This is a genomic window from Mycobacterium sp. NGS34 (genome assembly GCF_059812845.1).
In genome coordinates this window covers 56674-113140 of the sequence record NZ_JCALDM010000013.1, presented here as the reverse complement: position 1 = coordinate 113140, position 56467 = coordinate 56674, and the positions used below count along the sequence as shown (strand labels likewise).

Below are 56467 nucleotides of genomic sequence, written 5' to 3'. Positions count from 1 at the left end.
AAACGTTCCGCCTCCGACCTTTGACTGACGACACTCCGCGCCCCCCGCCGGACGACGAACCTTCCCGGCATCGTGTCGCCAATTTCTTTTTTGAACTGACGCGTCTCAATATACGGCAGATGCCGCGGCCGACGCAATATCTCACCCGAACCGGTTACGCGAGGGTCCGTTCGCCAATTTGCGGTATTGAGACTGGTGTTAGTGCCTCAAGCAGCCCGATTAACTGTGGGCTACCTCGGCCTATGTTCGAGAACGATCGTACACGCACGCGGCAAACGCCGGGTCAATCAACGGGTACTAGCGGCTCGGGTTGCGCCGACGTCGCTGTGACGCCCCGGACTTGCGCTCCCCACTTTCGGGGGGTACGTAGCCCAGCCGCAGGAGCCGGATGGCATCCTCCGCGATCTGTTCCGCCGTGATCTTTTCCTTTGGCCGGTACCACCGCGATACCCAAAGGATCATCCCGAGGATCAGTCGCGTCGTGATGACCTCATCACCCTTTTCTATGTAGCCGGCCTCCATATTGTCGGCGACCACCGAGAGCCACAGCTTCTCGAATTGCCGGCTCCATTTGTGCCAGCGCTGGACGACATCGCTGGGCAGGTCGCCGCCGTCAAAGAAGACGGGCATGTAGCTGCGCATTTGCACCGCCGCCTCCGACTGCAGCCGGACCATCGCTTTCAGCCGGTCGGCGGGATCGGAGATGTCGCGGATCGCCGCCTCGACTTGCTCCGTGATCTCACGTGTACTGCGTTCGAAGAGTATGCCGAGCAGGTCCTGCTTGGTCGGGACCGTGCGATACAGCGTGGCACGGGAGACCGCAAGCTTTTCGGCGGTGTCGACGATGGAAACGGCCTCGTAGCCGCCCTCGTGGAATAGCTCCGCGACCGCGTCGGCGACCGCATCCCGGTCGATTGTCAGACGCGGCCGGCCACGCGGGCGGCCGTTGGTCTTGCCGTTCTCATTTTTCGGCACTGGGCTCCCTTACCTCCGCGCCCAGTTTAGAGGCTATATGTCGCACAATGTGGCGGGACATCGCTCCGACCGATCAGGCGAACAGGAACATGGCCGTTAGCAGCCCAAACAACGCCAGGCAATAACCCTCGAAAAGGCCGCGCAACACGAGCGGGGCCATTTTCAGCTCCATGAAGTACAAGCCGACCAGGCGAACCTTGAAGATCGCGACGGCGAAGATCACCAGGCTGGCCGGCGTGTGGTGTCCCCCGCCGAATCCGTGGTCGGTGCCCAGCGCCCATGAGACAACGGTCAGCGCGCACAACAGGAACCAGATCAGCGATGCGTTGGTCCGTACCACCGAGCTCATGTTCACCTCACCAGGAAGATCAGGGGGAAGATCACGATCCACAGCAGATCGACCATGTGCCAAAAGCACGCGCCACCCTCAAAGAAGGCGATATGCGTCTTGGTCGGTTCCGGTTTGCTCGCCAAGGTCGACAGGACCGTCAGGACGATCAGCCCAATGACCACGTGCGCCAGATGCAGCCCAGTCAGCACGAAGTAGTACATGAAGAATTCGTTGGTGCTCGGGGTGATTCCGGCCGCGACCTTTTCGTGGTACTCGTAAGCCTTGATCACCACAAAACACGCGCCCACCAGCACGCCGCCAAGGGTCAAACGCCGGGCTAGGTAACGAAGTTCGGGGCGCCGCAAAGCGCGTGTCGCGAACACCACCAGAATCGAGCTCGTGAGCAACACGAGCGTGTTGGTCGCGCCCAGCGCTCGATTGAGCGCCCCCTGCGACTCGGCGAAAAGCTCTGGTCGAGCACCGCGCTGATGCAGGTACACCGTGAACAACACGGTGAAGACCAGCATGTCGCCGAACAGCAGCACCCAGATACCCGGCTCGCCTGGCACATGACGCTCGGAGGTGCGTGATGCGCTGAGGCCGGCTTCGTCGGCCGCACGCGCCGATCCGATAACGTCGGTCATCCACCGCCCTTTGCCAACGTCTTATCTTTGAGATAATTCGTCTCAATAGTAGGGGTAAGCGTTTAGTCCGTCAACGACGATCGCTCCGGGCGAACGATCGCTCACGTCCGGATTGATTTCGCAACACCCGATCTCGTAGCGTGAGGCGCGAACGTCGATGCCCTCCCCTCGCGCGGCTCGACCTTACTCAGAAAGGGCCGGTTTGCAGTGGATCACGTCCTGCTCGAGGTCGACGGCGGCGTCGCCCTGATCACCGTCAACGACCCAGATCGGCGCAACGCGGTCACCGACGAGATCTCCGCCGGGTTACGCCGGGCGGTCAGCGATGCGCAAAACGAACCGAACGTTCACGCCGTGGTTGTAACCGGTGCCGGCAAGGCATTCTGCGCCGGCGCTGATCTCAGCGCGCTCGGCGCGGCGGCCGAGGACGGGTTACGCCGCCTCTATGACGGCTTCCTCGCCGTCGCCGACTGCGCGCTGCCAACGGTGGCCGCCGTCAACGGACCGGCCGTCGGCGCGGGGCTCAACCTGGCCCTGGCGTGCGACGTGCGGATCGCCGGACCGGCGGCGCTGTTCGATCCGCGCTTCCAAAAGCTCGGCATCCACCCCGGCGGAGGCATGACGTGGATGTTGCAGCGCGCCGTAGGGCCGCAGGTGGCGCGTGCGGCGTTGTTGTTCGGGATGCGCTTTGACGCCGACGCCGCCGTCAGCCACGGCCTCGCGCTCGAGGTCGCCGACGATCCGGTGGCCGCCGCCCTCAAGCTGGCCGCCGGTCCGGCCTCGGCACCGCGAGAGGTGGTGATCGCGACGAAGGCCACCATGCGTGCCACCAGCAGCCCGGGGAATTTCGACACCGAATTGCATGCGCTCGCCGTTCGCGCCGAATTGGGGCCGCAGGCCACGTCGATCCGGGCGCCGGAGTTCGCGGAGCGGCTCGCACTGGCGCGCCGCAAATGATCCGTCACTGAGGCGCAAACCGGCGCGTCGCTGCTGGGCAGATGGCCGGTCGGCCGTGCCGCCGGGGTTCCTCAACCGCCCAGCGACACTCGGCCACGCTCGTGGGCGGCGATCGCCTCCAACGAGTCCAGATCCTCTGCCGCCTGGCAGGTTCGGCGCACGCTCTCGAGCGTGATGTCCTTCGGCTGCATGTCGGGCTGCAAGGAGTAGCGCCCGATCGTGCCGAGCCACATGAACATCGCGTGCGGCATCTGTTGTCGGTAAGCCAGAAATGCCTCTTCAGCGCTGGGCGGCCGGTGACCGGCCGCAGCCAGCCGGTCGCAATAGCGGGACACTAAGTCTCGCTCCCACTCGCGCCGGTTCTCGACCGTCAGATGCGTCGACAAGGCATAGGCGACGTCGCGCGCCCATCCCCCGCGCACGACACACTGCCAGTCGTACAGGCCCATTCGGTTGTCGCCGGTCACATACCAGTTGCCGGGATGCACGTCGCCGTGCAGCAGGGTCTGCGGGCCCGCGGTGTTGATCTCAAGGGAGCGCATCAGCATCGCCGGCACGTCTTTCCGACGTCGGTAGAGCCGGGGCGGTATCACGTCGCGACCGCGCTCAAACCCCACCAGAATCCTTTTCGGCGCGTTGATAGTGATGTTCAGTCGGGCCATCCATTCGTACGAGTCGAGCAGCCAATGACCGAAGCGCTTGCGCAGCGGCGCATCCCAAAATGCGACGTGCAGCGCCGCCAGCGTGTCAATCACCTGCTCGGCCTGTTCGCGGTCGAGCTGCCGCGTCAGGATGTCGCCGAATTGCGCTCCGCGGGTTCGTGATACGTCGTCGACGATCAACAATTGGCGGTTGGTGACGGGGTCGAAGGCGGAGTACTGCGTGGTCGGCGCCTCGATGACCAACGCCGGGCGGATCTGCGCGTAGAACGTCGACTCGATCACGCCCAGCCCTGCCGCCGCCGACACCATCCGTTTCATGAATCCGGGTCCGGACTTCGTGAAGAGCCACTCAGTCAGGCCGGCCGCACGTCCAGCAGCGTTGAACTCGACGCGCAATGTCCGTCGCGACGATGTTCCGTCATTGCGTGGACCAAGTTCATGGTCAACGACTTCGGCTCCGGCTATCCCGTCGCACAACGCTTGCGTCAACCACCGGTTGGTTAGATGCTCGGGCGACGGCGGAACCTCCCGCAACGTGACCGGGCTAGGGCTGGTGATGCGCTCCTTGGCGACCTGATATGCGATGCGACCGGTTAGGCCAACGAGTTCCAGGCGGGCACCCACGGGAACTACCTGGTGGCCCGGGCGAATAGTTCGTCGACGTCGGCCCGCAGCCGGATAAGCTCATCGCCGCCGGTGGGCGCGGCTTCGGTTGCCACGAGCGGGTCGGAATCCATGGTGTCGACGGCTTTGGAGAGATAGATCGGGTTGATGATCGCCCAGGTGGCGAAAACGGCCAGCGGGAGGTACCAGGCGATGATGCCGTTCCACGCCAGCGGGCCGTTGTGGAAGAAGACGTTGAATGTGCCCGGAGTGAACATCAGCGCGACCCAAAGGTTGTAATAGCCCAACCAGCGCGGGAGGACGGGGCGCTCCCGCCGGTCGGTAAGTATGGCGATGCCGAAGCAGACGATCTGCAACACCGCCGTGGAGGTCAATCCCACGAACGGTATCCATGCCATGTCGTTGAGCAGTTGGATCAGCTCGGGTGCCCTGTCAACGCGGAAAGTCGCGGTCTGCCAGAAGAAGAGCAGGTAGATGAATTCGAGGGTGAAGAGGGTGCCCAGCCCGAACTCGATCATGGCCAGTGCGGGAAATCGCCCTTCGATGCGGCGGACGTGAATTGCCATCGACACCGCGAACGGCACCAACAGGGATGCCGAGAACATGCACACGATCATCCCCCACCGAATCCTATCTCGGTGCCCGACGATGAATTGCGCTGTTTCCATTGCGTTTTGGCTCGGAGACCGAGTCGGAATGAACCCGGCGATCAAGATGAAGCCGATTGCCATGGTGACGAGACACAGAGTGCCACTCCACGCGCAGAACTTGTGAACGGTCCGATTCATCCCAACCTCCGCATCAGGAATCACGCGTTGGCGCGCGAAAAGGTGTCCACCATCGACCGGAACGCGTCCTCGCTTGACGCTTGGTCGATCGGCGGTACATACGGTGTGTGCAGGACGATGTGCGGAAGCACTCCGTCGTAGGCGGCGAGCTGTTCGGCGGCTTCGTCCGGGGTGCCCGCGATCGCGAAGGCGCGCAGCAGCTCATCCGATGCCGCGGTGGCCAGCGCCGCGGGCCCGTCGGTGAGGAGCCGCCGCAGCACGTGGTCGCGATCCTCTTGCAGTCCCATGAATTCGATTACCGTCGAGCCCACCGGGTAAGCCACGTAGTTGCCGACGTTGATACGAGCGCGGCGCCTCGCCTCGTCTCGGTCGTGCGACACGCTGCAGATCACCAGCGCGGTCACCTCGATGTCCGACGGGTCCCGGCCGGCCTTCGCAGCGCCGGCAGCCACGTTCGGAAGGACGTGCTGTTGAATGAAGGCGGGCGTGGGCAGGAAGCCGAGCACGCCATCGGCCACTTCGCCGGCCAGTCGCAGCATCCCCTCCTTCAATCCGGCCAGATAGATAGGTATCTGAGGCCTCACCAAGGTTCGGGTGCCCCACGGGTTGAGAGGCGGGCTGGACGCGCGGTAGATCTTGCCGCGGAAGTCGAACGGTTCGTCGGTTTCGAAGTGTCTCCAGATCTGGCGTATCACATGGATGTATTCGCGCATCCGTGTGAGCGGGCGGTCGATGTCGGTACCGTTGAAGCACTCCATCCAGCCCGCGCCGCCGGTGCTAAGACCTAGCAGGGTCCGCCCGCCGGACAGTTCGTCGACGTCTGCGGCCGCATTGGCCATCTCGTAGGGGGTGCGGGGCGCGGCGGTAGCGATCCCGGTGCCCAGCTGAATCCGGGACGTAGCCCGCGCGTTCAAGGCGTGAGTAATGAACGGATTTCGGTAGAACTCGTAGTCCCAGACCGAATCGAAACCCGCGTCTTCGGCGAGCGCGGCGAACTCGGCGTACCGCTCGTAGGGCTGGTTGAGCATCGGCAGCGACACTCCGATGCGGCTCTTGGTGGATTGCGTCAAGGTTGCGCTCCTTGAATCGACACCGTTGTACGATCGGGTGCGAACGATCGTTCGCAGGATCACCATATCCGATCGGATTGCAATCCGCACTAGCCCGCTGGCAGCGGCGACCGTCGTCTTAATCCGCGGCTGTGCTTGGGTGTCTACTTAGGAGGGCGTCGATTCCCGCTGACGTATACGCGTTCGGCTCGGCGGCCAGAAACTGTCGCGATTGAGCGCCTGCGCACCACCCCCACGCAGCGACGGCATTTCAGCGATTTGAGGTGGGATGTCTCGATTCACCAAGTGCTGGCCGAACGGTGCGAGCAGTCAAACTCGGGTCTGGGTGTCACCTAACGCGGGCCGCGGCCGACCCGCCACACCAGCCCATACCGAACGGTCGCTAGTTCGATCCGTAGTAGGGCGGTGGATATTGGCCGCGGAGGAGCCACGCGAACGCCGCGATGCCGTATTCCAACTCGTCACTCGCGTCGTAGTCAGGGTTTGGATCCATCCGATCACCTTCCGTCGAACATCGGCAACGCCCCCCGCACCGACCCTGTTGGAGTCTAGGGCAAACCGGGTCGAGAGCGAAAGGTCGTTCACGTGGCGTCCCACGCCGAAGGCCCAGTTTCCGGTAATGAGCTGGGCGAACGAGCGCTCGTCCCCGCGCCAATGGGCGATTCTAATACGAGTTATAAAGACCTGGCTGGTACCTTGCCGCGCCGCCCCGTGGAGTGGTTGACTGTTCTGACATTGTGTGTCCAAAAATTACGGCATCAGTACGCGAACGAGGTTGATTGTGAGAGGTCTGTCGACGCGGCTGCGGATACTTTGCGTTGCTCTGCTCGCCATTGCGGCGTGGGGCGTCACGACGACGGCCGGTCGCACCGGCGCGGCCAATGCAGCGGGGAACGTCGAGTCCCTCATGGTGCCGTCGGCAGCGATGGGCCGCGACATCCCGGTGTCGTTCATGGGCGGCGGCCCGCACGCGGTGTACCTGCTCGACGCGTTCAACGCGGCCCCAGGAGTCAGCAACTGGGTCACGGCCGGCAACGCAATGAATACGCTTGCGGGTAAGGGCATCTCGGTGGTCGCGCCGGCCGACGGCGCCTACAGCATGTACACCGACTGGGAGCAGGACCGCGGCAAACAGTGGGACACGTTCTTGTCGAGCGAGCTTCCCGATTGGCTGGCCGCCAACAAGGGATTGGCGCCCGGCGGACACGGCGTTGTCGGCGCCGCCCAAGGCGGTTACGGCGCGGTGGCACTCGCCGCGTTTCATCCGGACCGATTCCGCTACGCCGGATCGCTGTCCGGAGTGCTCGCTCCCGAGCGGACCGGGGTCGACGGAGCGGTCACCGCGGCCCTGAAGAATGGCGGCGCCGACCCCGTGAACATGTGGGGGGCACCCCAGTTTGGCCGGTGGAAGTGGCACTCCCCAAATTCCCACGCCGCGCGCCTGGTAGACCAGAACACCCGGCTGTGGGTGTACAGCCCCGCTGCCGGAAGCCCGAGCGATGGTGCCGCCGTGGGCGACTTCCCCGATATCTGGCAGAGCACCTGCAGGGATTTCTATGCCAGCTACCGCGGATCCGGCGGCCACAACGGCCACTTCGATTTGGGGGCCGGCGGGGGCAACGACTGGGGGACGTGGAGCCAGCAGCTAGCAGCGATGTCGAGCGACCTAGCCGGAAACATCGGGTAACCGCCGGCCAATTGTTTCAGCAACTCGTGTGACGTGCTGGTGCGTCAGCACGACACCTTGATGGTGAACGGCGCGGTCGTCGGTTCGGGCGATTTCGGGCCGTAACCGAATGCGGCACCGGCGATCTGATAGGTGTTATCGGTGAGCGTGACAGTGGCGTCGCTTCCCAGCCCCCGGTTGTAGTCACCGGTAAAGCCGTTGAGGTTGCGGATCCGAACAAGCTCAACCGTGAGTCTTCCCGCGTTGGACACCATTACCGTCGCGCCCGCCGTGTCGTTGCCGGTGGTGATCGTGGTCAGATATTCCTCCCGCGGTGCACATTCCACCGTCCGGCTGATCGGCAGGTCCTTGCCGTCAATGCTGAGCTGCGCAGCACCGGGAGGCAGCGTCCCGGGTTTGGGATTCGCAGACTGGTGCCCCGATGAACAGGCGGCGCTGCCACCGATCATCAGGGCGGCGGCACCGATGAAAACCACCCTGTTTCGCACGGCAATCCTCCTGTTCGCCGATCGTGTCTGAAGTGTATCGGCACTTGGGCGCCCTCGCGCAAGCATTTTAGGACGCCGAGATTCAGAATTTTCGCCCGGTCGTCATCGACGCGGGAACAGTGACCGCGATTTTTGCTCAATTCCAGCCCCACAAGTGATCTCAACTCATAGACCTGCCGGATCAACTATGAAAAGATCGAGGTTATGGCAGTCTGCGATACCGCACGAGCGACGCCGCTGCGGACTTCGACCGTGATTGGTGGGATCGCTGCGCTCTGCGTCGTCACCGCCGCGCCCACAGCAAACGCGGACAACAATCGGCTCAACAACGGCGTCGCCCAAAGTGTCTACGTCATCAAGCGCCAGGCCGGCTGCACAACCGACCTGAAGCCCAACGCGGCACTCGAGCTTGCGGCGCAACGGCACGCCGACGACGTGCTCAACAACCGCGCACTCGACGGTGACATCGGCTCGGACGGGTCGGTGGTGCAAGACCGCGCCCGAGCCGCGGGCTACAACGGCACGGCGGCCGAGACGGTGGCAATCCTGCCGTCGATGTCGATCAATGGCATTGACATTCTGGGGAACTGGTACTACCGGCCTGACTACTTCGCGATCATGTCCAACTGCGCCAATACCCAAATCGGAGTGCGGACTTCGTCGAATCAGTTGGATCGCACCGTGACTGTGGCGGTCTATGGCCAACCGGGCTGAGCGTCGGCCCTACCGTTTAACCGGCATAAGAAACCTACTCGAGCTTCGAAGACCTGGCGGCGCCGACGGCCTTCTGTTTCTCCGACCGCAAATCCGGCATCTCAACCAGCGACCGTTGATGCCCAAGTGATAATTGATGCTCCTGCGCCGCAGGTGTTAACAAACGTTCATTCCCCGAAAAACGCCTGTGCGCTAGGCTAATCCAATGATCCGATCATTCGGCGCCGTTTCGGCCCTTCTGGCGATTTCACCGATCGGGCTCTACTGTGCGGGCCCCTCGGCCGCGTCTCCACCGGGCGGAACCGGGCAGTGTTCGTTTGTGCTCGACGGGCCGAAAGTCGTGAATGTATCGGGCGTGAAATATGTGACGGCAACGGTGCATCCTGGATCATGCACGTTGCACGCCCACACCGAAGCGACAGTCTGCCTGACCGTCGAGGGCGACGATTCCGCCGGACAATGCGGGTCGGGATACGATCCCAACCCGGCGGTGGTCTACTACCCCTACCGCCCGGGTGCGACGTATGTGGTCAAGGGCCAGGGCTGTACCGACACGTTGGAGGGTAGCGACAGTCCGGCGAAGCCTTTGACGCTGTGCCAAGACATTTCGCCCTCGCGCGTCACGCTGTAGGGCGGACGAACTACACCGGGTCGAACCCGGAGATCAGCCAGTGACCGTTGATCTTGTCCAGAGTCACCCGCACGCTCGACGTGCTGTCCGTCGGCGGCTCCTTGTCCACGACGGCGGTCTGGTTGACGAAGAGCAGGGTCACCGCGTGGCTGGGCGTCGCCGACACCAAGGCCGCGGCGGGGACGGTGGCCGTCGTGGAGATGTGCCCGCGCTTCGCGCCCGGGATCACCACGTCGCTGATCAACTGCGAGTAGGACTCCTTGAACGTACCGGTCAACCGACTCTTAGCGGCGTCAAGATCCTTCTCAACGGTGTCGGCCTTGTACGACAGCAAAGCGATCGTGGAATCCTTTGCGGCCGCCAGCGATTCGATGCCCGCAAGCTGCGATGCACGCGCCGAGGAATCCTGCCACTTCAAGAATCCCGCGGCGCCGGCCAATAACAGCGCAATCCCGGGAATGACGCCATACGCCAGCACCCGGGACCAGCTGACGCGGAACTTGGCCTTGGCCGGCCCGCCCTCCTCGTCCTTCTCCTCGGCTGTGGCCTCTTCGGCTTCGGCGTCGTCGGATATCGCTGCCTCGGAGTCTTCACTGTCCTGGGCGGCCGGCGTCGTGGCGTCCGAAGGCGCTTTCGCGTCGCCCGCTCGTGATTCGCCATCGGGTTGGCCGGTTTCGTCATCGGTCTCGTCGGAAGCCGGCTTGGAGACGCTGCGGGCACGCGGCTGTGCACCTCGGCTTCCGCGCCGGCCTTCTACACCGCTGGCCCGCGCCCGCCGCCGCCTGACTGGCCCGGTGGCCTTGTCCGGCTTGGCATCTTGCGTATCGGCCTTTTCAGTGCCCAACTCGCTTGCAGCATCGGTTTGTACCCGCACAGCGGCTGATTCCCCCTCTGGTTTGGCGGATTTCCGGTCGGCGTCGCCGGAATGGGGCTTGGTCATGGCACGAAAGCGACGTTGGAGATCTTTGCGTCGGCGCCCGACTTTTCCACCGTGATGCGCATCCGCCACTCCCGCGGCTGCTGGTCGGCCGCGCCGAGGTTGGTGGTCTTGATGGAGACGGCGACAAGCACCTGCGCTTTGTCGCCCGACTCGGATTCCACGCCCGCTTCGGTGATCGTTCCGACCGACTTCGACTGCGCCTTCTTGACCACGTCGATGAAAGGCTGCTTGCGCTTGGAGAACTGGTCGTAGAACTGACCGGTCGCCGAGTCAAGAACACGCTGAACGTCACCCTCGGCGTGTTGCCAGTCGATCGTCGTCAGGTTCAGCGCACACTGACGACCGACCTGAAGAAACAGCTGCCGCTGCGTTTGGGCCTGATGCGACTGATAGGCCCGGAAACCCAACCACCCAACGGTTCCCGCCAGGGCCGCGACGATGGCCAGCCCGACGATCATCGCCAGGCGGACATGCGACTTCGACCGAGGATTCGCCGCCGCGCCTTCGGCGGCAGTATCGGCCTCTTCTTCGACCGCGGCGTCGTAGTCCTCCGTCGACTCGCCGTCTTCCGGGGAGTCGGCTGAACCGTCCTCAGTGTCGTCGTGCGATGCCGGGGAGGATGTCTTCTCCGCTGCCTCGTTTAGTTCCCCGTCGGGGGTGTCAGCATTTGCTGCCATGTCCGCTCCTTGCCCGCACTGCCAGCCAGTGTGGGCTGTTGGTACCTTTGCCCGTCCGGTCCAACGTACTCCCCGCTGGCCGGGTCATAGTCGGCCACCGCGTTGGGTGGCGGCGCCGCCGGCGCCTGGCCCGGCGCGGCCGGCGGCCCGCCCGGGAATCCCGCGGGTATCGGCGTCCCGGGGTCGAATTGTGGGACGCCTTGCCCGGTCAAAGTGGCGTTGGGGTCACCCTTCCAGTTGAAGCCATCGTTCAGCGGAACATAGGGTTCGTCGCTTTCGCACTGTTTGACCGTTGGGGCCCGCTTGCCCGGTCGGGTCTCGCACGGATAGTTCCGCGCGCCGCGAACCGCGTTGAAGTTCGAATCCTGCGGAATGCGGCAATAAACCAGGCCGGGCGGGCGGGGTGGGGTGTCCTCGAACACCGCAGAACGCTGCTGCTGGACCGGAAAGAAGCCGGTGGTACACGGGGGCGGCCAGTTGAGGTTCAGGTTGAAGCTCAAGCCGAGGCCTTTATAGGGGCCCTTGAGGTCCTTATCGGGCAGCTGTAGTGCTTGGGAGTCGGCCACTATCTGGGGCGCCTCCACCAGCAGCGCTTCGAGGTTGTCGCGGTAGGTCAGCGCGACATCGCCGACGGGCACCAGGTTGTTCACCACATCCGGCAGCGTGGGCTGAAGTCGGTCCGTCACCTCGTGCAGGGAGTCGAAGAGCGGCCCGACGTTGTGCAGGGTGCCCGTGAAATCACCGTTGTTTTGTTCGACGGTCTGCAGCTGCTTGGTGAGGCTCGCCAGATGCGCGGCCCAGCCCTGGATGGCGTCCGAGGTGTCGATTTGGCTATCGAAAATCGGCTTCGGCTCGTCGATCAACGTCAGGATCGAATCCAGATTTTGGCGCGCGCCGGTGGCCAGTTTGGCACCGCCACCGATCAACCGGGACAACTCCGGCCCCAGCCCACCCACGGCCAGATACGACTCGTCCACGACCGTCTTGAGCTCCTGCCGGGGGATGGCGTTCAGGCCCCGATTGACCGCCGCCAGAAGCGAATTGATGTTCGGCGGTACGCGCGTGCGATCCGCGGGGATCACGTCGCCGTTCTTCAGGACCGGCCCCTTCCCGCTGTGCGGGACGAGATCCACATACTGCTCACCGATCGCCGACGCGCTATGCACGTACGCGGTCAGGTCCGCGGGAATGTCGGTGCCGGAATTGAGCGACAACACCGCTTCCACACCGGAGTTCGTCAGATGCACCTTCGACACCTTGCCCACCTCGACGCCGCGGTAGGTGACGTTCCCGGCGCGATACAGCTCCCCCGCCCGCTCGAGCTCCACCTTCACCGTGTAGCGGCCAATCCCCAAGTACACCGCCGGCAAATGCGCGTAATACAAACCAACCAGCCCGGCGGCGACCGTCGAAATCACCGCGAAGACCGCCAACGTGATAATGGTCCGTCGATGTAAACGCATCTCACGGCCCCTGATTGAACTGGTAGGGAGCAACCAGCGGGTTGCGGGCGGTGTAGGGGCTGGGCATCACACCCAAGGTGCGGCCCCACTGCATCTCGAGTTCCGTCAGATTGCCCTCCCACCTCGTACCGGTGAAGAACGACGAATCAAGGCGGCTCAGCGTCAAGTCGAAGATGCCGGTCAAGTTCCCGTAGTCACCCTTGATCCATTTGGACACTGGCGGTTTGGAGAACAGGGGGACCGTCAGATAGTCGAGCCCACGGGTCAGCGCCAGCCCCGAGTTGGCCAGTGATTGTTCCACCGGACCGACGTCGCCGAGCTCTTTGATGAGGTTCTCCTTGGTCTGCTCGAGCACGTCGGCGGTATCCGCGCCGAATGAACTGAGCGGACCGAGGGCGTCGGCGAGCTTTTCCCGTTCATCCTTCAGGACGGCGATCGCATCCGGGATGGTCTTCAGCGCCTTGTCGAGGACCGACTTCTGCCCGGCGACTTGACCGACCAAGTTGTTGAAGCTGTCCAACGCGGCGATGATGTCGCCCTTTTGGTCATTGAGGTAGGCGGTGAACTTATCCAGCTGCCCGATCAGGCTTCTCAGATCCTGCTCGCGCCCGGAAAAGGCAGTGCTCAACGTCTGGGTGATGTCCTGAAGCTGGCCCAGGCCGCCGCCGTTGAGCACCAGCGACAACGCGCCCAACGTCTGTTCGGTCGACGGGTAGGCGCTCGCCGACGACAGCGGGATCATCGAGCCGTCGTGCAGCTTGCCCTTCGCCGGCGCGACCCCGGGCGGCGTTGCCAGTTCGACGTGCAACGTGCCAAGCAGGCTGGTCTGACCGATCGCGGCCGTCGCATTCGCCGGCACCTCGACGTTGGGCTCGATCGTCATGGTGACCAACGCATGCCAGCCTTGCCGTTCGACCTTGGCCACATTACCGATGAGCACGTCGTTGAACTCGACCCGCGAATTCTCTTTCAGGTTCTGGACATCCGGCATCTGCGCCTGGACGGTGTAGGAACCGGGACCGACACCGACTCTGCCCGGCAGGGGCAGCGAGTTCGCACCCCGGAAGTCCCGAAGGGCTCCGCAACCGGAGACCGCGGCCACCGCCAGCACGATCAGAAGCATCGCGCTGGAGCGGCGCCAGTAGCTGCACCGGCTCAATGCCCACCTCCTACGTCGCCCATGTTCTCGACGCTGCTGGGCAACATCATCGAGCGCAGCCCGGTCGCCGGATCGACCGGCAGCGGATTCGCCGGCTTGGCCGGCACGTAGGGCGCGTTCGTGTTGATCATCCCGTTGCCGAAGAAATTGAAGATCTCGTTCGCCGGCGGCAGCGGCCCGTTGGGTGGCGGCGGCACCGTCCGGAACGCCTCCGTGGGCGGCGGCCCGGGCGGCGGGATGTAGTCCGGCCGCAGCCAGTCCTCGCTGTACGTCACTTCGTTGGGACGCGCCGATTGGCCGACGAACGGGTTGAATCCCAGCGGCAGGAAGTTGGCCTGCCGGTTCTTGATGATCGGCGCCAGATATTGGACACACAGCTTGGCCGATTGCTCGGCGCCCAACCTGGACGCGGCCTGCACCCCAGAGCACAAGAACTGCAACGGGTTAGCGAAATTCTGCAGCGCCAGCGCGCCGGTGAACGCCGCCTGAGAAGGCTGATAGATGTTGAGCACGTTCTGGAACACGTTGGGGCCCACGTGCAGGGCCTGCTTGATGTCGTCGAGGCTCTCGTCCAACGCAGTGGTCAGCTCGGCCAGCTTGTCCGCGCTTACGCCGAGCGTCTCGCGATTGTCGTCCAGAAACTTCTTGCTCTTGACCAGAACCTCGTTGAGCGAGGTGGCCCAGTCCCCCACCTCGTTGGGGTCGTTGGTCAATACCCGCGTGACCGCGGAGAGGTTCTGGTTCAGTTGACGTAGCAGGCCGCCGCTGTCATGCAGCGCCGAAACCAGCGCCGCCAGGTTCTTGAACGTGCCGTACAGGTCGCCGCTATGGTCGGCGAGCGCCGAAACCGCCTGTGACAGCTTGACAACCGCGTCCCGAATCTCTGCGCCCTGGCCGTGCAGGTTGGCCGCCGCGGTATTGACGAACGCCCCCAGCGTGCTCACACCGCCCGGTTGGGTTGGCTGCAGGATGTCGGTGAGCTTCTCCAACTGCGCGCGAAGGTCGTCCCACTCCACGGGGACCGCCGTGCGGGCCAACGGCAGCACCGCGCCGTCGGCCAGCGCCGGCCCGCCGGTGTAGGCGGGGGTCAGCTGCAGGGCCCGCACCGTCACCAGGTTCGGCGACAGCACCACCGCCTTGGCGTCGGCGGGGACCTTGTACTTGTCGTCGTAGGAGAACGAGATCTTGACGCGATCGGGCTGCGGTTCGATCTTGTCGATCTTTCCGACCGCGACGCCGAGGATCACCACGGCGTCGCCGACGAAGATGCCGTTGGCGTTGTCGAAGTATCCGGCGACATGCGTGCGTCCCCCCGACGATCGCATCAACGCAGCCGCCCCACCGATCAGCGCCACCACCAGGACGGCGGCGAGGGCGATCCGTGCCTTGCGCGAATTCACTGTTGACCCCCGTCAGCGGATTGCGGCGGCCCGGGCCGGGGGCCGAAGGACTCCCTCGGCGCGACGACGGGACCTTGGTTCGGTGGTATCTGGCCGGGCGCCGGCTCCTGGATCGGCCCCGTCGAGGCGTTGCCCGGCCCGGGACCCTGCGCCGGCGGTCCCGGCGGTGGGCCGCCCGGCGGCGGCGCCGGCGGTTCCTGCCTGAGGGGATAGCAACCGGGGGCTCCAGGCCTGCCGGGCACGCTGCACGGCCTGTCCCCGGGGTTACCCGTGATTGCGTCCGGAATATTCAGGCGCGGCTCGCCACCCTGGCCGGTCCGTGGGTAGGGCATCGGCAGCGGCGGTGTGGCGGGCTGGCCGGTTTGCGGGTCGGTGAGCTGCGACGGCAACAGGGTCGCAGGATCGATTCCGAGGTCGGAGAAGGCGCTGTCGATGAACGGCTGGATGAACTGTCCTGGCAGCAGGTTGACTAGGTACGCCTTGAAGAAGGGGCCCGAGGCAACCGCTTCGCCCAGCGCCAGCGCAAAGCTGTCGAGCCCCTTCAGCGCCTCCTGTATGCGTCCCTTGCGGTTGTTGAGGAGCGCCACCAGCGAGTTGAGCTTCTCCAGCGAGGGTCGCAGCGTCGCGTGGTTGTCGTCGACGATTCCCCCCAGCGCCCGGGCGATATTGGCGTTGTCTACCAAAACCTTGTCCAGCCAACGGCTTTCGGATTTCAGAGCGGCCAACAGCGAATTGGTATCGCCGACGAGTTTGACGATCTCGTCGCTGCGCTTCGCCAGCACGTCGGTGACCTTGCCGGCGTTACTGAGCAGGTTTCGCAGCTCCTTGTCACGCTCGTTCAATGTCTGTGAGAACCGCGCCACGCCTTCCACCGCGGCCTTCAATTCCGGTGGCGTGCCGTTGAATTCGCCGGCCACCACAGAAAGCGCGTCGGACAGCTGGTCGGTGTTCAGTTTGGCGACGGTCGTTGACAGATCGCCCAGCACGTCGGGCAGCTGGTACGCGGGCGTGGTCCGCTCGAGCGGTATGGGCCCAGTGAGCCGGCCCTCACCGCGGGGTGTCAGCTCGATGAGCTTGCTGCCCAAGAGCGTCTTCAGCTTCACCGCAGCTTCGGTGCGGTCGCCGAGGCGCACATCGCCGGGAATGCGGAACTTGATCAAGACCCGGGGTCCATCCAGGCTGACGCTGGACACCCGCCCGACCCGGGCACCCGAAACCTCGACGACGCTATTGGTTTCCACCCCGCCCGCCTCGGCGAAATACGCCGAGTACTCCTTTTCGCCGGTGATGAACGTCAGCTTGTTGTAATTGGTCGCGAGGAGTATCGCCACAACCACGACGGCGATGCCGATCCCGCCGATGAGATACAGGTTGCGTTCGGAGAACTGTCGCATTTCGAAAAGCCGTCTGTAGAGGCGTCTCATTTCGGAGCGCACCTCCCCGACCGCTGGCTCGCCAACGTGATGTAGGTCGGTTGCCCGTTCTTGCCGTTCACCTTCAGAATCAGGTCGCACAGATAGAAGGTGAAGAAGTCTCCGTAAAGCCCTTCCCGGCCGATTATCTGGTAGTCGTCGGGCAGCGTATTGATCAGATTGTCGACAAAGTCTTTGTCGGCCATCACGGTGCCGGCAACCCGGTCGGTCTGGTCGACGACCTTCTTCAACGGCGAGCGGGCCCTCCTCAGCACCTCAGCGCCCGCCGAGAAGAGTTGGTCGGCGCCCTTGAACCCTTGTGCGATGTCGTTCCTGCGGGCCTGCAGGGTGGACATGAGCATCGACAGCGAGTCGACGGCCTTGCCGACCTGACCGTTCTGGTCGCCGAGCGAGGCGAGTGCGGTGTTCAGGTTGGTGATCAGGTCGCCAAACAGCTTGTCGCGGTCGGCCAGGGTGTTGGTCACCGCCGCGGCTTGGGTCAAGACCGACCCGATCGTCGGACCCTGGCCCTGCAGCGCCTGGATCAGCTGGCCACTGATCGTGTTGACCTGGTCCGGGTTCAGCGAGCGAAATACCGGTCGCAGGCCCCCGATCAATGCGTCGAGGTCTAGCGCCGGCTGGGTCCGGCTCAGCGGGATGGTTGCCCCCGGATCAAGCCTCTTGAGTGCCCCCGCGCCTTCCTCCAGCGTCATGTATCGGCCGCCGAAGAGGTCGTCGTAGCGGACCGCCGCCCTGCTGCCCTCGGTCAGCACCACCGAATCATCCGCGGTGAATTCGACCCGCACCGTGGAATCGGGCTGCACGGCGATCTTTTTGACCTTGCCGACCTCGACGCCGGCGATGCGGACAAAGTTATTTTCCCGGAGCCCGGACACGTTGGCGAACACCGCGCTATAGGTGTTCGACTTCTCGAAGCGGTACTGGGAGAACACGAGAAACAGCAGCGCGATGCCCGCCAAACACACTGCAGCGTAGACGGCAAAGCGCAACATTATGCCTCGGAAGTTCTCGTGCAACGTCTGCCTTTCTTGGACGCGGGTTGGGGTGCGCTGGCGGCGGCTCTAATGGGGCTTGACCGGTGTCCCCGGGAAGGGCGGTACGAACGGCTCCGAACCTGCCGGAGGATTGCCCATGCCCGGGTCCTTCGGCCTGCCGGGCGGAGGCGCCGGGGGCAGGCCCGGATACAGGGGCGTTCCGTCTGGGGCGTATCGCTGCGCACCATAGGGTGGCGCGCCCGGGTATGGCACCGGACCCGGCGCAGGACCCCCCTGGTCTTTCATGGTCGGCGGTAGGGGTGTCCCGCGGGTGGACGGGAAGTAGTTGACGTAACCCGGGAAGCCGACACCGGGGTTGGGCCGCACGTCCATGCCATTGCCAAATCCGGAGTCGGTGATCAGATACCGCTGCGGGAAGTTCTTTTCCACGTCGGGCAACGAACCGCAGCTGGGCGTTCCGCCGGGGCCACCCTTGATGTCCAAGACCGGCAGGTTATCCGGATACTTATACGTGTCATCCCCGAAGAGCAGCCCGGCATCGGCGATGAACGACCGTCCGTTGTAGGTGAACGAATCCGCGTAGCCCCGGTCCATGAGGAGCTTCGCGCCGAGGAACATGCACGTGTACTCCGGGTTGTATTTCATCAGCAACCGCGTCGTCGGCTCGAGCGAGTTGATCAAGTGGATGATGTTGCCCTTGTTCGGGCCGATCAATTTGTCGCCGCTCTTGGACAGGCCGGAAAGGGAAATGAGCGCAGCATCAAGGTCTTTCGCGGACTTGGTGATCACCACACTGTCTGCGCTCCCGGCGTCCAGCGTGGCCATCAGGTCAGGCGCTGCGGCGCTGTAGGTGTCGCTGAATCCCTGGAACGCATTCCAGTCGGCCCGGATCAATTCGCTCCGGGGGTTGACCGCCATCAGCACCTGATTGAAGTCGGTGATGGCCTGCCCGATTGCTTCACCCTTCCCCCGAAACCCCTCGGCCAAGGCGGCGATCACCGCGTTGATCTTGGCCGGGTCGATCTGATTCAGCACACCGACGAGGTCCTTGAGGACCGTGTTCGCCTCGATGCTCACCTTGGTGGTGCTCAACACCGCACCCGACGCCAGCCGCTTGCGACTCGGGTCGCTGGGCGGGCGCAGATCGACATATTTCGCCCCGAACACGGTGGGCGAACTGATCTGTGCCTCGACGTTGGCCGGAATGTATTGCAGCTGGTCCGGATCCAGCTCCAGCTGGAGAGTCGCTCCGTCTTTGGGATCGATCGACGCGACCCGGCCGACCTCCACGCCGCGGTACTTCACGATCGAGTTGGCGTCCATGACCAGGCCTGCGCGTTCCGCCACCAGGGTCACGTTGGCGTACGACGTGAAATCTCTCTTGAAGGCGATGACGATGAGCGGGATGGACCCGATGATGGCGCTGACCAAGAGCAGTGCCCACCAGCCCGGGTGCACCTTGCGCTTCTGTCTCATCGTGCTATCCCGACAGGTGGAAGTCGCCGGACTTCCCGTAGAGGACCAATGACAGCACGAACGTCAGGGTTATCGATACGACGATGGAGGCGCGCACCGCGCGCCCGACCGCCTCGCCAACACCCGCGGGCCCGCCGGAGGCGGTGTAGCCGTAATAGGTGTGGATCAGCATGACGATGACGGCCTGCACGGTGCACTGGAACCCTGACATGAGCACGTCTCGCGGCAGCAGGAACGTGTTGAACCAGTGGTCGAAGCCGCCGGCCCCCTGGTGGTAGGCGAGGATGACAACAGTCCGAGTCGTGAAGACCGATCCGACGAAGGTCACGCAATATAGCGGGGGCACCACCAGCAGACCCCCCAGCACCCGGGTCGACACGAGGTAGGGGATCGAACGGATGCCGATGACCTCCAGAGCGTCGATCTCCTCGCTGATCCGCATCGCGCCGAGTTGCGCGGTGGCGCCGGCGCCGATGGTGGCCGCCAGGCCGTTCGCGACGATGAGCGGAAGTTGCAGGCGCACGTTGGCATAGGCAGAGAAAAACCCCGCGATCGCGCCAACGCCGAGGCTGCTGGCTTGGACGTAGCCGAAAATGCCGACGATGGCGGCGGCACTGCCGGTCAAGACCGCGAGGATCACCACTTCGCCGCCGATCAGGGCGAGCGCGCCGACGCCTAAGCCCATGTCGGCGACGACGCGGAGTGTCTCCGCTTTGTATTTCACAAGCGCGTCTCGAGTGGAGACGAGAGCCTTGACATAAAAGGCCGTCTGTTCGCCCAGGCGATTCCATTCGCCCGCCCAGTTCCGCGCGCTGCGCGTCACCCGCGGGAAGCGGGCGCTGCTGACCGTCTTTATGTCATCGATCATGTCGCCAACGTCGTCGTCGCGGTGATGACGCTGATGATGATGTTCACGATCAGCAGGGCCATGAACGTGTACACCACGGTCTCGTTGACCGCGTTGCCAACGCCCTGCGGACCGCCGCCCGCGGTGATGCCCTTGTAGCAGGCGATCAAGCCGGCGAGCATTCCGAAGATCGAGGCTTTGATAAAGCTGACAATGACTGTGGGAAAGTTGGTCAGCAGCGTCACGCTCGACGCGAAGGCACCCGGATTACCGTTCAAGGCGTAGGTGGCGAACATATAGTCGGCGCACAACCCAGCGATGATCACCACGCCGTTGATCAAATTTCCGGTGATGAGCAACGCCGCCACCCTGGGTACGACCAATCGGTGAATCGGGTCGATGCCCAACACCTTCATGGCGTCGATCTCCTCCCGGATGGTGCGCGCACCCAGGTCGGCGCACATCGCCGTGGCTGCCGCACCGCTGAGGACAAACACCGTGGTAACCGGGCCGATCTGCGATATCGTGGCCAGTCCCGAGGCCGCGCCGTTGATGTCACCCGCGCCGAATGAGACCGCTGCGACGCCGAACAGAAACACAACCATTCCGTTGAAAGCTATTGACTGCGCGATGGCGGGCAAGGTCGCGACCCGAGCGACGAACCAGCACTGCTCGATGCACTCACGCCAGAAGAACGGCAGACGCATGGCTTGCACAAAGGTGTCGAGCGCCAACGCCATAAAACCGCCGACCTCTCGGAGCGGCGTTCGCAGCGGCTTGATTAGCCCGACCAACGGGATGCTCGAGCTCGCTGCCGAACCCCTGACACGTTGCTCGATGCCAGTTGGAATAGCGTCCTCAAGCGTTTGAATCTGTCGTGCCGACGGTGCCTCTCCCGTGTCACCAACCACGCTTGCCGACCGCACCGGGGCAGGGCACGACTCGGTTTGCGGCAATATGTCCATCTCCCCCATCCCTGCCCATCTCGCTCTTTCCTCGGGTCCGGCTTCGAGCTGATGTGTGCGGGACCACACACTCTCGCCTGACGTGTGCGGGACCACATTATGCAGCGACCGGTCCTAAGTCAAGGGTTTTCTGTCCTCGCCGTCTCAAAACTTTCGCCATAGGCTCGAGCGGGTCAGGTGCGTTAGTCGACTTACGCTGGCTTGCTTGATCTTTGATGAGATCACCAAGCGAATCGCGGAGCCCGAACAGCGAGGTGCTCGAGCACTGGGAAAAGCATAGTTTTATCAAGATTAAACAACATTTCGAGACCGGCCGTCGCGCATTCCGGCTGCACGGGGACCTGCCATCTGACCGGGCGACGAATGTGACCGGAGGTCGGCCCAGCCGGCGAATGATCTTCGAGCGCTATGGTTTAGCGCCGCTATACTCTCGGCGGCCGTGGCGGAGAAGCGCTCTCGCCGCGGCCGAAGCGCGCCCGTCCGGGCGAGTATTCAGCCTCCACCTCGGCATTGCTCTTTTTAAGACATCTTCAGATATGGTCGGTGACCGACGTGATCGTCTGGCCGGCCAATTCCTGGCCCTAATCAGTTGGACCACAACGCAGGTCGCAATTTGACGCGTGAGTAAAAAATCTACGGGTTGGTAATTCCGTTGCCGTGGGGCTTGCAGTCGACAACTGGATGAAGGGAAGGGAATGGCGATATCCACTACGCTGGCGCCGTGCCGTCGCTCACCGTCCGAATCGCCGTCGCTCTCGCGGCCTGGTCTACCGCGTTGCTCTTGGCGTCCTGTAGCGGCTCGCCTTCTGGTGACCACGCCCATCCCACTGGAGCAGACGAGAAGCCACTCATCACCGGCGAACCGGCCGCCAATAACGCCGCCGATGTCGCGTTCGCGAACAACATGACCGCACTCGAGGAGCAGGGGGTCAGCGTGTCGCGGCTGGTCCCGGATCGGTCCGGTAACGCCGAACTGGTCAGCTTCGCGGCCAAGACCGCATCGGCCCTGGAGGTGGACACACAGGTGCTGAAGGCTCTCCGGGCGCAGTGGAAGGAGGGTCAGGGCGACAAGCCCGGCGAAGCTGGGCCCGGTGGCACACCTGGGGGAACGATCGATCACAGCACGATGGCGAACCTGGCGTCGCTGCGTGGCCCGGAATTCGACACGCTCTGGTTGAAGTCAATGATCGGTCTCGATCAGGGCGCGATCGAGGTGGCCAACGCCGAAGTCACGAGTGGAAAGAACGTGGACGCAACCAGCCTTGCCAGGCAGATCGCCAAGGCACGCCAGGCCGAGATCGACCAGATGCAACAGCTCTTGGCAGGCTAAGCGCTGGTTGCACGCGGTCATTCACCGCAGCGTCGACACGACACTGATTCTTCGAGTGGGTGCGTGCTCGGTCGCCTCCCGGCAGCAACTGGCCGGCCGTTGGGTTGGCCGCTCCCCGCCGTGAGCATCGACGGTTTGTGTCCAGGCGGTGAACGGACGCTAACGGCGTGGTCAACTACCGGAGGGTGTGAGCATTTGTTGCCATGTTCGCTGGTTGCCGGGGCTGCCGGACAGGGTGGGTTGTTCGTATCGTTGGCCGTCGGGGCCGACGTACTCTCCGGTGGCTGGGTCGTAGTCGGCCGCCGCGATGGGCGATGGAGGCGCCTGGCCCGGCGCGGCCGGTGGCGCCCCGGGAAATCCCGCGGGGATCTGCATCCCCGGGTCGAACTGCGGCACACCTTGTCCGGTCAGTGTCGCGTTGGGGTCACCCTTCCAGTTGAACCCGTCGTTGAGCGGAACGTAGGGTTGTTCACTTTCACACTGCGTGACCGTCGGAGCCCGCTTGCCCGGCCGCGTCTCACACGGATAGTTGCGCGCCCCCCGCACCGCATTGAACGTCGAATCCTGCGGGATCCGGCAATACACCAGCCCCGGCGGACGCGGCGGAGCGTCCTCGAACACCGGCGAACGCTGCTGCTGGGCCGGGAAAAACCCCGTCGTGCACGGCGGCGGCCAGTTCAAATTCAAATTAAAACTCAACCCCAGACCCTTATAGGGACCCTTGAGATCCTTGTCCGCCAACTGGATGGCCTGCGAATCGGCCACCACCTGGGGCACCTGTACCAACAGCGCCTCGAGATTGTCGCGATAGGCCAAGGCGGTATCGCCCACCGGCACCAAATTGGACACCACACCCGGCAGCGACGGCTCCAATCGATCGGAGAGCTGCCGCGCCGAATCCAAGACGGGGCCGGCGTCACGCAACACAGCACTGAAGGCCGCATCGTTTTGTTCAGCGACCTGCAGCTGCCTGGTGATGCCGGCCAGGTGAGACGCCCAGCCCTGGATCGCGTCCGAGGAATCGATCTGGCTATCCAGGATCGGCTTGGGCTCATCGATCAACGTGGTGATCGCATCCAGGTTCTGACGCGCCCCGCTGGCCAGCTTGGCACTCCCACCAAACAACCGGGACAGCTCCGGGCCCAGCCCGCCCACCGCCAGATAGGACTCGTCGACCACCGTCTTGAGGTTCGCGCGCGGGATCGCATTCAATCCCCGACTCAGCGCGGCCAACAACGAATTGATGTTCGGTGGAACAGAAGTGCGATCCGCCGGGATCACATCGCCATTCTTGAGGAACGGCGCGTTGCCGCTGCGTGGTACCAAGTCCAGATACTGCTCACCGATCGCCGACGCGCTATGCACGTGCGCCATCAGATCCGCCGGAATATCGACACCCGACTGCAACGACAACACCGCTTCGACACCGGCATTCGTCAGGTGCACCTTGGACACCTTGCCGACCTCCACCCCGCGATAGGTGACATTGCCGGCACGGTACAACTCCCCCGCCCGATCCAGCTCCACCCTCACGGTGTAGCGGCCAATCCCCAGATACACCGCCGGCAGCTGCGCGTAATACAACCCAACCATCCCCGCAGCGACCATCGAGATCACCGCAAAGACCGCCAAGGTGACGATGGTTCGCCGATCGAGGCGCACGTCGGCCGCCTAGGGTGACTTGCCGGGAAGTGAGCCACTCACAGGCATCCGGTAGCCAGGGCTGCCGGGGCAGGGTCCGTATCGCGTGCCTTCGATAACCCCGAGCTGATCACACAGCCCGTTGTTGACCGAAAGCGGCAACTTGGCCCACTCGGTTGCCCGCCATCCCAGGATCCAGTCGGGCATGGTGCCCGGAATCCACAGCACCAATTGGATCGCCGTGTAGGTCGCGAGGAAGATGATCAGCGTCCGCACGCCGGGCCGGTAGCGGTCCAGGCCGCGTTCGAGAACGTTGCGGCCCCGGTCATCTCGAAGGTTGCGCAGCGCTGCCGGCAGGCCCGCGAAAAGGATGAAGACGAAGTATTCGGGGAAGATGGGCCAGCGCCACGCGTCGCCACCCAGGCGAATCGCCCACGGGCCCCCCGGGTAGCTCCACAGGTGCAAGGGGATGATCGCCAGCGGCTCGGCGAGCGAGATCACCGCGGTGAAGACCAGTATCAATCCCAACAGCTTGGCGTTGGACAGCTCCGGCCACCGGCGCCGCGCCGGGCGGACGACGACGACGTTGGCCAGCATGGCGATGCCCGGCAATCCGAACGTGAACAGCAGGCCGAGGAAGATCAGCGGGAAGGGAAGGCGGCCGCAGTCGGGGTTCACCACGAACGGCAGGTGGCCGCACGGGTCGTTGAGGTTCACGAACTCCGAGGTGTAGACGAAGTTCGGCTGGAAGACGTTCAGGCCGCCGCAACCCCAGATCATCAATGCCGTACTGGCACAGAGCATCACGTCGAAGGTGAGGATCCGTCGTTGCCGCAGACAATCGCGCACCACTTTGGTCGCCACGATCACGGAGATGACGATGACCGCCGCCTCCGTGATGCGGGCTCCCCACCACTCAAGGCCGTGACTGTGGCCGCGGTACATGGTCACCTGGTGTGGCCCGTCCATCAGCCAGGCGATCAGCGTCCAACCCTCGAGGAACAGGAACGGCACGGCCGCCACGGCCAGCCACTGCGGCCAGCCCCACGATGGCGTTCGCGGCTTGAGGCGCGCGGGCTCGCGGATCCCGAGCGGCTCGTCGGTCATGGTCATCGCGCCCTACCTCACAGGAACGCCGTGTCGGGGTCCAGGCCGCACAGCACGCGCCCGTAGACCTCGGAGTTGGTCGTCGGCAACAGCAGCGAGTGAACGGAGATCACCTGCATGTCACGCAACATGCGCTGAAGCGCGTCCTTGCGGTGGATGGCGCTCGCGCCGGACGCGGCTTGAATCACGTCCGCGGCCTCGCGGCACAGGCGAACCGTCCATCCGGTGTCTGCGCGGCAGCGGGCGCGGGTCTCGATGTCCAAGTCGGACGCGCGCCGCGACGCGGTGCCGGCAAGGCGCTCGGCGTGGAACCGTGCCTGATCCAATTTCATTGTTGCGGTGTCTATCTGGTGATGGGTGAGTGCGGCATCGGCCTGCCTCAGGTAGGAGGTGTAGGTGATGCCGCGCTTACCGACGCGACTGCGGAAGACTTCGAGCGCGGCCGCGACGACGCCCAGCGGGGTGCCGGGCAAGCAGGCCAGCGTGAAGGCGGCGGCGGGATGCTGGTAGTACGGGTTGTCGCGGACCAGGCTGGAATCCGACCGTCCCGCAAGGAAGTCGCCGATGCGCAGCACCCGCTCCTCCGGAACGTAGATGTCTTGCCCGGTGAGCGTGTTGGACGCGGTCGCGCACAGGCCGGTCACATTCCAGTCGTCGAGCGGGACGATCTCGTGGCGGGGAATGAGGAAGAAGCCCGCATCCGGGACGTCGCCGTCGCCCTCGATGAGCGCGGCGGCGAAGCACCAGCCGGAGTATTGCTGGCCAGTCCCGAACGGCCACTTGCCGGAAACCCGATAACCGCTTCCCTCGCGAACCGCGGTGCCGCCGGGGTTGACGGTGATCGTGGAGGTGGGGTTGTCGCTGGCGACAAACGCCTGCCAACCGGGATCGGGCAGCTGACAGATCAGATACGCCGCGGCCGTGTACACGGTGTTGATGAAGGACGTCGAGGCGCACCCGCGGGCCAGCGCCTCTGTCACGCCGACGATGGTCCTCGGCGAGGCCTCCAGGCCACCGACGCTCTTGGGCAGCGCCATCCGGCGGATTCCGAGATCGTCGAGCTCGCCGATCGTCGTCTCGGGCAGGCCTGCCTGGCGCTCCGCATCGTCGGCGCGGGCGGCGAGTTGAGGGATCAGCGCCTCGGCCGCTCCGATGAGAACGTCGTCCACTTCGACGGCGGGGGAAACAATTTCGTTCGTGGCGGTCACTTGGCACCTCATTCGTCTCGGCATGGGAGTTGTCGCGGCAGCCGGGTCAAGGCGGGCATGCCGACAGCGGAGATGCAACCAGCGCGAGATATGCGCGCGCATGGGTAGCCACTACCCAAATCGGCCGACGGCGGCCGTCAGTGTGTCGGGGCGGGCAGCACGCCGGCCAGCTCGTCCCGTCGGGAGATGCCGAGCTTGTCGTAGGCACTTTGCAGCTGATGCTCGACGGTCCGCACCGACAGGTGGAACTCCTCGGCGATCTGCTTGTTTGAACACCCCACTACGGCTCGCATCGCCGCCCGCAATTCGGCGGGGGTAAGCGCGGTCTCGTCGCCCAACCCGCCGACACCGAGCACAACCGCCCCGTCACAGCGTTGTAGCAAGGCGTCGGCGCGGCGTCGGGCGGCGGTGGCTTTTCGGCTGTCACCCCTTCGCCTTCGGATGGATACCTCCGCCGCCGCGGCCTCCGCGGCAAGCAGATATGCGCCCATGCCCTCGAAGACCTCGGACACGTCGTGGAGCCGGTCGGGGTTGCCGCGGCCCAGCGCCCTGGCATGGGCGGCCCGGCCGGCGAAGAGGTCGCCTTCGATCTCGCCGGCGAGCGCGGTGAGGCGGGGCGCGACGCGCCTGGCCTGCCCCAGGCGCGCCAACCCGTGCAAGGCGGTGGCCTGCCCGATGAGATCACCGGTGGTCTCGGCGACCGTCAGCCCTTCCTGGAGAAAGTCGCGGGCGGCCTTGATATCGCCCTGTGCGACGGCGGTCCACGCCCGGGCCTGCAGCAGGTCGCCGCTATAGGCGAACAACCGGGGCGAAAGGTCCATCGCATCCAGGCCCGTCAGGGTATCGACCGCGTCGTCGGCCCTGCCTCCGAGGGCGAGCGCGAGCGACAGGTGAACCAGGCAGTGCCGGACGAAGAATGGCCGGCCGAGCTGCTCGTAGAGCGCGCGGGCCTCCCGGCAGCGTTGAACCGCCGACCGGACGTCGCCCTGCTCCCCCACCCGCGTCGCGAGTTGCCAGGCGAAGAAGGCCTGGCGTTCAACCGACCGTTCCTCGATGCCCTTCTCGTACTGCTCGACGGCGAGCGCGCCGGCCTCATGCAGCCGGCCGAGCTGAGCCAGGGCTTCGCCGCGACTGTAGTTATGGATCCACGGATGCCACTCGATGGGCTGCTGCAGCTTCAGGTGCTCGGAGGCGCCTTCGTGCGCCCAGTGCAACGCCTCGTGCATGCGGCCGACACGGGTAAGGCTGCACGACACGGTAAAGCAGGCCCACACTTTGGCGCTGCCGGTGGTTCGCTCGAGCAAGGGCGCGGCCGCGGCCACGGCGGCTCGTGGACCACCCGAGGGGGCGACCAACAGAAGGCTGGCCCGCCGAGCGCGCACCTCGTCCTTCCACGCCGGATCGGCGATCTCCGCCTCGGCGCCCTCCGCCAGCCGCAATGCGTCGTCGATCTTCGCGAGGCTGAACGCGACGTTGTCGAGCCGGGTCAGTGCGACGGCTCCCCTCTCGGCATCGGTTCTCGCGATCGCGGCGAGCTTCTCGAGGTTGCGCTCGACCTCCACACCGCGTCCGCGCAACGCCGCCACCTGTATCGCCAACAGTCGCGCAGGGAAGCCGGCGCCACGTTCGACGGCGGCCTCGGCGAGCCGGGCGGCAAGGTCGAAGTCATAACTGCCACGCGCTGCCTGGGCCGCCTCGAGCATCAGCGCGGAGGACCCGCCTCCGCACTCGAGGTGCCAGGTAGCGATCCGAAGCGTGTCTTCCGGGCGCCGCAGATCATCAGTTTCACAGGCGGATTCGACCGCTTCGGCGAGCGCACGGGCGACGGAGACGGTCCGGATGGCGGGCGTTCTCGCGCGAACGACGTCCGCATACAACGGATGCGCCAGTCTCAGTTGCAGTCCCCGGTCACACACCTCGCTAACGATCAGGCCGCGGCGCTCGAGCTCCTCGATCGACTCCGGCTCGGCGAGCACACGCAACAGTTCGGATCCCAGCGGTTCGCCGAAGGCCAAGAATTCCAGCACGGCGCGCTGCGCCGGACTCAACAGCGAAAGCCTCGCCTGCACCAGCTCCACCAGCCGCTCCGACGGCCTGATGCCACGCACCTGGCGCCAAAGGCCTTCGTCGTTGCGGAGGCTACCGTCCTCGACCGCACCCAACACGAGTTCCCGGATGAACAGCACGTTTCCCCGAGTACGCGCGACCAGTCGTCGCACCAGCCCATGATCGACCGGGCCACCAAGCACCGCGCCAAGGATCTCTCCGACCGATTCCGGGCCGAGACCTTCGACCGTAATGCGTTCAGCGTGCCGGTCTTTCCAAAGGTTGAGCACCGCGTCGGGCACGGGCTCGGACGACCGCACGGTCAGCAACACGAACGCGGCGCCCGAGCTCGCGAGCTGATGAACGAGTGTCGCGGTCGCATCGTCGAGGAGGTGGGCGTCGTCGACCAGCAAGGCGGGCCGCCGTGGCGCCACGCGCTCGACCAGCGCCTGAGACACGCGATGGATCATTGCGGCACGATCGTTCACCGCGGATGAATGCGTCGACAGCGGAAGGATGGTCGCCACCGCCCCGAAGGGGATACCGCGCGCGGTGTTGGTCGCCGTCGCTCGCATCGCGGCGAATCCGTGGCGCTCAGCCAGCGCGAGCGCCTCGACCGCCAACCTGGTCTTACCCACACCGGCCACGCCGGCGAGCACCACACCGCTGCACAGACCTTCGGTAAGGACGCGCTCGATTTCTGACAGCTCCTGCGCGCGTCCGACGAAGGGCCAAACCGTGAGCACGTCGCCCACGATACGACGACCGGGCCGCGGCACAGGCGGATTCCCTTATTATTCGTGAACGGCGGTTAACGAGCGGCTGCCGCTGCTAAGCGTCGCTCACGGTGCCGCAGGTGGCCCGACGCCCTCCGGATAAGCGCCATAGATGGTCAGACGTGCCATTTCGTCGATGAAAGCCTCGACGCTTGGGCGGGGGCGGGTTGCGCCCTCAAACATCCAGTCCCCGTATATCGCAACGGAAAACACAAGCCCGAACATCAGCCGGGTCATGACCGCGGGGTCGAAGTCACGGAACCCGCCGGCATCGCGCTCGCGCTCGATGAATTCCTCGAAGCGTTCGAGGAGCACGCCCAGCTGCGGCGTCGACATGGTGTCGGCCGCCAGTGAACCCGTTGCATGGCCACCGATCATCTCTCGGATCAGTCGCCGATTCTCCGTCAGCACGTCGTACACCCCGCGATAGAAGTCGCGCGCCTCCATATACGGGCTTTTCACGCCACGTGGGCGCGCGGCCCAGTCGGCGATGTATTCGGACACGAAGGTGCTGAATGGGGCCAGCACGGCTTCCTCGAACAGTTTCGCCTTGGATCCGAAATGCCGGAAGATCATTGGCTCCGTCACGGACGCCGCGCGCGCGATCTCCCGTGTGCTCGTGCCTGCGTAACCACGCTCCGCGAACAGGGCGCGGGCCGATTCCAGGAGTAAACGCCTTCCCTCGCCGCGTGCCACCGGCTGACCGTCGACCTTTGGCTTACTCGACACCCCGTCATTTTGGCATCGACCGCCGCCTTCTGAGGTCCGAACGTCGCCGGTCGGCTGGCGCGAATCCCACACGATGCCCACAGGGCGGAAGTCTAGTAACACTTAGTTTCTTTTTGTCTGCTCAACGAGCGGCGACGGCGTCCGTCAGGGGCTCCGGCGTAGCTGTCGCCGGCTCTCGCGCGGCGGCCTCGGCGTTGATGGCACGCACCGTCAGCACGGTGAACACCACGATCCAGGTGAAGAACACGATCATCGGGACATAGAAGACCAGGACTCCGTTCTGGGAGAACGGCCCGGTTTTGAAGAACAGTAGAAGGCTGGCCTCGCACATGAAGAAGCTGGAGAACAGGTTGAAGTACGCCGACCACCGCGGAAACGCCGGGCGCGCACTGTGATCCATCAAGATGCTCACCGCAAGCATAATTTGGAAGAGCGCGAAGGGGGCGCCGGTGAACAACACGCCCAGCCAGCCCAGGTCGTTCAGCGCCTGTGTCACTTCGGGGCTGGTCTCCCCCGGCCGCCAGGAGGCCGCGCCGAAGAAGAATCCGATGAACATCACCACCACGACCTCGCAGGCCACCGAGATCAGCATGATGTTGAACAGAATCGGCCACTGCCGCTCCCGCAGCCGCACCATCTGAATGATGCTCGCGCTCCACGTCGTGTAGAGGATGCTCGAGAAAATGAAGATGACGGTCGCGATCCGGATACCCGTCGTGTGCGCCAGGTATTCCGATACCACCTTGGTGGCGGGGTCGGCCGCCGACGGCGGCAGGATGTACTGGCCATGAGCCACCACGTTGGCCGCGAACGGCCAAAAGAACGCGAAAGCGATCCCGGTGTAGGCGCAGATCTTCAGGATCCGCGGGTTAAAGCCGTCGGCGCGCATGGCATCTCCAATCGTGGTGGGCGGGAGTCGGCAAGTCACGGATGGCTCGGGGGCCTCGGCATCGGGACGCCCGGCCCGGGGCAGGTGTGACCGTCGGCGCCGGAGGCACACATCTCGTTGACCATGTAGGACGGGTATCCGGCCGGGAACGGGTCCGAATGGGTGGCGAACCACTGCTGCGGAATCATATAGAGCACAACGAAACCCAGGTGAACGGCTCCATAAATCGCGAAGAATTTGACCGCCTGCTTGCCCTTGAAACCCACCTTGAGCGTGGTGATGCCGCGCTCGACGACAGTCTGACCGCGGTCGTCGCGGAAATAGCTCAGGCAAGCGATGGCCCCGAGTGAGAAGCCGCCGAAGAGAACGGTTTCCGACAGCGGAATCTGATACGTCTGACCCGCGAACAGGGTGATCGCGCGGATGCCGCCCGGATAGGCGTACACGCCCGTGCGCAACACGGCCCCCTCGACGAAAGTATCGGTGAGCGTCAAGCCGACAACGATGGTCAGCACGATGCCCACAACGCCGACGCGCGGCCAGCGCGCCTTGACTTTGCGCACCAGCCAAAGGATCACGATCACTTGCGAGAAAACCAGGGCGGTATACGCCGGTGGAACTATCAGCAGCGGTTCGGGCAACCTGTTGGCACGCGGGCTGGTCCAAGTGGGCCACGCACCGTTTGCCCAAGCGCCCCGGTTGATGAGATGCGAGTTATAGAACAGGGTGACCGACGTGTAGTTCATGACCATGTCCCAGAAGAACACCGTCGACGCCGCCAGCGCGATCATCGCGTCGGTGGTCAGGAATCCATGGCGCCGCCACGGCCGGATCACCCAAAGATAGAGCAACAGCACCGCGGCGGCCGGGACAGCGATCTGTAGGGCGGTGAACACCACCGCCTTCCACTCCGGAAGCGCGTCGCGACCCGGGTCCGTCGGAGTGAAGTTTGGGCCCAACGCCCATCTGGCCAATACGACAACCTGGAAGGCGAGAAGCACGACACCCGCGCTCCCCCAACACAACACAGCCCGCGGCGACCGGACCCGCTGGTCGTCAAGCGAGCCCCCCGATGCGACGTCACCACGGTGAATGGTCGCCACATCTGGTCCCTTCGTAGCCGGCACGCGCCGAACCTTCATCATGATGAAAGTGGCACTAACATTATGAGCCGCCTAGGCTCAGATATGCAAGTGCCACTTACACGCTGTGGGCGGCACCGCTGGCATGCGATCAATTCGCATAGAATCTCCCGTCATGCGGCCAGATTCCCTCGCGAAGCCGGCTATGCGCGATCGTGCGCGGGCCCGGACGCTCGCCGCCGCGCACCAGCTCTTCGCCGAAAACGGCTATCGAGCGACGACGACCAAGCAGATCTGCCTCATGGCCGGAATCGCCGAGCCGACCCTCTTCCGCCAATTCGGTTCCAAGGCACGCCTGTTCGAGATGACCGTGCTGGAACCGTTCACCGAGTTCATCGACGGGTGGATCACGTCATGGCGCGAGTTTTCCGCCGAGTCCTCGGTCCAGGACCTCGCCGAGAGCCTCGTGCGCGGGCTGTTCACCCTGGTGCGCCAGGACCGCAGGCTGTTTCAGGAACTCATGGAAGCTCGGGCGGACCCCAAAAACGATTTGCACGAATCCGCGGTCGCCATCAGCACCCGCATCCGCGAGGGCGTCCGGGCCGTGCAGGAGGTCGGCCTCGAGATTGCCGAAGAACGCGACCTGACACGGCTGGACCCGCCGGCGACGATCGCCTCGGTGGCCGCCATGGTCATGGGCGCGGTGCTGCTCGAGGACTGGGTGGTGCCGGCCGGCGTCCGGCGGCCCAGTCAAGAGCGGATGATCCACGAGATGACCATGATGGTCACTCACGGCATCACCGGCCGTCCGTCGTGATTCGGCGTCGGCGGCTGCCCTCGTCTAAGCCGTATTCCGCAACCCTGTGGCGCGGGCGTGCACAGATGTACGGAATTTACCGCGCGGCGCCGCACGTACACGCACGGTCACGGGGCTGAAAGGCCTAGGCGAAGTAATTCTCGTCGGGGTCTTCGCGCTGGGCTCGGATGGCCCGGAAGCAAAGGTTGCTCTGGATGATGATCCAAATCGTGAACAGTACGAACGGCGACCAGAACACCAGGAGCCCGTTCCAGGCGAACGGGCCGGTGCGGGGCAGGAAGGCGAACGCGCCGGCCTCGAACATGAACGTGATCCACAGCGAGCCGTAGGCCCACCAGCGCGGGAAGGGGTTGTTCTTGATCCGCTGGGTAGCCGGCCGCAGGGCGATCACCGTGACCGCGATCCAGGCGAAGATGTACGCCTGGTCGGTCGTCGTCATCGTCAGAGACGCCAGCTCGTGCATGAGGGTCGTCACTTCGGAGTTCTTCCGCGGCGCGGTGTAGGCCGCCACTCCCCACATCATCGGCGGAAGCGCAAGGTAGATCGACATCAAGGTGCCGCTGGCCAGGGTGAGGGCGCTCCACACCTTCCATCGCCCCGGTTCCACGCGGGCCATTTGTGCGGCGAACACGCCCCAGATCGGCATCATGAAGCACCCGGTCCAGCTGCAGATGACCGCGCCCCACTTGACCTTGGTCGCGTTGTCCACGTACCACTGCGCCACCTGCTCGGGCGACCACTGCGGGCTCTTCAACGGGCACTGCTGCAACAGGAATACGAAGGCGAGCCCGTAGACGATGGCCAGAACAACACCCCACCACAGGATCGCGCGCTGGCTCGCCAGGGAGAAGTGGCCGCGGTTATCGACAGTGCTGTGCGGCGGCGATGTCGTAGACGAAGTCATCAGTTGCCCTCCCAAACGATGCGGTCGATCGATCATCCGTGGCGCGGCGCATCGCAAGCAAGACGCGATGTGCCGTGCTTCACACACCATAACGATCGTTCGCAGGAATCGAAAGAGCTAGCTTGGGTTTCTAGCGTCTAAATCGCATATCACGCTGCCGAATTACCCATCGACGCCGGCAGGCGAGCGAATGGACGTTTCGGCCAAGCGCCCCGCCGTAGCTCGGCCATGCGGCACTCGCCGAAACAACACGAGACAAGGTCCGCCGACGCCGGCAGAGCCCAGCGCGCCGTCACCTGCCGTCGGCGACGGGTGGCCAATGCGCTAATTTTCCTGGGGTGACGTTCTCAGCTGCCGGCGCAGTCGCGCGCTGGATCACCCCTCTCCTCACCGTTGCGGCCGTTGTCGGCTCGAGCCAACTCGTCGACCCGGCGGTGCGGTTGGCGGACGACGCCAATCCGTTGGCCGGCATGCCCTTCTACGTCAATCCCAACTCCGCTGCGATGCGCGCCGCGCAGCACGCCGATCCGCCGAGTCCTGAGTTGACCGCCATCGCCAACACGCCGCAGGCCTACTGGATCGTCCCGGGCTCGTCCGCATCGACGGTCGCGAAGTACACCGGCGACGCGGCGGCCGCCGGCGCCATCCCGGTTCTGGCGATCTATGGGATTCCGCACCGCGACTGTGGCAGCTTCGCCGCGGGCGGCATGGGGTCGGCCGACGACTATCGCGGGTGGATCGACGGGATCGGTTCCCAGGTGGGCGGCACCCGCACGGCGATCATCCTCGAACCCGACGCCCTCGCGATGGCCGACTGCCTCTCGGCCGACCAGCGCCAGGAACGCTACGACCTGATTCGCTACGCCGTCGACACGCTGACACGCAGCCCGGGCACGGCCGTCTACGTCGACGGCGGTCACCTGCGCTGGCACAGCGCCGAGGACATGGCCGCCCGGCTCAACAAGGTCGACGTCGCCCGCGCGCGCGGTTTCAGCCTCAACACCGCGAACTTCTACACCACGGGCGACGAGATCGGTTACGGCGAGGCGATTTCGGGGCTCACGAACGGGTCGCACTACGTGGTCGACACGTCGCGCAACGGCGCCGGGCCGGCGCCCGACTCCGGGCTGAACTGGTGCAACCCCAGCGGGCGCGGGCTGGGCACTCCCCCGACCGCCGCCACCGGGGGCGCGCACGCCGACGCCTACCTGTGGATCAAGCGTCCCGGGGAATCCGACGGAACGTGCGACAAGGGTGATCCGCCGGCGGGCACCTTCGTGAACCAGTACGCCATCGATCTCGCCCACGCGGGGGGCTAGCCGCATCTCTGGCGAGGACGACGGGCGTCGTCGTAACCTCAAGCGACGGTCACCTCGGGTGGATCGGTCCACAAACCCCTAGCCGCACAGGGATTGGAGCACCAGAACGATGGCTGAGGAGCTGACGCCGCATTTCGAGGACGTGCAATCCCACTACGACCTCTCCGACGACTTCTTCCGCCTGTTCCTCGACCGCACCCAGATGTATACGTGCGCCTACTGGCTCGGCGCCGACGACATGACCCTGGAGCAGGCGCAGATCGCCAAAATCGACCTCTCGCTGAGCAAGCTGGGCCTGCAGCCGGGCATGACGATGCTCGACCTCGGCTGCGGGTGGGGCGCGGCCATGATGCGAGCCATCGAGAAATATGACGTCAACGTCGTCGGCATCACGCTGTCCAAGAACCAGGTCGCCCACGTCGAGCAGCTGTTCACGGAGTCGGACAGCCCGCGTTCGAAGAAGGTGTTACTCGAGGGCTGGGAGCGGTTTCACGAGCCGGTGGACCGGATCCTGGCGATCGGCCCGTTCGAGCACGTCGGCTACGACCGCTACGACGCCTTCTTCGAACGAACCTACGAGCTGTTGCCGAGCGGCGGCACAATGCTGCTGCACACGATCACCGTGCTGTCGGAAAAGGAGATCATCGAGTCCGGCTTGCCGCTCACTCCGGCGATCGTCGAATTCAGCGACTTCATGAAAACCGAGATCTTCCCGGGCGGCTTTTTGCCGACCATCGACATGGTGCAGCAGTTCTCGACGAAGGCCGGATTCAAGCTGAAGCGCCGCCAATCGCTGCAGCGGCATTACGCCAAGACCCTGGACGTCTGGGCCGCGGGCCTCGAGGCGCACAAAGCCGAGGCCATCGAGATCCAGTCCGAAGAGGTCTACGACATGTACATGAAGTACCTGACGGGCTGCGCGAACCTCTTCCGCAAGGGCTACACCGACCTCAACCAATTCACCCTGCGGAAATAGTCGTCGTGTCGCGCCCAGAAGGGCTTCACATTCCCGGGTTTCATTAAATAGAGTTAGCGGTCCGAGTCTCCCCGTTGAACTTGATGGGAGTCGAAAATGTCGACTTTCCTGATCGCAGCACCAGAGGCCTTGGCCGCGGCCTCGGCGGATTTGAGCGGAATCGGGGAGGCGATCAAAGAGGCGACGGCGTCGTGGGCGCCGCCCACCACGGGGATTGCGCCCGCGGCCGCCGACGAGGTGTCGGCCGCGATCGCGCGGTTGTTCGGCAACTATGCGCAGACGTATCAGACGCTGGGCGCGCAGGCCGTCGCGTTTCAGCAGCAGTTCATGCAGGCGCTGAGCGGCGGCGCGGGCTCCTATGCGGCCGCCGAGGCCACCAGCGCGGCGTTTCTGGGGCTTCCCGGCCCACAGGCCGTGGAACGGAACCTGCTGGACACGTTCAATGCATACAGCCTGACGTTTACCGGCCGGCCGCTGATCGGCAACGGCGCCCCCGGGACCCCCGGGACCGGGGCCCCCGGAGGGGCCGGCGGGTGGTTGCTCGGTTCTGGCGGCGCCGGCGGGTCTGGCGCGGCAGGTAACCCCGGCGGGGCCGGCGGGCCGGCGGGACTGATCGGCACGGGTGGGGCGGGCGGTGCCGGCGGCACCGGCGCGGCCGGTGGTCCGGGCGGGCAAGGCGGGTGGCTCTTGGGCACCGGCGGGACCGGCGGGACGGGCGGCTTCGCCTCCGGGACCGGCGGCGCGGGCGGGACCGGCGGGGCCGGCGGGTTGTTCGGCGCCGGCGGGCCCGGCGGGGTCGGCGGGTTCTCGTCGGCCGGAACCGGCGGCGTCGGTGGGACCGGCGGGGCCGGCGGTCTGCTCGGCGGCCTGCTTGGCGCCGGTGGCGGCGCCGGCGGGGTCGGCGGGGCCGGGGATACCGGCGGGGCGGGCGGTGCCGGCGGTGCCGGCGGCATGCTGGTCGGGGCCGGTGGTGCCGGCGGCACCGGCGGGTTGGGCGCGACGGGGGCCGGCGGGGCCGGCGGGCCGGGCGGCGCAGGCGCCCTGCTGGTGGGTAACGGCGGTCCGGGCGGCGTCGGCGGCACCGGCTTCGGCGGCGACGGCGGGGCCGGCGGGACCGGCGGCCACTCCGGCTGGCTGCTCGGCTCGGCCGGCTCGGGCGGCGCCGGCGGCAACAACTTTGGCAGCGGCACCGGCGGCCACGGCGGGGCCGGCGGTGACGCGGGCGTGATCGGTTTCGGCGGGGCCGGCGGGGCCGGCGGGTTCGCGTCCGCCGGAGGCGGTGGGGCCGGCGGGACCGGCGGCGCCGGCGGCCTGTTGGCCGGCGACGGTGGCGCCGGCGGGGCCGGCGCACAGGCCGCCGGTTTTGCCGGCGGGATCGGCGGGGCCGGGGGCCGGGCGGTGCTGCTCGGGATTGGCGGGTCCGGCGGGACCGGCGGGCTCGGTGCGCCCGCCGGCGGCAACGGCGCCGCCGGCGCCAACGGGGTGTTGATGCCGGCGGCGGCGCTCAACGTGATCAACGCGCCCAGCGTGGCGCTGACCGGGCGCGCGCTGATCGGCAACGGCGCCGCGGGCGCCGCGGGCAGCGGGGCCCCCGGGGCGCCCGGCGGGTGGTTGCTCGGTTCTGGCGGGGCCGGCGGTTCCGGCGCAAACGGCCTGCCGGGCGGGATCGGCGGCGCCGCCGGGCTGTTGGGCAGCGGCGGGGTCGGCGGCGCCGGCGGGTTCGGGGCCTCGGGGCCCGGCAGGGCCGGCGGCATGGGGGGCCATGGCGGTTGGCTGTTCGGTAACGGCGGTCCCGGCGGGGCCGGCGGCGTCGGCGCCGCCGTGGGAGCCGACGGGAACGGCGGCAGCGGCGGAACCGGCGGGGCCGGCGGGTTGTTGGGCTCCGGCGGGGTCGGCGGCCCCGGTGGGTTGACCGGTCAGCTGACCAGTGGTTTGCGCCCCGGCGCGGGCGGGGCAGGCGGGACCGGCGGGCCGCTCGGTGGGCTGTTCGGCGCCGGCGGCGGAAACGGCGGGGTCGGCGGAGCGTCCATCCAATCCGACGGTGGGGCCGGCGGGCCCGGCGGCAGCGGCGGCTCGCTGTTCGGTCCAGGCGGCGGCGGCGGGGACGGCGGCTCCAGCAGTCAGGGCGCCGGCGGGGCCGGCGGGACAGGCGGGGCGGGCGGCCCGCTGTCGGGCAGCGGCGGTGCCGGTGGGGCCGGCGGATCCAGCACCAACGGCGCCGGTGGGCCCGGCGGAATCGGCGCCACCGCGGGCTGGGTGGGCTCCGGCGGGGCCGGCGGCGCGGGCGGCACGTCGGGCGCAACCGTCGGCCCATTCGCGGGCGGCCAAGGCGGACCCGGTGGCGGCGCCGGCTTCGTGGGCTCCGGTGGGGCCGGCGGGCCCGGCGGATTCGCCGCGGCGGGCCCCGGCGGGAACGGCGGCCACGGCGGGAACGGCGGGTCGCTGGTGGGCAACGGCGGTCCCGGCGCGGCCGGCGCGGACGTCGCCCTCGCCTCGCCTTTCAGCGGTGGCCAGGGCGGCAGTGGGGGCAGCTCCATCCTGGTCGGCGTCGGCGGCAACGGCGGCAACGGCGGCCACGCCGGCGCCGGGCTGTTGGGCGGCCCCGGCACCGTGGGGGGCGGTGGAGTGCTGCTCGGCCGCAACGGGATCCCCGGGTTGCCGATGAGCCCGAACCTGTTGGTCAACCCCGGCTTCGAAACGGCCGACCCGTCGGGGTCGGGCTACAGCGGCGTCACCATCCCGGGCTGGACGGTGAGCGGCACCCCGACGATCATCGCCTACGGCACCCCGCGCGGCTATCCGGGACCCTTCTCCATCCCGGACCTGCCCGGCTTCCTGGGCTTCCCCGGCGCCGCGCCCCCCGGCGGCGGCAGCAATTTCGGTGGCGGCGGTCCCGTGGCCACGTCGACCATGAGCCAAATCGTCGACCTGAGCGCCGCGGCCGGCAAGATCAACACCGGCACAACGCCGTACACGCTGAGTGGAATGCTCGGCGGCTACCTGGGCGACCCGTCCGCGGCCTCACTGAAGGTCACCTTCCTCAACAACAGCGGGGCCGTTCTGGGCACCGGCACGACCACGTCGGTCACGTCGCTGGATCGCTTGGGAATCACCGGATTCCAGGGGCGCGACGTCTCCGGGACGATCCCGGTGGGCACCACCAAAGCCGTGGTGACCGCGACCTTTGCCGACCACAACCCGGTCCTCGGCAACTACAACAACGCCTTCGCCGACAACCTGTCGTTCACCGTCGGCGATCCGAACCTCACCCAGCCGACGCTCACCGCACCGACCCCCAACGTCGGCCACCTGGATCACGTGTTCCTGATTTACATGGAGAACCACGGCGTCGGCGACATCCTCGGCAGCCCCAACGCGCCGTACATCAACAGCCTGATCAGCACCTACGGCTACGCGAACAACTACTACGCGCTCGGCCACCCCAGCGACCCCAACTACTTCCGGGTCCTGGGCGGAACGGACTACGGCATCGACGTCAACCCGCCGCCGAACGTCATCTACGGAACCAACAACCTCATGGCGAAGATGGATACCGCGGGCGTCACCTGGGCCGGTTACGCACAGAGCATGCCGGCCCCCGGCACCATCGTCGACTCGGGTGACTACGCGGTCGACCAACTACCCTTCGCGATGTTCAACTATGTCTATGCCAACCCGACCCCGGGTTACCTCACGACCCACCTGCTCCCGCTGGGGAATTTGAACCACGATCTGATGGACCCAAGTAAGGCACCGCAATTCACGTGGATAGCCGCCAACGAGTCGAACAACATGGAAGGCCCCGTCAGTACTCCGACCGGCGCGCTGAACTTCCTCGGCAGCCAGCTCACGACGCACCAGTACAACATCGCGGCCGGTGACCAGTTCGTCCAGCAACAGGTATCCACCATTATGGGCTCGAACACGTGGACCAACCCGACGCAGCACGACGCGATCATCATCACGTTCGACGAGGACTACAACAACCTGTCGCTGGGCATCGGCAATGAAGGCAACAACGTCCCGATGATCGTCATCCCCAACGCGGGCGCCGTCAACGCCGCGACCGGGGCGATGCAATCCGGCCACTTCATCGCCACCAGCCACTACGACCAGTACAGCCTGACGGCCACCATTGAAGACGCCTTGAGTCCGGCGCCGGGAGCGCTGGGACCGCTCACCGCCAACGACATGTACGCCCAACCCATGAACGAATTCTGGAAGTAACGGCAGACTCTCGCGGGCACGCTGGACGCGGGACTTCTGCGTGTCGGATTGTCGAGGACTGGGCACTCCACCTTTGACTGCTGGTTCACATTTCAGCTGAAAGGTGCATGATGCCGCACATAGTGATGACCGTGTCGGGAACCGGTGTCGACATGTGGAATACCGCGCCACCGCAACCCGCCGGTGTCGCCGCCGCACTGGCGGCCGCGTTTCCCGACCTGTTCTACTGGCAGCCCGTCGGGAACTACCCGGCCAGCGCGTTCCCCATGGGCCCAAGCGTGGACGCCGGCGTCGCCGAGCTGAATAGGCTTTGCACACAGATCAATCCGCCAGCCGGCGTGCCGTCGTATCCGGAAAACTCCATCATCCTGCTCGGGTACTCGCAGGGCGCTATCGTCGTCTGTCAATTCCTGCACACGATAGCGTGGACGAATCCGCAGATCGCGAACCGCGTTGTCGCGGTGGGTGTTTGGGGAAATCCGCAGCGGTTGCCGGGGTTCGCCTCGGGCAACCAGTTCGCCGGGTGGCCGATGCCGGCCGATGTGGACGGTGTCGTCACCGGCGGCGTAGCGGGTCCGGCCTGCATGAGGCCGGAGGACGTGGCGCCACACCTACTCTCGCCGGTGACCCATTTCTGGGGCGATTTCGTCAACACCATCGGCGTCGGCAACGATATCTACACGGACGCTCCCGTCGGTCCCAACCCGTGGACGGCCGAGGCGGGCCCGGGAGTCATCGAGACGCAGATCTACAACATCGTCCAAAATGCCAATAGCCCAAACATTTTCGCGATCCTGCGCGACGCGTTGAAGTTGGTGAACCCAACCACCTCAGTTGAGGAGATCATCTCCATCACCGAAGCGATCTACAACGGCGGAATGTTCTGGGCGGCCGGCCCCAACGCATCTCACTACACCTACGACACGACGCCGATCTATAACTTCATCGCCTTGGCAGGCCAAGAGACGCAACCGTTTTCCACCAGCCAGGTTTGACGAGGCGCTCCCCGGATGCCCCATCGGTAGAGTGTCAGGAAACAGCCCGGAGGATGAGCATGCGATCAGTCGCGTTGGCCGCCGCCTTTGCCGTGGTCTTCGGCTTCCTCGCGCCGTCTGATCCCCCAGGCCCGCCCACCAGGCTTGCCGACCACACCGTCCCTTTGGCTCCTCCCGCCGACCCCGGCGACGGTTCCCTGCCAAACCCGGGCCAGCTGACGCCATTCGACGTGCAATACTCGGCGATCGCGCGCCTCGATCCGGCGTTGTTGAAAGCGATTCAGGCTGCCGCCACTGCCGCCGCCGCGGATGGCGTAACGATGACCATCACCTCGGGCTGGCGGTCGCCGGAGTTTCAGCAGCGGCTGCTGGACAATGCCGTGCAGACCTACGGCAGCCTCGCCGCGGCGCGCCAATACGTGCAGACCCCGGCGATGTCCAAGCACGTCACGGGCGAGGCGGTCGACGTCGGGGGCTCCGGCGCCGACGAATGGCTCATCGGCAACGGGTCGCGCTTCGGGCTATGCCGGATTTACGCGAACGAGCTGTGGCACTTCGAACTGGCGACGGACGCGGCCGGGAACTGCCCGGCGCTCCTTCCTAACGCGGCCGGCTAATGGACAGCGCAACCGTTAGATGCCGTTGTCCACGTCGGTCTGGACCTCCGGGGTGCCGGACCATCCACTCATCGCGCCCTTGTTGCAGCCGCCCGTCATCGAGAGAGAAATCTACAACATCGTCCAAAATGCCAATGGCCCAAACATTTCGCGATCCTGCGAGACGCATTGAAGCTGGTGAACCCGGCCACCTCGGTCGCAGAAATCATCTCCATCACCGAGGCGATCTACAACGGCGGAATGTTCTGGGCGGCCGGCCCCAACGCGTCCCACCACACCTACGACACGACGCCGATCTACAACTTCGTCGCCTTGGCGGGCCGGGAGACGCGACCGTTTTCCACCAGCCAGGTCTGACGAGACTAGTCGAGGGCGTGCGGCGTCACGAGGAACTTCTCTCCCGTCGCTCGCTTGACGTATTCGTTGAACGCGTCGGGTTTGAGCATGCCGGCGAGTGACACCTCCCTGGTGTAGCGACTCGCGAACGTCGTGGTGAGTTCGGCGGCCACCCGGGCGCGCAGCCGACCGAAGGTCGCGGCGTCAATGCTCTGGAGAAATGGGGTCAGCAGCCACCCTCCGACGCCCCACGTCATCCCGAAGTTCCTCGTGAGCACCGTCGGACTGGTGTCGAGCGAGCCGTAGATGTACACCTGCTTGTGGACGTTCGATCCGTACCGCGAGTATGCCGCCGCGGTCGCGCTGGCCGCCTGCTCCATGCCGTTGAGGATCTGGCTCGCGAGCGTTCCACCGCCCGTGGCGTCGAACGCGAGCGTCGCGGATGTGGCTTTGAGGGCCTCGACGAGGTCGGTGGAGAACGACGGCGATGCCGAGTTGAGGACATAGGTTGCGCCGAGCGACCTCAGCAGCTTCTCTTGCTCCGGCTTGCGGACGATGTTGACCAGCGGTATCCCATCCTTCTGGCAGAGCTTGACCAGCATTTGGCCGAGATTCGACGCCGCGGCGGTGTGCACGAGGGCGGAATGTCCTTCGCGGCGCATGGTTTCGGTCATCCCGAGGGCCGTCAATGGATTGACAAAAGACGACGCCCCGTCGCGGGCCGTGGCACCCTCGGGCAGGACCAAGCATGCGGAAGCGTCGATCGCTCGGTATTGCGAGTACATCGCGCCGCCCGCAATCGCGACAGTTTTTCCGACGAGGGCCTGGGCCGCCGCCGACTCCCCCGCCGCCACCACGGTGCCTGCGCCCTCGTTACCCACCGGAAGCGACTGGTCGAGTCGCGCCGATAGCGCTGTTACGGCGGCCTGTCCGATCGGGGCGGTGACCACGGGACGCTCCGGCGTGCCAGCGACCGTCGCAGTACTCATGTCCGCGCTCGCAACAAGCAGTCCCAAATCGGACGGGTTGATCGGCGCGGCTTCCACGCGCACCAACACCTCGTTGGCACCGGGGGCGGGAACCGGAACCTCCTGCAGCGACAGTTCCAGGGTGCCCCCAGACGTCACCAGTGAACGCAGTTCTAGGGCGTTGTCAGGCAAATCTCCGGCCATGCGTGGTGCCTCGTTCCTGTTAGGGGTGTGCCTTCAGTTCCTGAACACGAAAGGCGGCTACGAATCTTCCCTGACTGCGTCGAGGTAGAACCACCGGCCGGCTCGGCGTTCGAAGCGACTGCGCTCATGCAAGCTGCCGGCGCGGCCCACGGACTCGAATCGGGCCGTGAATTCCACTTCGCCAGAATCGTCGTCCGGGCCACCCGCGACGGTGTCGACCACCTCCAGGCCGGTCCAGGTGATGGTCGGGTCAACACTCACCTCGACCGGCCTGGTGCGCGGGTGCCACGTGCGGAACAGATAGTCGGCGTCACCGTAGGCGAATGCCGAATACCTCGACCTCATCAGTTCCTCTGCCGATCGAGCCTGCAACTCACCAGAGTGAAGCGGCCCGCAACAAGCGGGATAACCATCGTCACTGCCGCAAGGACACGGCGGCCCGAGAAGCTCGTCCATATCAACAGCTTGCGGGGCGGCCCTTTCGGCAGACAACCCATCACTGATCGCTGTCAAGCATCAGCGCCAGGTGGTGCGAAAATGAGGGATGCCGCACGAGCACACGCCGCCGCGCCCCGAAGGCGCCCAGGCCGACGCGGAGGAATGGGCGCGCTTTTTCGAATACTTCGGGCACGCCCGGGTGCGTCGGGGTATACGAATGCTCTCCAGGCTCCCGTCTGCCCCGCGGTGCGAGGCCTGCGGCAGCCCGTATACGGGATTCGGCGGCTGGCTGATGCGACGCGCCGGCAAAACCCCGTCGCGAAAGAACCCCCGTTGGTGTGAGGCCTGTTTCGAGAAGTCACCCACGGGCGGCGGCGTGACACTGCAGATCGGGGTGCTCTTCGCCGACGTCCGCAACTCGACCGCGCTGGCCGAGACCTTGCCACCCGGTGAAATGGTCGCGATCCTGAATCGCTTCTACTCGAAACTGACGCAGGTGATCGTCCAGCATGGCATCGTCGACAAACTCATCGGCGATGCCGTGATGGGCCTCTACTTCGCGCCGCTGACGCCCGACGGGCGCTATGTCGATTCGATGGTGAGCGACGCTCGCGCGATACTGCGAGCCCAGGGCTACGGCACGCGCGCGGGGCCACAGCTGGAGGTGGGTATCGGTCTCGACGTCGGCCCGGCGTATGTGGGGATCGTCGGCGAAGGTGAGATCCGCGACTTCACGGCGATCGGCGACGTCGTGAACACCGCGTCGCGGCTGCAAAGCGTCGCAGCGGGCGGGGAGATCGTCATGTCAGACGCCGTAGCGCGCATCGCGGCCGTCGCCGGGGGTGAGGTCGTCACGCTTGACCTCAAGGGCAAGGCCGAACCCGTGACAGCCCGCCGGATCACCGTCGCGAGCTGAACGGGCGTGCCCTCGCGAAGGCGCGTCGGACTGGTTACGCGCGCGTCGGTGATTAGGTTGCCTTGGCGATTTTCCAGCCTGTGCCATTGTTCACGAGCGTGTATGTGGCTGTCACGTTGGTCTGGAAGTCGCCGCACACGGCGGTTGCCTCTGTCGTATTTCCTTTGATGTCACCGACTTTGATGTCGTCGCGACCGTATTGCTTAGGAACGAAGACGCTCTTGTAGTAGTCGCACTGCTTGACCGGATCACCCTGGAAAAAATGCAGCACCTGTTCATCGAGGAACTCGCCGGTCATTAGGTCGCATCGCGGTTCCACCATCCAGCTTTTAATCGTGTCAGCAATGGAGGATTGGTCAGCGGCGCTCAGACCAGGCGGGTCGGCCCTTATTGCCGGGGCGGCGCTAAGGGCAGTTCCCCCAATCGCTATGACGGTGACCATGCTCGTGAGGAATGGTCGAAGCATGAGCTGACCTCGTTCCATGCGAAGCGCCGTTGCTTGCTGGCGGGAACCTAAAGCGCGAACACTTACAGCCTCTAGCGCCGAAAGCCGCCGGTCAACAACCAATAGGCGTCGCTCGTCCTCGAGACCAGACGTTCTCCCGGGTGCCGATGCTCACGGCGGCGCGCTTTAGCACTCGCAGGCTAGGCCGTCGCCATCGCGGTCCTGCTTCGGACAGTAGGCCGGATCGCCTTCCGGAATATTGCACCTGCCATGCGCTTTCGCGTCGGTGCAGTTCTTGTAGACACAACCGGGGGCGTTGTTGTTTACCTGCGAACAGTCGATGCCGGACGGGTCCGCCACTGCGACTGGGGCCGCACTGAGGGCGGTTCCGCCAATCGCCACTACCGTGGCTGCCGCGATGAGAAGTGCACGAAGCACGACGGAAACCCCTTCGGTAGAAGCGCTGTTGCCTGCTGACGGCACGCTAAACGCGCGAATGCTGGCACAACCAGTGCCGAAAGTCCTTTTGAGGGGGCTTGACGCGCCAGCCGGTCAAGCGGTTCCAGTGTCTGCTGTCACCCGTAGTGCCTAACAATCGCGTATTTTGGCGGATCCCGCCGCGATTGCCGAACATCTGTCTGGTTCGCTACCAGCCGCCCTCACGGATTGCGCTTCGACTGGCGACAACCGATTCGAAATAGCGGCGCGGGGCCTCGGCATAAATGGTCCCGAAGGCCAACGACGACTTGCCGGATCCAGAGATCCCACACCGCAGCCGCGCGAGCATGATGTTTGCTGGTCGATCTCGCAGCGCGCGTCACGATACCGACGGAACGAAACCCACCGGTCACGACCGAGCTGTGAGCGCAGCGAAGGGGTGTTCAAGACTCGTGATCGCGAGCGGCGTCGCGCCTAAGCGGCCACGTCCAGGCGCGTGAGCCCGCGCAGCACCGGACTCTCCCGGTACACCGGCCGGTCCTCCACGAGCGAGAGCCGCGGAAACCGCTTCGTCAGCGCGTCGAACGCGAGCCGCGCCTCGAGCCGCGCGAGCGGCGCCCCGAGGCAGAAGTGCGTGCCGAACCCGAACGCGAGGTGCGGGTTTGGGTCGCGCGCGAGGTCGAGCTGGTCGGGGTCCTCGAACCGGTCGGGGTCGTGGTTCGCCGAGCCGATGCTCACCAGAACGAGCGAACCCTCGGGGATGACATGGTCATCGATCGCGACGTCTTCAAGCGCGACACGCAGCGTCGCCTGCACGGGCCCGTCGTAGCGGAGCAGCTCTTCGATCGCGGTCGGGAGCAGCGCGGGCTCGTTGCAGAGCCGCTTCCACTGATCGGGCTCGCGCAACAGGGCGAGCGTGCCGTTGCCGATCAGGTTGGTCGTTGTCTCGTGGCCGGCGAGCAGCAGCAGGTTGCCGGTCGCGAGCAGCTCGGCGTCGGTGAGAGCGTCGCGCTCTTCCTGGGCCGCGATCATCGCGCTGATCAGGTCCTCGCGCGGGGCGCGGCGGCGGGCAGCGATGATGTCGGCGAGGTAGTCGAAGATCTGGCGCGCCGCCTCGGCGCCGGTCGCGCGCCCCTCCGCGCTCGGCGACGCGAAGCCGTTGATCATCGCGCTGGACCACTGACGGAACTGACGGTGGTCCTCCGCCGGGACACCGAGCAGCTCAGCGATCACAATCGCCGGGAGCGGCTCGGCGAGGTCGTGGATCAGGTCGAAGGTGCCCTTGGTCTGTGCTTCGTCGGCCAGCTCGCCGACGATTGCCTCGATGTGGCCGCGCAGCGCTTCGATGCGCTTGGGCGTGAAGGCCTTGTTGACGAGCTTGCGGACGCGCGTGTGGTCTGGCGCGTCCATGGTCAGCATCGAGCGCATGCCGGTCGCGTTCTGGCGCAGGAACTCCGGCATGCGGTCGAGGTTGTCGCGCATGAGCGGCGCGCGCAACCGTTCGACCGAAAAGCGCGGGTCGCGCAACGCCGAGTGGACGTCGCGGTAGCGCGTGAGCATCCACGCGCCGGGTCCGGCGTAGTTCGGGACCGGCACCTCGAGCACGGGCCGCACAGTGCGGATCACGGAGTAAATCGGGTAGGGGTTTTCGAGCGAGCCGGCGCTGCGCAGCGGCAGGAACAGGTCGAAGTCAGCGGAGCCGTTAGGAGAAGGAAGAGGTGACGACCGGTCGCGAGAGGGCGCCGAGCGCTGCCAGACACGAGACGTCATGGCGGGGTCCTCTGGGCGAGCACAGTGTTGAGAATGGCCGACTGACCGGCCACAATAACACCGTGCCCACGATCGCCTCAAGCGCGCGCGTCGCGTTCCGCGAGGGCCGCCAGTCCCCCCTGACCGCGCGTCGCCCGGAAGCTCTGGACCTCTCGCGAGGCAGGGATCGCGAAGGGCACCCCCTATCTCGACTTCGATCGCAAAGGCGCGCTGCAGCTTCGTGATCCGACACTTTCGAGTCGTCCGAATCCTGCGCGTGTCACTCGCGGTCGTGCGCGTCCTACCCCGGTACCTGCTGCTCCTGGCGCGCGATCGCACCGCGCTGTGGCCTACGAACGACGCCGACTGGCAGCGCGCGCACCGCGCGGCCGCCCGCGAGATCAAGCGCGTCGCGCTCTCGCTGGCCGGCGCCTTCACGAAGGCCGCCCAGATCCAGGGCGCACGGGCCGACTTCTTGCCAGCGCCCTTCATCGAGGAACTGAGCCAGTTCCACGACGCAGTGCCGCCGCGCCAATTCGAGACGCTGCGGCCGCTCGTCGAGCGCGACCTCGGCCGCCCTCTCGACGAGGTCTTCGCGACGATCGACCGCCGGGCCCTCGCCGCCGCTTCGTTGGCGCAGGTGCACCGCGCGACGCTGCGCGACGGCAGTCAGGTCGTCCTGAAGATCCGCTATCCCGAGATCCCGAGGATCATTCCGCTCGACCTCGGCATGCTGCGCCGCGTTGTCAGGATCGTCATGCTCGTGCAGCGGCGCATTGACCTGCGAGCGCTCGTCACCGAGACGACGCGCTTCATCGAGTTCGAGCTCGACTTCCGGCGCGAGGCACGCTCGACCGAGCGGCTCGCGAAGAACCTCGCTGACGTCCCCTTCGTGGTCGTCCCCCGCATCCATCCGGAGCTGTGCGGCGAAAACGTGATCGTGCTCGAGTACTTGCAAGGCATCCAGGTCGCGCGCACGAAAGAGCTTGTCGCGGCGGGCCACAAGCTCGCGGAGATCGCGCGCAGGGTCGGCGCACTGTACGGCACGATGATTTTCGAACAGGGCTTCTTCCACGGCGACCCGCACCCCGGGAACCTACTAATCCTGCCCGACGCCCGGATCGGCCTCCTCGATTTCGGCTTGGCCAAGGAGCTGCCACGAGGATTCGCGCGGCTCGTCGCGACGATGATGGTGTCTTCGATGATCGGTGATTCCCGTTCCGCGTTCGCCGCGGCCGAGCAGCTCGGCTTCGACGTCGCCTCGATGAAACCCGACAACCTGCGCACGCTGATGCTGATGACGATCGGCGACAGCGACACCGAGGCCGGCTTCTTCGAGATCCTGGGCGAGACGAGCCTGCGCAAGATCCCGGAGGACTTCGCGCTCGTCGGGCGCACGCTAATCCTTCTGAACGGGCTCTCGCACCGGCTCGCGCCCGGGCGCCGGTTGATCCAGGCCGAGCTACTGAAGCACCTCGCCGCGGGCGCGGCCCGCACAGACGGCGACGAGCCGCTCCCATCGGCCAGCGCGGATAATTCGGACCGCACACCCGCGTAATCCTGAGGTACGGCGGTATCCGTGGCCACGGCGTCGGTCGCTGTTCGGGTAATGAAATGCCCGCGTGTGCAACTAAAGTTCGCGACCGTATCCACGGTGAGCACGCCGCGCTTAACTCCCTCATTCCAGGAGTGTCAAGGATCAGCCGAAGTAACTGTCAAGCATCAGCAGAAACACTGTCAGGCATCACCCGAAATAAAAAGTCAAGCATCAACCGAGGTCATACATCCGCGACGTGGGGCGGGCGGGGCTCGAACCCGCGACCAAATGGATTATGAGAGCGTCCGAACTGGGCTTTTGTAACTAACGGCAGTTCATGGTCGCCTATGGGGCGATAGGGGTAATCCGTTCGGGCGCAAAGTGTCTGAGTGTTGATTGCACCCGGTCGGTCGCGGCTGCCATTGGGTGCGCTGCGAACTGGTGCGGGCTGCGACCGCTCAAGTTGTGAGGACACCGACTTATGGCCCAACATTGCCCAGATTAAGCCGTCAGCCGCCTCAGGCGGGCCTACCTGGACGGCGTGTGTTTTATCAGAGCGTCTCGGTTGCGGTCGCATGCGGCACTCCCAGCCCTTCGGCCAGATTCCGCAATGCGATTTCAGCCAGCGGAAGGTCTGCACCCACTTCTCCGCCGAGACCCAGCGCCAGGCTGAGATCCTTTTCTCCCAATTCACGGGTGTGCAGGAAGGGCTGGTAGAGGAAGTGGTCTGGGGCCAGCGGCTTGCTCATGTCGTCGCGGAACATCATTGCGCCGGTGCCACCGCTGTGTGCATCAGTGTGGCGCACGACCCGGCTGAACGCTTGCACGTCAAGACCCGCCAACTCGGCGAGCTTCATCGCTTCGCACGCGGCCGCAAAAGACGTGAAGGTCAGCATGTTGCGCGCCAGCTTCATCCGGGTCCCCGCGCCGGGTTCGCCTGCGTGAACCACCATCGACGCCCACTGCTTGAACGCCGGCTTGACGAGCTCGTAGACCTGGCGTTCGGCACCCACCATGACGGCCAGATCACCCGTCTTCACCGCTTCCACGCCGCCGCTGACCGGCGCATCGATGACGTGAATGCCGTCCTTCTCCAGCTCCGCAGCCAGTTCGACCGCGGTTCTGTGGTCGATCGTCGAGTGGATCGCGATGACGGTGCCGCGCTTGGCCCGCGGGGCGAGCCGCGCCACCACCTCGCGCACTTGCTCGTCGTTGAGCACCATGACACTGATGATGTCGGCGGCCGCGACCTCATCCACGCTGTCGGCGACCTGTACTCCGGCGTCGGCGAACGACGTTGTCGCGTCTGGCCGTACGTCGAAGACGATCAACCCGCCCGGCCAGCCAACCAGCCGCTTGGCCATCGGTGCACCCAGATTGCCCAGCCCAATGAAGCCCAACATCGGCGCTTGATCTTCCGCCATGGGTACCCTCCTCAGGGTCGCATGATCATTCTGCACGACGGCATCGTCACGCCCGCCGTAGCAGCATTGCGGTGGTGCCGCTGTTGGCCGCTCCCACGCCAACAGCAGCCAGCTTCGCCCCGTCGACCTGGCGCGCACCGGCCTCGCCACGGATCTGCAGACATGCTTCATGAAGATGCCCGAAGCCGTGGAGACGTCCACCGGATAGCTGCCCGCCGGCAGTATTGATAGGCAATTGTCCGCCTAGCGAGATGCGCGCGGGATCCGCGATCCACGCGCCGGATTCCCCGACTGGACAGAAACCGAAGTCCTCCAGCCAGCAGAGCACGAAGACACTGAATCCGTCATACAGCGAGGCCACGTCGACATCGGCAACATCGAAATCCGTCCGCTCCCAGATCCTGGACCAGCGCGAGCTGATGCGGGTGATGTCGTCTCCCCCCTCCCACGTGAACCGATCGTGGTGAGCACAGTCCAGGGCCTCAACGGCCACCCCTGGGTGGTCCAGCGCGGCGACGTGCTCGGCGCGGGAGATTATGAACGCGGTGGCCCCGTCGCAGGCGATGTCGCAGTCGAACATGCACAACGGGTCGGAAACCATTCGCGCGCCGAGATACGCGTCCAGGTCGAGCGGGTCGCGATAGATAGCCACGGGGTTAAGGGCGGCGTGGGCACGTTGCGCGAGCGCTATGGACGCGAGCTGCTCGCGGTTGAGGTCGTAGCGCAGCATCCGCGCGCGGATTTGGAGCGCCGCCAGGTTGGCTGCCGTGACGCCAAAAGGCATCTGCCACCCCAGCATTCCGGCGGGACGCCCGCCGCCAGACCCGTACCCCTTGCGTCGGCCGGCCCCCTGAGCGGTGCCCTCCCAGATGCTGCGCCAACATAGGACGTGATTGGCAAGCCCTCCGGCAACAGCGAGCATTGCGTCCACCACTGCGCCCAGCTGTCCCGGGGACTCGACTCCCCCGGCGACCCAGTTCGGCTTGAGTCCCAGTGCGTCGTGGATGTCCCGCAGCGACGCCCCGGAGAACCCAACGCCGGGCTGCGATGACCCGGGATAGGTTGTGAGGCCGTCGATGTCGGCCAGCGACAGGCCGGCGTCGGCGACCGCGGCGAGACACGCTTCGGCGGTTAGCTCCAGCGGGTCTCGCCCCAGCCGGCGGCCGATAGCCGATTGACCGATGCCGCTGATGATGGCCCGGTCGGTCACTGCGTTGTTCATCCGCGCTCCGGCTCGAACAATGGAATGAACACCTCGTCTTCGCCGTCGATGCATCGATCGAAAATGACTCGCACAGGCATGTTTTGGGTGATCTCGTCAGGAGCGGCGTTTACCAGGTTGGTCAGCAGACGTGCCCGCTTGTCCTCGACCGGATTGACGAACGCGATGACGTAGGGCGGCGCGAACCCGGGGAACCATTGATGACGGTTCACTGTCCAGGATTCGACGAACCCGCGGCCGCTGAGGTCGACATACTCGGTGGCGGAATGGTCAGCGGGGCACAGCAGCGCGGGCGGGTGACATAGCCGCCGACAGGAGGTGCAGCGCTGCATACGCAACACTCCGTCGGCCCCAGCGGTCCAGAAGGGTCGATTCAGAGCGGTCAGCGCCGGAACCGGCCGGTGAAGGTCTGGCATGTGAGTCATGGGTGAATTCGACTGCTAGCCGAATACTCCCGGCGATTGCGAGTAGTCCACCGTCGACAGCTCGGTCATGCCCCCATCGACGTGGAGCACCGTGCCGGTCACGAATGCCGCATCGTCTCCTGCGAGGAACGCCACGGCGGGCGCAATCTCCACGGGGCTGGCGCCGCGCTTCATGGGCGAGGCCGCCGCGGTCCGCGTGTAGTTGTCCCACTCGGTGCCGATCAGTTTTTCCTGTGCCTCCGTAAGGGCGAACGGACACACCGCATTCACTCGGATGCGGTGGCGAGCCCACTCGTTGGCGGCGACCTTGGTCAGCGCCGCCACCGCGCCCTTGGCCGCCGAGTAGGGAGCGGTGTAGGCGATGCCGGCGAGGGCGGAGCCCGATACGAAGTTGATCACTGACGCCCGCCCCGACTCGCGGAGGAACGGAAAGCAGATCTGCATGAAACGGAAGGTCGCCTTGGGCCCGGTGGCCTCCGAGAGCTCCCAATCCTTGTCGGTGACCAGTTCGAGCGCCTTTGGCATCGCGAAGAACTGGGCCGCGTTCACCAAGACGTCGATGCGTCCGCCTCCGGTTTCCGCCACTTCGTGCACAGCGGCTTCAATCGCATCGCGGTGGGCGACATTGGCCCTGATGAAGGAGGCCCGCCCGGAATTGCCCCGAATGCGCTCGACGCGCTCAAGGCCTTTCTCCCCGTTCAGATCGATGATTGTGACGTGGGCACCCAGGCTGGCCAACTCCTCGGCAATGGCCCCGCCCAACCCCTGAGCTCCGCCGGTGACCAGCGCGTATCTGTCCTCCAGACGAGACAAGACCACTCCTTGCTGCATGTAACAATTGAACATTAGACGTTCTATCATTCAATAATTGCAGATCGTCGCTCCACTGCCTAGTGGGCCTCGGCCGACGGGCTGGACCGTCGGCTCATCGGCTGCGGGTGCGCCGGCTACTCACAGCATGTCCTGCCCAAGTGAGCGCTACCCGCCCTCGCAAGTTATCGAATATCTCGATACCAAGACCACATTCCTCGGCTGACCGGGCGGCCCTGGAACCTCGGTTTGTGCTTGTCCGGGGCGCGCTTCGCCAACGAGACACCGCGTGTCACGTAGCATAAACAGCTGGGGTTATAGCGATCGCCCGCAGAGGAGTGACATGTCGACTGACCGAGCAGCTGGCGAAACGACGGTTGCCGACGACTTCGACCGGCGCGACCAGATACTCGACGCCGCCAACGAGTGCTTTACACAATTGGGCATCCAGCGCACGAGCGTGCAGGACGTGGCGCGGATGGCCAAGGTCTCCCGGGGCACCATCTACCGGTACTTCGAGGATCGCGATGTGCTCATCGAGGCGGCGATCGAGCATGGGGCTCAACGCTTTTACCGTGACGTCGCTGCGGCGATGGAAAACAAGACGACGCTCGCCGAAAAGCTTGGCGCGATGGCCGAGACCCACGCGAAAATTCTCCTCGAGCACCGCACCCGCAACCGACTGATGGCCGATGACGCCGAGCTCATGCGCCACATGGTCTCCGATGGCGACAGTGCAGTCCGGCGCACCACGAAGTTTCTCGAACCCTACGTGCGTGACGCGCAAAAACGCGGTGAGGTCGGCGCAGGAGTCAACGTCACGGCGGCCAGCGAATGGCTGGCCCGCATCATCTACTCCTTCTCGACGGTCAATCAGGGGCTGAGCTTCGACATGACGAAGCCAAAAACTGTGCGCGACTACGTGGAGAAATTTGCCATCAACGGCCTGCGCTGAAGCAAGGGTAGGTCGGCTACGACGCCGATCACATAGCCGTTCGGCTGTCGTGACCCATAGCTGCAGGGTCGGCCGCGAATTCACGGACCATCGCCTGGATCGTGTAAGACGCCGCCAGCCGACCTTCGCGGCTGAAGACGCGGCCATCGCCTTGCACGAGACCGCGCCCGGACCAGAAGGCGTGGTTGGTATACAGCAGCCAGTCGGCAATATCCACGTCGTCGTGAAATGCGATGGTGGCCTTCATAATCCCCGTCGACAGGGTGACGTGGGCGCGAGCCTCGCCCAGGCCGCGATGCGGCAGCATACCGGCCGCAATGGTCCAGTGAGTCGTCGACTGAGCAAGCAACGCGGCCTGCATGTAGGGTTCACTAGGCGCCTCACGAAATCGGACCCACGCGTTGATCACTGGCGGGCCGACCCGGTCGGGGTCTGGATCATAGGCGGCGTCGACCACCCGGATTTCCCGACCGGTCATCCCAAAGCCCGGAAAGGCCGCCGCCGCATCGGGTCCCGGGATGTCCGGCATCCGCTCAGTGTCGCGCATCACCTCGCTCGCGCCGGAGTCCGCGAGAACAATTCCCGCGGCGCGTAGCATGCCGTGCTGATTCACGCGGACTTCGGCCGAGGAGAACGTTCTGCCGCGGCGAAGGACGTCGACGGTCAGTTCCACCGGAGCATCGAACGATGCCGCTTTGGTGAAGATCATCGATGCCGATGTAACTCTTTGCTCCGGAATCACTTTCGATGCCGCAACAATGGCCTCCGCGAGCAGTTGCCCACCCTCGACGACGTTGCGGCGGGTGGGCCCATGAGCCGGCCCCGTGAAACAGCCGTCTCTTATGGGCTCGACGTCGATCAGCCTGCGCAGCTCGTCGGCGTCTCCCCACAGTGGGAACGTGACAGGAACCCTCGAGCCGTCAGGCCACTCCTCTACGACGACGACACGCAATACGTCGTCGTAGAAGGAGACGTGCCCCGCGATCGCGGCGACTTCGGCCAACGGGGAGCGGTATGTCCACACCACGTTTTCGATAGCGGGGGTCGCACCAGTCAACGTCCAGTAACTTGCTCGGCCCTTGAAGGGGCACACGGTGCTGTGGTCCGACGGCACGAAGAGGTCCCACCGCACATCGGATTCGGGAAAGTACAGGCGGTCGTCGTGGTCGGTCTCGGTGACCACGAGGCAGTGGTCACTTTCGGCGACGAGTACATCGCGGAACCACACCTGGCCGGTGTAAGGGCACGGAGTTGTTTCGATCCGATATTCGGGGTGATCGGGCCACGCCGATCGGACCTGCGCTGTCATGCCGTCGCCGCCCTACGCATCGATGACGGTGGACGGACGACGAGTTGCTCGAGGCCGACGACGGGAAAGTTCAGTGCGCTCGCGAATACGCCCGCGAGCACATCGGCAACATCCTCGGGCGCCATCAGCTGCTCCTGAAGCAGACCGCGCGCGATCCAATCTTGGACGACAACCCCCAGTAGGTCAGGGTCAAACGCCGCGGTGAACTCCGTGGGCACGGTGCCTCCCACCGTGACGCAGCAGAACCGAAAATTCGGATGCTCGTTGCGCCACGCGTTGAGGCTCTCCGATAGCGCGGCCTTGCTGGAGGAATAGGCGCCGAGGGCAGTCCGTGGCTGACCCACGGTTTCGGAGGATAGTGCGCTGACGATCGCGGCGGGCACAAGCACCGGGACACAAGACTTGATCACTTGGTGGACGCTGATGACGTTGGTGCGCATCACGTCAAGCCAGTCGTCGGCGGAGGTGTCGGCGAACATCCGCAACGGGGCGTAACCCACCGAGACGAACAGCAAGTCGATGCCGCCCAGCGAGTCTCGGGCGACATCGGCGAGGCGTGCGCAATCCTCCACGCTTCGCACATCTGCGGCCACGGCGTTGCCGCAGCCGGCCTCGTCGGCGACCTCTTCCAGACGATCCCGCCGACGCGCCGCAATGAGCAGCTCCGCGCCCTCCTTGCCCGCACGCACGGCGAACGCCCGCCCAATCCCGGCCGATGCGCCCACGACCACGACGCGCTTGCCGGCCAACGTCCGTTCACTCATGGCGTCCTCTTCTCGCGTTCACAGCTCAGTCTGCATCCGCTTCGTGGAGAACATTAGTACATATTTTGTTCAGTTGCGCCTAGGTCCGTCTTTCGCCGAAAGAAGATCAGCGGAGACCGTTGATCGCGAAAGTTTCGACGTAGCGCCGCACCGTCTCCGGCTTGGACATGTCGAATGTCTGGGCCTCGTTGACGGTGGAGAACGAGTAGATGATGCGGGCCAGCCATTCGCTGGCGGCCGTCACATCGACGCCGCCACCGATCTCGCCGCGGTCCTGGGCGTCGCGCACGTATGGCACGAGAAATGCGGTGGTGCGGCGGACTGCGGTGTCGCCATCGGAGATCATGTGTCGCATCAGCTCTGCGTCATCGGCCATCAGTCGGTTCCGAGTGCGATGGTCAAGAAGTATCTTGGCGTGGGTTTCGGCCATGGCGCCAACCTGCTCGGCCAGGGTAGCCTTCGTCGCCATCGCCAACGCGACTTCGCGATAGAACCGCTGGGCTCCGAACTCAATAGCGGCTTCGATGAGCACATTACGGTCCTCGAAGTAGCGGTAGACCGTGCCGCGCGACACGTTTGCCGTCCGCGCGACATCCTGCACGCTGGTGCGCGCGATACCCAGCTGGGTGAAGCATTCGTTCGCCGCCCCCAGAATTTGGTCCCGGCGATCGAACTCCTCGGCCGAGTCCAGCTCGGCAGTGGCCCGTCCCGTCGACATTTCGCTCCTCGTGCCGTGATCGCCGCCTACCCCGAAACAGCCATCGTACGCGACAAATGTGCCCGATGTGTTCCATCCATGCCCACGATTACCTGCATCCAGGAGGCGATTAGTGATCATTTCTACATATATCGTCTGTTTGTTTAGTATGAATCTTTGCCGAATGAGTTGCTTCAGGGTTCGATCGCACGGGAGGGACTGGGTGTGGACCTGGGTGTGG

General features: G+C 65.3%; 53 protein-coding genes and 1 pseudogene (1 of these 54 cut by a window edge). 16 read left to right on the top strand and 38 right to left on the bottom strand.

What is annotated here, in order from left to right; all coding sequences use genetic code 11:
• Nucleotides 1-297: 297 nt before the first annotated feature.
• The 3 genes from AC5Y7V_RS25115 to AC5Y7V_RS25105 form a co-directional block, all read right to left on the bottom strand.
• Entirely contained in the window at nt 298-975 is a 678-nt protein-coding gene (locus AC5Y7V_RS25115; RefSeq protein ID WP_499882747.1) for a TetR/AcrR family transcriptional regulator, read from the bottom strand.
• Nucleotides 976-1048: 73 nt separating this feature from the next.
• A complete protein-coding gene (locus AC5Y7V_RS25110; protein WP_499882746.1) occupies nt 1049-1324 on the bottom strand; it encodes a cytochrome C oxidase subunit IV family protein in 276 nt (91 codons plus the stop codon).
• Nucleotides 1325-1326: 2 nt separating this feature from the next.
• Nucleotides 1327-1950 carry a cytochrome c oxidase subunit 3 family protein gene (locus AC5Y7V_RS25105; RefSeq protein ID WP_499882745.1) on the bottom strand — a complete coding sequence of 208 codons (624 nt, stop codon included), beginning with the start codon at nt 1948-1950 and terminating at the stop codon, nt 1327-1329.
• 207 nt (nt 1951-2157) lie between these two features.
• Here AC5Y7V_RS25105 and AC5Y7V_RS25100 point away from each other — a divergent pair, with 207 nt between their 5' ends.
• The gene (locus AC5Y7V_RS25100; RefSeq protein WP_499882744.1) at nt 2158-2907 is read left to right on the top strand and encodes an enoyl-CoA hydratase; all 750 of its coding nucleotides are present in this window, start codon (nt 2158-2160) and stop codon (nt 2905-2907) included.
• 71 nt (nt 2908-2978) lie between these two features.
• Here the strand turns inward: AC5Y7V_RS25100 and AC5Y7V_RS25095 are convergent, their stop codons facing one another.
• From AC5Y7V_RS25095 to AC5Y7V_RS25080, 4 genes and pseudogenes are all read right to left on the bottom strand, one after another.
• Nucleotides 2979-3887, bottom strand: coding sequence for an aminoglycoside phosphotransferase family protein (locus tag AC5Y7V_RS25095; protein WP_499882743.1), 909 nt, complete (start codon nt 3885-3887; stop codon nt 2979-2981).
• 311 nt (nt 3888-4198) lie between these two features.
• Nucleotides 4199-4798: a hypothetical protein gene (locus tag AC5Y7V_RS25090; RefSeq protein ID WP_499882742.1), complete on the bottom strand. Its 600-nt coding sequence runs from the start codon at nt 4796-4798 to the stop codon at nt 4199-4201.
• A gap of 203 nt (nt 4799-5001) precedes the next feature.
• Complete coding sequence (locus tag AC5Y7V_RS25085) at nt 5002-6051, bottom strand: LLM class flavin-dependent oxidoreductase (protein ID WP_499882741.1); 1050 nt, start codon at nt 6049-6051, stop codon at nt 5002-5004.
• A 382-nt stretch (nt 6052-6433) separates the two neighbouring features.
• Nucleotides 6434-6544: pseudogene (locus AC5Y7V_RS25080) on the bottom strand (CAP domain-containing protein); the annotation flags it as partial.
• Nucleotides 6545-6832: 288 nt separating this feature from the next.
• Between AC5Y7V_RS25080 and AC5Y7V_RS25075 the strand changes: the two are divergent.
• Nucleotides 6833-7738 (top strand): alpha/beta hydrolase-fold protein, encoded by a 906-nt coding sequence (locus AC5Y7V_RS25075; RefSeq protein ID WP_499882740.1) that lies wholly within the window; start codon nt 6833-6835, stop codon nt 7736-7738.
• 44 nt (nt 7739-7782) lie between these two features.
• Here AC5Y7V_RS25075 and AC5Y7V_RS25070 read toward each other — a convergent pair whose 3' ends face one another.
• Nucleotides 7783-8187 carry a lipoprotein LpqH gene (locus AC5Y7V_RS25070; RefSeq protein ID WP_499882739.1) on the bottom strand — a complete coding sequence of 135 codons (405 nt, stop codon included), beginning with the start codon at nt 8185-8187 and terminating at the stop codon, nt 7783-7785.
• A gap of 243 nt (nt 8188-8430) precedes the next feature.
• On the opposite strand from AC5Y7V_RS25070, the gene AC5Y7V_RS25065 reads away from it, so the two are divergent.
• Nucleotides 8431-8940 carry a CAP domain-containing protein gene (locus AC5Y7V_RS25065; RefSeq protein WP_499882738.1) on the top strand — a complete coding sequence of 170 codons (510 nt, stop codon included), beginning with the start codon at nt 8431-8433 and terminating at the stop codon, nt 8938-8940.
• 205 nt (nt 8941-9145) lie between these two features.
• Nucleotides 9146-9571, top strand: coding sequence for a hypothetical protein (locus tag AC5Y7V_RS25060; RefSeq protein ID WP_499882737.1), 426 nt, complete (start codon nt 9146-9148; stop codon nt 9569-9571).
• 10 nt (nt 9572-9581) lie between these two features.
• Here AC5Y7V_RS25060 and AC5Y7V_RS25055 read toward each other — a convergent pair whose 3' ends face one another.
• Genes AC5Y7V_RS25055 through AC5Y7V_RS25010 form a run of 10 tightly spaced genes read right to left on the bottom strand, consistent with a single transcriptional unit; the run spans nt 9582 to nt 20926 of the window.
• The gene (locus AC5Y7V_RS25055) at nt 9582-10511 is read right to left on the bottom strand and encodes a hypothetical protein (protein WP_499882736.1); all 930 of its coding nucleotides are present in this window, start codon (nt 10509-10511) and stop codon (nt 9582-9584) included.
• Nucleotides 10508-11188 (bottom strand): Rv1363c family protein, encoded by a 681-nt coding sequence (locus tag AC5Y7V_RS25050; protein WP_499882735.1) that lies wholly within the window; start codon nt 11186-11188, stop codon nt 10508-10510. Before AC5Y7V_RS25050 ends, AC5Y7V_RS25055 begins: the two co-directional genes overlap by 4 nt.
• Nucleotides 11152-12651 carry an MCE family protein gene (locus AC5Y7V_RS25045; RefSeq protein ID WP_499882734.1) on the bottom strand — a complete coding sequence of 500 codons (1500 nt, stop codon included), beginning with the start codon at nt 12649-12651 and terminating at the stop codon, nt 11152-11154. The genes AC5Y7V_RS25050 and AC5Y7V_RS25045 overlap by 37 nt, the downstream gene beginning before the upstream one ends.
• A 1-nt stretch (nt 12652) precedes the next feature.
• Complete coding sequence (locus AC5Y7V_RS25040; protein WP_499882799.1) at nt 12653-13774, bottom strand: MCE family protein; 1122 nt, start codon at nt 13772-13774, stop codon at nt 12653-12655.
• A 32-nt stretch (nt 13775-13806) separates the two neighbouring features.
• Complete coding sequence (locus tag AC5Y7V_RS25035; protein ID WP_499882733.1) at nt 13807-15210, bottom strand: MCE family protein; 1404 nt, start codon at nt 15208-15210, stop codon at nt 13807-13809.
• Nucleotides 15207-16604, bottom strand: a complete 1398-nt coding sequence (locus tag AC5Y7V_RS25030) for an MCE family protein (protein ID WP_499882732.1) — start codon at nt 16602-16604, stop codon at nt 15207-15209. Before AC5Y7V_RS25030 ends, AC5Y7V_RS25035 begins: the two co-directional genes overlap by 4 nt.
• A gap of 26 nt (nt 16605-16630) precedes the next feature.
• The gene (locus AC5Y7V_RS25025) at nt 16631-17659 is read right to left on the bottom strand and encodes an MCE family protein (protein ID WP_499882731.1); all 1029 of its coding nucleotides are present in this window, start codon (nt 17657-17659) and stop codon (nt 16631-16633) included.
• A 45-nt stretch (nt 17660-17704) separates the two neighbouring features.
• Nucleotides 17705-19114, bottom strand: a complete 1410-nt coding sequence (locus AC5Y7V_RS25020; protein ID WP_499882730.1) for an MCE family protein — start codon at nt 19112-19114, stop codon at nt 17705-17707.
• Between the two features lie 4 nt (nt 19115-19118).
• Nucleotides 19119-19982 (bottom strand): ABC transporter permease, encoded by an 864-nt coding sequence (locus tag AC5Y7V_RS25015; protein ID WP_499882729.1) that lies wholly within the window; start codon nt 19980-19982, stop codon nt 19119-19121.
• Nucleotides 19979-20926 (bottom strand): MlaE family ABC transporter permease, encoded by a 948-nt coding sequence (locus tag AC5Y7V_RS25010; protein WP_499882728.1) that lies wholly within the window; start codon nt 20924-20926, stop codon nt 19979-19981. The genes AC5Y7V_RS25015 and AC5Y7V_RS25010 overlap by 4 nt, the downstream gene beginning before the upstream one ends.
• A 721-nt stretch (nt 20927-21647) precedes the next feature.
• On the opposite strand from AC5Y7V_RS25010, the gene AC5Y7V_RS25005 reads away from it, so the two are divergent.
• Complete coding sequence (locus AC5Y7V_RS25005) at nt 21648-22256, top strand: DUF305 domain-containing protein (protein WP_499882727.1); 609 nt, start codon at nt 21648-21650, stop codon at nt 22254-22256.
• A 171-nt stretch (nt 22257-22427) separates the two neighbouring features.
• Here AC5Y7V_RS25005 and AC5Y7V_RS25000 read toward each other — a convergent pair whose 3' ends face one another.
• From AC5Y7V_RS25000 to AC5Y7V_RS24970, 7 genes are all read right to left on the bottom strand, one after another.
• Nucleotides 22428-23918 (bottom strand): MCE family protein, encoded by a 1491-nt coding sequence (locus AC5Y7V_RS25000; RefSeq protein ID WP_499882726.1) that lies wholly within the window; start codon nt 23916-23918, stop codon nt 22428-22430.
• Between the two features lie 9 nt (nt 23919-23927).
• Entirely contained in the window at nt 23928-25010 is a 1083-nt protein-coding gene (locus AC5Y7V_RS24995) for a spirocyclase AveC family protein (RefSeq protein WP_499882725.1), read from the bottom strand.
• 11 nt (nt 25011-25021) lie between these two features.
• Nucleotides 25022-26212: an acyl-CoA dehydrogenase family protein gene (locus AC5Y7V_RS24990; protein ID WP_499882724.1), complete on the bottom strand. Its 1191-nt coding sequence runs from the start codon at nt 26210-26212 to the stop codon at nt 25022-25024.
• A 137-nt stretch (nt 26213-26349) separates the two neighbouring features.
• A complete protein-coding gene (locus AC5Y7V_RS24985) occupies nt 26350-29013 on the bottom strand; it encodes an AAA family ATPase (RefSeq protein ID WP_499882723.1) in 2664 nt (887 codons plus the stop codon).
• Between the two features lie 87 nt (nt 29014-29100).
• Nucleotides 29101-29844 carry a TetR/AcrR family transcriptional regulator gene (locus tag AC5Y7V_RS24980; RefSeq protein WP_499882722.1) on the bottom strand — a complete coding sequence of 248 codons (744 nt, stop codon included), beginning with the start codon at nt 29842-29844 and terminating at the stop codon, nt 29101-29103.
• A 40-nt stretch (nt 29845-29884) separates the two neighbouring features.
• Nucleotides 29885-30652, bottom strand: a complete 768-nt coding sequence (locus AC5Y7V_RS24975) for a hypothetical protein (protein ID WP_499882721.1) — start codon at nt 30650-30652, stop codon at nt 29885-29887.
• Nucleotides 30653-30687: 35 nt separating this feature from the next.
• Entirely contained in the window at nt 30688-31794 is a 1107-nt protein-coding gene (locus tag AC5Y7V_RS24970; protein WP_499882720.1) for a spirocyclase AveC family protein, read from the bottom strand.
• Between the two features lie 145 nt (nt 31795-31939).
• On the opposite strand from AC5Y7V_RS24970, the gene AC5Y7V_RS24965 reads away from it, so the two are divergent.
• Nucleotides 31940-32551 (top strand): TetR/AcrR family transcriptional regulator, encoded by a 612-nt coding sequence (locus tag AC5Y7V_RS24965; RefSeq protein ID WP_499882719.1) that lies wholly within the window; start codon nt 31940-31942, stop codon nt 32549-32551.
• 124 nt (nt 32552-32675) lie between these two features.
• Here the strand turns inward: AC5Y7V_RS24965 and AC5Y7V_RS24960 are convergent, their stop codons facing one another.
• On the bottom strand, nt 32676-33455 hold the full coding sequence (locus AC5Y7V_RS24960; protein ID WP_499882718.1) for a hypothetical protein: 780 nt from the start codon (nt 33453-33455) through the stop codon (nt 32676-32678).
• Nucleotides 33456-33793: 338 nt separating this feature from the next.
• On the opposite strand from AC5Y7V_RS24960, the gene AC5Y7V_RS24955 reads away from it, so the two are divergent.
• The 6 genes from AC5Y7V_RS24955 (at nt 33794) to AC5Y7V_RS24930 (ending at nt 41946) form a co-directional block, all read left to right on the top strand.
• Nucleotides 33794-34774, top strand: coding sequence for a glycoside hydrolase family 6 protein (locus AC5Y7V_RS24955; protein WP_499882717.1), 981 nt, complete (start codon nt 33794-33796; stop codon nt 34772-34774).
• Between the two features lie 109 nt (nt 34775-34883).
• Nucleotides 34884-35750: a cyclopropane mycolic acid synthase family methyltransferase gene (locus AC5Y7V_RS24950; protein ID WP_499882716.1), complete on the top strand. Its 867-nt coding sequence runs from the start codon at nt 34884-34886 to the stop codon at nt 35748-35750.
• 96 nt (nt 35751-35846) lie between these two features.
• Nucleotides 35847-39977, top strand: coding sequence for a PE domain-containing protein (locus AC5Y7V_RS24945; protein ID WP_499882715.1), 4131 nt, complete (start codon nt 35847-35849; stop codon nt 39975-39977).
• 107 nt (nt 39978-40084) lie between these two features.
• The gene (locus AC5Y7V_RS24940; protein WP_499882714.1) at nt 40085-40972 is read left to right on the top strand and encodes a cutinase family protein; all 888 of its coding nucleotides are present in this window, start codon (nt 40085-40087) and stop codon (nt 40970-40972) included.
• Between the two features lie 59 nt (nt 40973-41031).
• Nucleotides 41032-41589: a M15 family metallopeptidase gene (locus AC5Y7V_RS24935; protein ID WP_499882713.1), complete on the top strand. Its 558-nt coding sequence runs from the start codon at nt 41032-41034 to the stop codon at nt 41587-41589.
• Between the two features lie 168 nt (nt 41590-41757).
• A complete protein-coding gene (locus tag AC5Y7V_RS24930) occupies nt 41758-41946 on the top strand; it encodes a hypothetical protein (protein ID WP_499882712.1) in 189 nt (62 codons plus the stop codon).
• A 5-nt stretch (nt 41947-41951) separates the two neighbouring features.
• Here the strand turns inward: AC5Y7V_RS24930 and AC5Y7V_RS24925 are convergent, their stop codons facing one another.
• Together AC5Y7V_RS24925 and AC5Y7V_RS24920 are read right to left on the bottom strand one after the other, a co-directional pair.
• Nucleotides 41952-43097, bottom strand: coding sequence for a zinc-binding dehydrogenase (locus AC5Y7V_RS24925; RefSeq protein WP_499882711.1), 1146 nt, complete (start codon nt 43095-43097; stop codon nt 41952-41954).
• A gap of 57 nt (nt 43098-43154) precedes the next feature.
• Nucleotides 43155-43553, bottom strand: coding sequence for a YchJ family protein (locus AC5Y7V_RS24920; protein ID WP_499882710.1), 399 nt, complete (start codon nt 43551-43553; stop codon nt 43155-43157).
• 88 nt (nt 43554-43641) lie between these two features.
• Between AC5Y7V_RS24920 and AC5Y7V_RS24915 the strand changes: the two genes are divergently transcribed.
• A complete protein-coding gene (locus tag AC5Y7V_RS24915) occupies nt 43642-44451 on the top strand; it encodes an adenylate/guanylate cyclase domain-containing protein (RefSeq protein WP_499882709.1) in 810 nt (269 codons plus the stop codon).
• 52 nt (nt 44452-44503) lie between these two features.
• Here AC5Y7V_RS24915 and AC5Y7V_RS24910 read toward each other — a convergent pair whose 3' ends face one another.
• The 3 genes from AC5Y7V_RS24910 to AC5Y7V_RS24900 form a co-directional block, all read right to left on the bottom strand.
• Nucleotides 44504-44893, bottom strand: a complete 390-nt coding sequence (locus AC5Y7V_RS24910) for a hypothetical protein (RefSeq protein WP_499882708.1) — start codon at nt 44891-44893, stop codon at nt 44504-44506.
• 189 nt (nt 44894-45082) lie between these two features.
• Nucleotides 45083-45256 (bottom strand): excalibur calcium-binding domain-containing protein, encoded by a 174-nt coding sequence (locus AC5Y7V_RS24905; RefSeq protein ID WP_499882798.1) that lies wholly within the window; start codon nt 45254-45256, stop codon nt 45083-45085.
• Nucleotides 45257-45808: 552 nt separating this feature from the next.
• Nucleotides 45809-47104, bottom strand: a complete 1296-nt coding sequence (locus AC5Y7V_RS24900; RefSeq protein ID WP_499882707.1) for a cytochrome P450 — start codon at nt 47102-47104, stop codon at nt 45809-45811.
• 256 nt (nt 47105-47360) lie between these two features.
• Here AC5Y7V_RS24900 and AC5Y7V_RS24895 point away from each other — a divergent pair, with 256 nt between their 5' ends.
• Nucleotides 47361-48641, top strand: coding sequence for an ABC1 kinase family protein (locus tag AC5Y7V_RS24895; protein ID WP_499882706.1), 1281 nt, complete (start codon nt 47361-47363; stop codon nt 48639-48641).
• Nucleotides 48642-49171: 530 nt separating this feature from the next.
• Here the strand turns inward: AC5Y7V_RS24895 and AC5Y7V_RS24890 are convergent.
• Genes AC5Y7V_RS24890 through AC5Y7V_RS24875 form a run of 4 tightly spaced genes read right to left on the bottom strand, consistent with a single transcriptional unit; the run spans nt 49172 to nt 52522 of the window.
• Nucleotides 49172-50044, bottom strand: a complete 873-nt coding sequence (locus AC5Y7V_RS24890) for an NAD(P)-dependent oxidoreductase (protein WP_499882705.1) — start codon at nt 50042-50044, stop codon at nt 49172-49174.
• A 46-nt stretch (nt 50045-50090) separates the two neighbouring features.
• Complete coding sequence (locus tag AC5Y7V_RS24885) at nt 50091-51266, bottom strand: thiolase family protein (RefSeq protein ID WP_499882704.1); 1176 nt, start codon at nt 51264-51266, stop codon at nt 50091-50093.
• Nucleotides 51263-51682, bottom strand: coding sequence for a Zn-ribbon domain-containing OB-fold protein (locus tag AC5Y7V_RS24880; RefSeq protein WP_499882797.1), 420 nt, complete (start codon nt 51680-51682; stop codon nt 51263-51265). Before AC5Y7V_RS24880 ends, AC5Y7V_RS24885 begins: the two co-directional genes overlap by 4 nt.
• A gap of 24 nt (nt 51683-51706) precedes the next feature.
• Nucleotides 51707-52522, bottom strand: coding sequence for an SDR family NAD(P)-dependent oxidoreductase (locus AC5Y7V_RS24875; RefSeq protein WP_499882703.1), 816 nt, complete (start codon nt 52520-52522; stop codon nt 51707-51709).
• 322 nt (nt 52523-52844) lie between these two features.
• On the opposite strand from AC5Y7V_RS24875, the gene AC5Y7V_RS24870 reads away from it, so the two are divergent.
• Complete coding sequence (locus tag AC5Y7V_RS24870) at nt 52845-53456, top strand: TetR/AcrR family transcriptional regulator (RefSeq protein WP_499882702.1); 612 nt, start codon at nt 52845-52847, stop codon at nt 53454-53456.
• 28 nt (nt 53457-53484) lie between these two features.
• Here the strand turns inward: AC5Y7V_RS24870 and AC5Y7V_RS24865 are convergent, their stop codons facing one another.
• The 3 genes from AC5Y7V_RS24865 to AC5Y7V_RS24855 form a co-directional block, all read right to left on the bottom strand.
• A complete protein-coding gene (locus tag AC5Y7V_RS24865; RefSeq protein WP_499882701.1) occupies nt 53485-54765 on the bottom strand; it encodes a DUF427 domain-containing protein in 1281 nt (426 codons plus the stop codon).
• Nucleotides 54762-55514 carry an SDR family oxidoreductase gene (locus AC5Y7V_RS24860; protein ID WP_499882700.1) on the bottom strand — a complete coding sequence of 251 codons (753 nt, stop codon included), beginning with the start codon at nt 55512-55514 and terminating at the stop codon, nt 54762-54764. The genes AC5Y7V_RS24865 and AC5Y7V_RS24860 overlap by 4 nt, the downstream gene beginning before the upstream one ends.
• Before the next feature lie 121 nt (nt 55515-55635).
• On the bottom strand, nt 55636-56247 hold the full coding sequence (locus AC5Y7V_RS24855; protein WP_499882699.1) for a TetR/AcrR family transcriptional regulator: 612 nt from the start codon (nt 56245-56247) through the stop codon (nt 55636-55638).
• 156 nt (nt 56248-56403) lie between these two features.
• On the opposite strand from AC5Y7V_RS24855, the gene AC5Y7V_RS24850 reads away from it, so the two are divergent.
• Nucleotides 56404-56467: the beginning of an SDR family NAD(P)-dependent oxidoreductase gene (locus AC5Y7V_RS24850; protein ID WP_499882698.1), read on the top strand. 794 nt of this gene lie beyond the right edge of the window; the window shows 64 of its 858 coding nt (coding positions 1-64); the start codon lies at nt 56404-56406; its stop codon lies beyond the right edge, outside the window.

What these genes read in the sequence shown, in the direction of transcription:
- AC5Y7V_RS25110 (WP_499882746.1), bottom strand. Translation starts at nt 1,324, where the DNA reads ATGAGCTCGGTGGTACGGACCAACGCATCGCTGATCTGGTTCCTGTTG.
- AC5Y7V_RS25105 (WP_499882745.1), bottom strand. Translation starts at nt 1,950, where the DNA reads ATGACCGACGTTATCGGATCGGCGCGTGCGGCCGACGAAGCCGGCCTC.
- AC5Y7V_RS25095 (WP_499882743.1), bottom strand. Translation starts at nt 3,887, where the DNA reads ATGAAACGGATGGTGTCGGCGGCGGCAGGGCTGGGCGTGATCGAGTCG.
- AC5Y7V_RS25090 (WP_499882742.1), bottom strand. Translation starts at nt 4,798, where the DNA reads ATGTTCTCGGCATCCCTGTTGGTGCCGTTCGCGGTGTCGATGGCAATT.
- AC5Y7V_RS25070 (WP_499882739.1), bottom strand. Translation starts at nt 8,187, where the DNA reads ATGATCGGTGGCAGCGCCGCCTGTTCATCGGGGCACCAGTCTGCGAAT.
- AC5Y7V_RS25065 (WP_499882738.1), top strand. Translation starts at nt 8,431, where the DNA reads ATGGCAGTCTGCGATACCGCACGAGCGACGCCGCTGCGGACTTCGACC.
- AC5Y7V_RS25060 (WP_499882737.1), top strand. Translation starts at nt 9,146, where the DNA reads ATGATCCGATCATTCGGCGCCGTTTCGGCCCTTCTGGCGATTTCACCG.
- AC5Y7V_RS25055 (WP_499882736.1), bottom strand. Translation starts at nt 10,511, where the DNA reads ATGACCAAGCCCCATTCCGGCGACGCCGACCGGAAATCCGCCAAACCA.
- AC5Y7V_RS25050 (WP_499882735.1), bottom strand. Translation starts at nt 11,188, where the DNA reads ATGGCAGCAAATGCTGACACCCCCGACGGGGAACTAAACGAGGCAGCG.
- AC5Y7V_RS25045 (WP_499882734.1), bottom strand. Translation starts at nt 12,651, where the DNA reads ATGCGTTTACATCGACGGACCATTATCACGTTGGCGGTCTTCGCGGTG.
- AC5Y7V_RS25040 (WP_499882799.1), bottom strand. Translation starts at nt 13,774, where the DNA reads ATGCTTCTGATCGTGCTGGCGGTGGCCGCGGTCTCCGGTTGCGGAGCC.
- AC5Y7V_RS25030 (WP_499882732.1), bottom strand. Translation starts at nt 16,604, where the DNA reads ATGCGACAGTTCTCCGAACGCAACCTGTATCTCATCGGCGGGATCGGC.
- AC5Y7V_RS25020 (WP_499882730.1), bottom strand. Translation starts at nt 19,114, where the DNA reads ATGAGACAGAAGCGCAAGGTGCACCCGGGCTGGTGGGCACTGCTCTTG.
- AC5Y7V_RS25015 (WP_499882729.1), bottom strand. Translation starts at nt 19,982, where the DNA reads ATGATCGATGACATAAAGACGGTCAGCAGCGCCCGCTTCCCGCGGGTG.
- AC5Y7V_RS25010 (WP_499882728.1), bottom strand. Translation starts at nt 20,926, where the DNA reads ATGGACATATTGCCGCAAACCGAGTCGTGCCCTGCCCCGGTGCGGTCG.
- AC5Y7V_RS24995 (WP_499882725.1), bottom strand. Translation starts at nt 25,010, where the DNA reads ATGACCATGACCGACGAGCCGCTCGGGATCCGCGAGCCCGCGCGCCTC.
- AC5Y7V_RS24975 (WP_499882721.1), bottom strand. Translation starts at nt 30,652, where the DNA reads ATGCGCGCCGACGGCTTTAACCCGCGGATCCTGAAGATCTGCGCCTAC.
- AC5Y7V_RS24970 (WP_499882720.1), bottom strand. Translation starts at nt 31,794, where the DNA reads ATGAAGGTTCGGCGCGTGCCGGCTACGAAGGGACCAGATGTGGCGACC.
- AC5Y7V_RS24965 (WP_499882719.1), top strand. Translation starts at nt 31,940, where the DNA reads ATGCGCGATCGTGCGCGGGCCCGGACGCTCGCCGCCGCGCACCAGCTC.
- AC5Y7V_RS24960 (WP_499882718.1), bottom strand. Translation starts at nt 33,455, where the DNA reads ATGACTTCGTCTACGACATCGCCGCCGCACAGCACTGTCGATAACCGC.
- AC5Y7V_RS24950 (WP_499882716.1), top strand. Translation starts at nt 34,884, where the DNA reads ATGGCTGAGGAGCTGACGCCGCATTTCGAGGACGTGCAATCCCACTAC.
- AC5Y7V_RS24945 (WP_499882715.1), top strand. Translation starts at nt 35,847, where the DNA reads ATGTCGACTTTCCTGATCGCAGCACCAGAGGCCTTGGCCGCGGCCTCG.
- AC5Y7V_RS24940 (WP_499882714.1), top strand. Translation starts at nt 40,085, where the DNA reads ATGATGCCGCACATAGTGATGACCGTGTCGGGAACCGGTGTCGACATG.
- AC5Y7V_RS24935 (WP_499882713.1), top strand. Translation starts at nt 41,032, where the DNA reads ATGCGATCAGTCGCGTTGGCCGCCGCCTTTGCCGTGGTCTTCGGCTTC.
- AC5Y7V_RS24925 (WP_499882711.1), bottom strand. Translation starts at nt 43,097, where the DNA reads ATGGCCGGAGATTTGCCTGACAACGCCCTAGAACTGCGTTCACTGGTG.
- AC5Y7V_RS24920 (WP_499882710.1), bottom strand. Translation starts at nt 43,553, where the DNA reads ATGGACGAGCTTCTCGGGCCGCCGTGTCCTTGCGGCAGTGACGATGGT.
- AC5Y7V_RS24915 (WP_499882709.1), top strand. Translation starts at nt 43,642, where the DNA reads ATGCCGCACGAGCACACGCCGCCGCGCCCCGAAGGCGCCCAGGCCGAC.
- AC5Y7V_RS24910 (WP_499882708.1), bottom strand. Translation starts at nt 44,893, where the DNA reads ATGGTCACCGTCATAGCGATTGGGGGAACTGCCCTTAGCGCCGCCCCG.
- AC5Y7V_RS24900 (WP_499882707.1), bottom strand. Translation starts at nt 47,104, where the DNA reads ATGACGTCTCGTGTCTGGCAGCGCTCGGCGCCCTCTCGCGACCGGTCG.
- AC5Y7V_RS24890 (WP_499882705.1), bottom strand. Translation starts at nt 50,044, where the DNA reads ATGGCGGAAGATCAAGCGCCGATGTTGGGCTTCATTGGGCTGGGCAAT.
- AC5Y7V_RS24885 (WP_499882704.1), bottom strand. Translation starts at nt 51,266, where the DNA reads ATGAACAACGCAGTGACCGACCGGGCCATCATCAGCGGCATCGGTCAA.
- AC5Y7V_RS24880 (WP_499882797.1), bottom strand. Translation starts at nt 51,682, where the DNA reads ATGCCAGACCTTCACCGGCCGGTTCCGGCGCTGACCGCTCTGAATCGA.
- AC5Y7V_RS24875 (WP_499882703.1), bottom strand. Translation starts at nt 52,522, where the DNA reads ATGCAGCAAGGAGTGGTCTTGTCTCGTCTGGAGGACAGATACGCGCTG.
- AC5Y7V_RS24870 (WP_499882702.1), top strand. Translation starts at nt 52,845, where the DNA reads ATGTCGACTGACCGAGCAGCTGGCGAAACGACGGTTGCCGACGACTTC.
- AC5Y7V_RS24865 (WP_499882701.1), bottom strand. Translation starts at nt 54,765, where the DNA reads ATGACAGCGCAGGTCCGATCGGCGTGGCCCGATCACCCCGAATATCGG.
- AC5Y7V_RS24855 (WP_499882699.1), bottom strand. Translation starts at nt 56,247, where the DNA reads ATGTCGACGGGACGGGCCACTGCCGAGCTGGACTCGGCCGAGGAGTTC.